Raw genomic sequence first — 57671 nt, 5'->3', positions numbered from 1 at the left:
CGCGCGGGCCTTGAGCAGATCCCCGCGGGTGGCGGCGAATCGCTGGTGCAGTTGCTCAATGAAGGCCAGCGCCTCGGGAGTGAGGATCTCTTCCGCACGGTCAACGGGGCGGCGGGCTGAAATGGTGAGGGCCATTGTGGTCCTTCCTGGTCGGTGAATCAGGCGGCGAATCAGGCGTGGGTCGGCGCGGCGGCCGGGGCCGTCGCATGGGCGGCCGCGGCAACTGCGGCGGCGACGTCGGCGGCAACGTGGGGGTCGAAAACGCTGGGAATGATGTAGCTGGCATTGAGCTCATCGTCGGCCACCCGGTTGGCGATCGCCGCGGCGGCGGCCACGAGCATCTCGGAGGTGATGTCTGCGGCCCCAGCGTCCAGGAGCCCGCGGAAGAACCCTGGGAAGGCCAGGACGTTGTTGATCTGGTTGGGGAAATCGCTGCGGCCGGTCGCCACCACAGCGGCGTGCCGTGATGCGACCACCGGGTCGATTTCCGGCGTGGGGTTGGCCATGGCGAACACAATAGCGTCCTTGGCCATGGATGCCACCTGTTCTTCGCCGATCACGTGCGGTGCGCTGACGCCGATGAAGACGTCGGCTCCCTTGAGCGCTTCGTGCAGGGTGCCGGAGAACCCTTGTTCATTGGTGTTCTCGGCAATCCAGGTGCGGTGCTCGTCGTTGTACTGTTCGCCGAAGTGGATCGCTCCCGAGCGGCCGGCGGCGATGATGTTGCGGGCCCCCTGCGCCTTGAGCAGCGCAATGATGGCGGAGCCGGCGGCGCCGACGCCCGAAACGACAATCCGGACCTCGGCGAGTTTCTTGTCCACGACGCGCAGGGCGTTGGTCAGGGCTGCCAGCGTGACGATTGCGGTTCCGTGCTGGTCGTCATGGAAGACCGGGATGTCCAGTTCCTCGCGGAGCCGGGTTTCGATCTCGAAGCAGCGCGGCGCGGCGATGTCCTCAAGGTTGACGCCGCCGTAGACCGGGGCGAGTGCCTTGACGATCCGGATGATTTCCTCCGTGTCCTGGGTGTCCAGGCAGACCGGCCAGGCGTCGACGTTGGCGAACTGCTTGAAGAGCGCGGCCTTGCCTTCCATGACCGGCAGCGCGGCGGCCGGGCCGATGTTGCCGAGGCCCAGGACGGCGGAGCCGTCGGTCACGACGGCGATGGTGTTGCGTTTGATGGTCAGGTTCCGGGCGGCCTCGGGGTTTTCGGCGATCGCCAGGCAGACGCGGGCGACGCCGGGGGTGTAGGCGCGGGAGAGGTCGTCGCGGTTGCGCAGGGCGACCTTCGGCACAACCTCCAGCTTGCCGCCGAGGTGCATCAGGAAGGTGCGGTCCGAGACGTTCCGGACCGTGACGCCGTCGAGCGCGTTGAGCGCGTCCTTGACGCGTGCGGCGTGGGCGTCGTCCGTGGTGTTGCAGGTGACGTCGACTACCAGGGTCTCGTGGTGGGACTCGGTGACGTCCAGGGCTGTGATCGCGGCACCGGCGGCTCCGACGGCGGCGGCCAGTTCGCTGGTGGCCGTGACGCTGGACGGAGCCTCCACGCGCAGGGTGATCGAATTTCCGGGGCTGGGATTCGCCATTGAATTTCCTCCTAGTCGGCCCGTTGACGGGCTCTCACTGAACTCAATTATTTCGTATGATGGATATTATTATCTACTTTGTGGAAATACAAGTCCCGTAGTCCGTCGACGGCGGGCTGGCGGTACTGTATCTTGGGTCCACTAAGCACTTTTTTCACGATGTGGATAAAATTTGTCGTAAGCAACCCCTCAGGAGAGCAAAGTTATGGCGGAAAAAGCCCCCGGAGGCGTGCAGTCCGTTGAACGCGTTTTCGAACTTCTGGAACTGATCACTGATGCAGGCGGCGACGTCACCCTCAGCGAACTCTCGTCCTCCACCGATCTGCCGCTTCCCACCATCCACCGGCTGCTGCGCACCCTCGTCACGCTGGGCTATATCCGGCAGCTGCCGAACCGCCGCTATGCCCTGGGCCCGCGCCTGATCCGGCTGGGCGAGGCGGCGAACAAGCAATTGGGGGCGCTCGCGCGGCCGCAGCTCCAGTCCCTCGTGGAACGGCTCGGCGAGACCGCCAACATGGCCGTGCTGGACTCTGACATGGTGATGTACGTGGCCCAGGTCCCGTCCCTGCACTCCATGCGGATGATCACCGAAGTGGGCCGCCGCGGTTACATGCATGCCACCGGCATGGGCAAGGCGATCCTGGCCCAGCTGGACGATGAGACGGTGCGAGGCATCGTCACCCGGAAGGGCATGCCCACCCCCACTCCGAAGAGCATCGGCGACGTCGAGTCCCTGTTCGCCGACTTGAAGCTGATCCGCAGCCGCGGCTATTCGATCGATGAGGAAGAGCAGGAGATCGGCGTCCGGTGCTTCGCCATTGCCGTCCCCAACGCTCCGACCCCCGCGGCGATTTCCGTCTCCGGGCCCGTCTCCCGGGTGGACGAGACCTTCGCGGACCGGGCGGTGCCGCTGCTGCGCGAGGCAGCCCTGGCGATCTCCCAGGACCTCAACAAGAGCTGACCTCCGGCGGTCATGCCGCAGCCGGCCAGGCCGGGTTGCGGCCCCTTTTCCTTCCGGGGGAGGGGCCGCAACGCTCATGCCGGGGCGCAGGGACTAGTGTCCGGATGTCGCGGCGGACTCCACCGGGACTTCCTTGCCGTCGGAGTCGATCAGTTTGCCGTTCTCATAGCGGTCGCCCTCGGCCAGGCACTGAAGGTCTTCCTCGCGGATGACCCGGCCCGTTCCGGCCACGAAGACCGACTGGTTCTCCGAGTTGCCCTTCTTCAGGTGGTTGAAGAGCAAGTTCAGCGTGATGGCCATGACGGCCGCGGAGCTGATGCCGGAGTGGAAAATCGTTCCGAACCAGCTGGGGAACTTGTCGTAGAAGGTGGGGGCGGCGATCGGGATCATCCCGAAACCGATGGAGGCGGCGACGATGATCAGGTTCATGTTGTTCCGGTACTCCACCTTGGCCAGGGTGCGGATGCCGCTCGCGGCCACAGTGCCGAAGAGCACGATCCCCGCACCGCCCAGGACGGCCGTGGGAACCGCCGCGACCACGCGGCCGAGCACCGGCAGCAGGCCCAGCAGCACCAGGATGACACCGCCGGCCGCCACCACGTAGCGGCTCTTGATCTTGGTGACGGCGACCAGGCCAACGTTCTGGGCGAAAGCGCTCTGCGTGAAAGAGCCGAAGACCGGCGCCACGAGGCTGGAAACCATATCGGCCCGCAAGCCCGCGGCGATCCGCTTCGAATCGACCCGGGTGCCCACGATCTCGCCGACGGCCAGGATGTCGGCCATCGTCTCGGTCAGGATCACCAGGACCACGATCAGCATGGAGATGATGGCGGCAGCCTCGAAAGTGGGCGCGCCGAGGTGGAACGGCGCGGGGAAGGCGACGATCGGGCCGTCGCCGACCTTCGAGAAGTCTGCCATGCCGGTCACGACGGCGACCCCCGTTCCGGCCACCATGGCCAGCAGGATCGACAGGCGGGAAATGGTGGCGTTGCCGACCTTGCTCAACAGGAGCACGAGGGCCAGGGTAATGGCCGCCAGCCCGATGTTGGCCACGCTCCCGTAGTCCTCCGCCTTCTTGTTCCCGCCCATGGCCCAGTTGGCCGCCACGGGCATCAGCGTGAGGCCGATGGTGGTGATGACTGTGCCGGTGACCACCGGCGGGAAGAACCGGACTATCTTGGAGAACACCGGGGCGATCAGCAACCCGATGGCTGCAGAGGCAATGACGGCGCCGAAGACGGCCGGGAGGCCACCTCCACCGGTGACGATGGCGACCATGGTCGCCACGCTGGCGAAGGAGACGCCCTGGACCAGGGGGAGCTGGGAGCCGAAGAACGGCACGCCCAGGGTCTGGAGCAGGGTTGCCAGGCCGCCCATGAAGAGGGCCGCGGCGATCAGGACCCCGACGTCGGCGGGCGCCAGGCCGGCGGCCTGGCCGACGATCAGGGGGACGGCGATGATGCCGCCGTACATGGTCAGGACGTGCTGGAAGCCGTAGGCGAAGCTGCTTCCGACGGAGAGTCGTTGGTCTTCGGGGCGGGGAGTGCCGCCGGTGCCGCCGGTGCGTGGCAGCCGGGCGGTCAGTTTCTTGCGTGCGTTCATGGCAGACCTTCTTGGTTCATGGCGGACGTCGTCGTCCGGCTAACAATGTCTGGCTAACGTTTACTTGAGTGCCGGCGCCGGAAGCCCGGGCCGGCCTGTTCGGGAGTCCTAGCAGAAGCCGGCGATCCCGGACCAGGCGATCTCGGCCGGTGCAGCGTCTTCACGCTGGACCGTGGCCTCGATCAGGCCGTAGGGGCGGTCGGCGGCAAAGAAGACCTCGTTGGGGTTGTCGAGGCCAAAGGGCGAGAGGTCAACGAGGAAGTGGTGCTTGTTGGGCATGGAGAACTTAATCTCGTCGATCTCGGTGTGCGCTTCAAGGACCTTGGCGCCCATGTCGAAGAGGGTCTGCTGCAGGGCGTGGGAGTACTTTTCGCTGAACCCCTCCAGCAGCAGGCTCTTGACGTCCTCGTAGCTCTTGTTGAAGTCGAACGTGCCGAAATCGGTGCCGGCCTTGAAGCGCCAGCGGGCCGATACGTCCGTGGCGAGGATGCGGTCGGACGTTTCCGGGAGCGTGGTGTACTTGTCCCGCGGGAAGCCGCTGAACCCGGACTGGGTCGACTTCAGTACGGTGAGGTCCTTGAGCCCGGCGATGAGGTGCTCGGTACCGCCGTCGCGGACAAGAACCGCGGTGCGGACTTCCTGGCCGCTGCGGACGAAAGAGTGGTCGTGCCCGGCCCCGTGGGCCTGGATCCGGTCCCATTTGTAGGACTCGGCGGCCCAGCGGCCGCCGGTGACCCAGTCGAAGTTCGAGGTAAAGTGCTTGCCCAGCCGCAGCAGGAAGGCTTCCGGGGAGCCGATGCCGTCCCGGGCGAAGGCGTAGATCGTGTTCTTTTGGGTGTCCGTGGCAACCACATGGCTGTTGTCGCCTTCGAGGTGGGCCGCCGCGAAGTCCCCCCGCAGCTGCGAGGTGACGTTCAGGTCTTCGATTTCATGGCGGTCGGTGTCCCTGGTGATCTTAACGACGCGGACTTCGGCTTTTCCGTACTGGTTGTGGCCGAGGACGATCTTGTTGCTCATGGTCTGATTCCCAACTTCAGGTATGTGGCACCAAAGTCCCACATAGAAATTAAGCGCTTGTTTCCTGCGCGTTTCTCATTCCGTCGGCCCACAAAAAAGAGCCGACATCAGTTGATGCCAGCTCATTACGACCCTGCCTGCTGCTCCCAGGTTACGTGACCTGCGCCACGAATTGGGATTAAGCGTAGCCCGGACCCGGCGTGGTGTACATCACTTTTCGAAAAATCCGTTTGTGACCGCGGTGGCCGCAGCCCTTGACCGCCGACTCCGGAGGCTTCTAGTCTTTTCCACATAACAATAAATTATTTCCAAATAGCGGAACTGCACTGGTGTGATCCGACCCGGTGCGAGGAAGCGGCCACACAATGAACGAGGAGGAGTCCATGGACTCGCAGGAGAAGGACAGTGCCATTGAATTTCCGGCGCCCGGGCAGGAGCTGTACCTGCCGTTCGGCGCGACGGACTTCGGTGCTACGGACCCGGACTTCTACATTCCGGCCGACTGCGAGCGGAGGGACCGCGGCTTTTCCCGATGGCTCCGCGCGCTGCCGCTCTTTGGCCGGCAGGCGTTACTTGGGGCGGTAGGGCGTTGGCGTGAAGACCCGGAAATAGAGATTTCACATAACGAAACCGGGCTTCCATCAACTAGGGCGCGCCGCGCGGACGTCCCGGTGCTACTGTCGATCTTGCCAACGGCGGGCAGCCCGATCCCGGGAAGCTATCTACCAGGCGCAACCTTCAAGGCACATGCTGAAGACTGGTCACCGTCGCATCCGGCCCTTGCGTTCCCGTCGCGGTGTACCGGCTTCCGCAGGTTAGGGAGTGGCAGCATGACTACAGCCGATACGGCCCGGAAGTTCCTGGCGAGATCCATCGAGTTGGCCACGGCCAACGTCCTGAACGGCGGCGGCCCGTTCGGCGCTGTGGTGGTCACTGCGGACGGGCAAGCGTTCGAAGGCGTCAACCGCGTCACCGCCACCAACGATCCCACGGCGCACGCCGAGGTCACGGCCATCCGGCGGGCCTGCAGCGACCTGGGCAACTTCGATCTCAGCGGAGCCACGCTCTACTGCAGCTGCGAGCCGTGCCCCATGTGCCTGGCGTCCGCGCTGTGGGCGCGGGTGTCACGCGTGGTGTTCGCCGCGGACCGGCACGATGCCGCGTCCGCGGGGTTCGATGACGCCGTCTTCTACGAATACTTCGAAAACGATCAGCGCGACGCGCTCATGCCGGTGGGCAGGCTGGAACTGACAGACCCGCAAGCTCCCGCGGCCCTGGATCCCTTCAACGCCTGGAACTCGTTCGAGTCCAGGACCGACTATTAGCGCCGGTGACTGCGGCCATGTTGGATCTGCTCCCGCACTTAGGCACATGGTGGCCTGCCGCGCCCGGGCAGCGCTGCGCGGTGGCCACCGTGGTGGGCGCTGCCGGATCGGTGCCGCGGCCCGTGGGCACGTCCATGTTGGTCTCGGAGACCGGGGAGGTGCTCGGAAGCCTGTCTGGCGGCTGCGTTGAAGGGGCCGTTGTGGAAGCGGCCCTGGAGGCACTGCGCGACGGCGGGTCGCGCCGGGAGTTCTTCGGCTACAGCCCCGAGGACGCGTTCGCCGCCGGACTGACCTGTGGCGGTGGGCTGGAAATCCACATCGAGCCCCTGGGCGCAGGGCCCGGCCGGCTATGGCTGGACAGCCTGGCCGGCCTGGCCGGGCGGCATCCGGCCGGCGGGGCGGCGCTGATCCGCAGGGTGGACGCCGGCGGCGGCGGCGCCGTCGTGGTTCCTGACCCGGCGGCTTTCCAGGTACTGGAGTCGGCCGAGCTCGCCGCGCTGCTGGGAACGGGCGGTTCCGCCGGTGCCGGGCGCGTACTGCTGGCCGCGGCAGCCCAGCTGGAACCGCTGCTGAGGGGAGGCCGTACCGGACTGGTCCGGATCGCGCCCGCGGGGGACTGCCAGCCCGAACCCGTGAGCCTGCTGGTAGAGAGCCGGCTACCGGCGGCGCGCCTGCTGATCTTCGGCGCCAATGACTTCGGTGCGGCACTCCTGCCGGCCGCGAAACTCCTTGGCTTCCACGTCACGGTGTGCGATGCTCGCCCGGCGTTCGCGCAGCAGGACAGGTTCAGCGCCGCGGACGAGGTGGCCACTGCCTGGCCGCACCGGTATCTGGCGGACCAGGCGCGGGCTGGCCGCACCGACGCCCGTACGGCGATCTGCGTCCTCACGCACGATCCCAAATTCGATGTCCCGCTCCTGCAGGCCGCCCTCGGCCTGGACGTGGCCTATGTCGGCGCCATGGGGTCCAGGCGCAGCCACCGCGCGCGGATCGATGCCCTGCGGCAGGCCGGTGTGGCCGACGGGGACCTGGCCCGGCTGCACTCACCCATCGGCCTGGACCTCGGGGCCGTCACACCGGAAGAGGTCGCGGTGTCCATCACGGCAGAACTCGTGGCCAGCCGGAGCAAAGCCGCCGGCCTGGCCCAGGGCAGCGTGTCCCTGAAGGATGTCAGCGGCCCCATTCACCATTACGCCGCAAGTCATCACGACAGCGGTCATCACGCCAGCAGCCATCACGACAGCAGCGCCGGCATGCCGGAACCTCAGGAGGCCCAGTGGACATGAACACCATCGAGGCCGTGGTCCGCACCGCGGATCCGGCGCAGTGGCGCGAAGGCGACGCCTGGCTCGCGGGGGGCACCGTGCTTTTCTCCGCCGGGAGCCCCGGCCCCGGACAGGAACCGCTCCGGCGTCTCCTGGACCTCGGCTTCACGGACTGGACACCCCTGGCCGTCTCGGCGGCGGGCATCGAGCTGGCGGCAACCTGCACCATCGCGCAACTGTATGCCTTCCCTGATTCGGACGCTGGCCGGGGACTGGCCGGGGACTGGCCCGGCGTGGAGCTCGTCCGGCCCTGCTGCGAGTCCTTCGTGGCCTCGTTCAAGGTCTGGACCATGTCCACGGTGGGCGGCAACCTGTGCACCTCCCTGCCGGCCGGGCCCATGATCTCGCTCTGCGCGGCGCTCGACGGCACGGCCACCATTTTGGGCCCCGGCGGCGCCCGCCGCACGCTCCCGGTGCTGGAGTTCGTCACGGGCGACGGGACCAACGCCCTCGCTCCCGGCGAGCTCCTGCGCAGCGTGAGCCTGCCGGCGGCGTCCCTGTCCTCCCGGGTGGCCTTCCGCCGGCTGTCGCTGAGCAACCTGGGCAGGTCCGCGGTGCTGCTGATCGGAAGGCTCGACGCCTGCGGCTCCCTGGTCCTGACCGTCACCGCAGCCACCAAACGCCCCGTGCAGCTGCGCCTGACGTCCTCCGCGGCGGCGCTCGCCGACGCCCTCTCCGCCTCATTGGATGCCGCCATCCCCGATGAGCTGTACCACGACGACGTCCACGGCCTGCCCGCCTGGCGCAAGGACATGACGTACCGGCTGGCCCATGAAATCCGGGCCGAGCTCACCGCCCCGGCAGGCCGTGATCCGCTACGCGTATCCGGTGATTTCTGGCCGCCGCGGGGCAGGCCCTTGAGCGCCGGGGCCCGGACGGAAGAGGCCTGAACATGTCAATCGAGATCAACGGCAGCCCGGCGCAGGCCGGACCCCGCCCCGGGCAGTGCCTGCGGACGTTCCTTCGCGAACAGGGGAGCCTCGGCGTGAAAAAGGGCTGCGACGCCGGCGACTGCGGCGCGTGCACCGTGCATGTGGACGGGGTGCCGGTGCACAGCTGCATTTATCCCGCCGTCCGCGCCGAGGGCCACGCCGTCACTACTGTGGAAGGGTTGGCCGCCACCTGCGCCTCCGGCGGATCCGATGACCCCGACGGCACCGCACTCCATCCGATGCAGCAGCAGTTCCTGGACCGGCAGGGCTTCCAGTGCGGTTTTTGCACGGCCGGCATGGTGATGACGGCCGCGACCTTCGATGACCAGCAGAAGGCGGACCTGCCGCGGAACCTCAAGGGCAACCTGTGCCGGTGCACTGGGTACACGGCCATCGAGGACGCCGTCTGCGGGAGGGCGAGCCAGCCGGACACCCCTGGTACGGACACGGCATCGGAGGGGCGCGGCCGGCCGGAGCCGCGCCCCGGACAACTGGGCGACGATGTTCCCGCACCCGCCGGCCTCGCCATCGTCACGGGGCAGGCCCGCTACACCCTGGACGTCCCGGCCGAAGAACTGCCCGGGCTGCTGCACGTGAAGCTGCTGCGCTCCCCGCATGCCCACGCCCGGATCCGCGCCATCGACGCCGCGGCCGCGCTGACGATTCCCGGCGTCGCGGCGGTCTTCACCCACGAAGACTCCCCGGCGCAGCTGTTTTCGACCGCGCAGCACGAGCTCTACACCGACGATCCTGACGACACCCGCGTGTTCGACGACGTGGTGCGGTTCATCGGCCAGCGGGTCGCGGCCGTGGTCGCCGGCACGGTGGCGGCGGCGGAGGCAGGCGTGCGGGCCCTGAAGGTCGACTACGAGGTACTGGACGCCGTCTTCACCCCGGAGAACGCCATGCTCCCCGGGGCCCCCGCCCTCCATGGGGACAAGGACGCAGCCGCGGCCCGCATCAGCCGGCCCGAACGGAACGTCGTGGCCGAGCTGCATTCCGAGCTCGGCGATGTGTCGGCCGGTTTCGCCGCGGCGGACTTCATCCACGAACACACCTACCGGACCCAACGGGTGCAGCACATGGCGCTCGAAACCCATGCCTCCATCGCCTCCTTCGGCAGCGACGGGCGGCTGCTGATCCGCACGTCCAGCCAGGTCCCGTTCCTGGTGCGGCGGACCCTGTGCCGGGTATTCGGTCTGCCGGAAGAGCAGATCCGGGTGGTGGCGGGACGGGTAGGCGGCGGCTTTGGCGGCAAGCAAGAGGTGCTCACCGAGGACGTCGTGGCGCTGGCAGCCCTGAAGCTCAACCGCCCCGTGCAGCTTGAATTCACCCGGACCGAACAGTTCACCGCCGCCACCACCAAGCATCCCTTCACCATCCATCTCAAGGCCGGCGCCAGCCGCGACGGCAGGCTGACGGCACTGAAGCTGGAGGTGCTCACCAACACCGGCGCCTACGGCAACCACGCGACCGGCGTCATGTTCCACGGCTGCGGCGAGTCGCTGGCGGTGTACAGGTGCGCCAACAAGAAAGTGGACGCCCACGCCGTCTACACCAACACCGTGCCGGCGGGTGCCTTCCGCGGCTATGGGCTCAGCCAAATGATCTTCGCGATCGAATCAGGCATCGACGAGCTCGCGACGGGGATCGGCATGGACCCCCTGGAGTTCCGCCGCCGGAACATGGTCCGGGAAGGCGACGACATGCTTTCCACCCGCGACGAGCCCCAAGAGGACGTCCGCTACGGCAGCTACGGCCTGGACCAGTGCATAAAGCTGGTGGAGGACGCCCTGGCCCGTGGACAGGAACGCTACCGCGCGGCCGGCCTCGACAGCCTGGGCCCGGACTGGGTCCTCGGGGAGGGGACGGCCCTGTCCATGATCGACACCGTCCCGCCACGCGGCCACTTTGCCCATTCCAGGCTCCGGCTGCTGCCCGACGGGACGTACGCCGCCGACGTCGGGACGGCAGAATTCGGCAACGGCACCACCACCGTCCACACGCAGCTCGCGGCCACCGCGCTGTCAACCACTGCCGCCCGGGTCACTGTGCGGCAGTCCGACACCGACCTCGTGGACCACGATTCCGGTGCGTTCGGATCTGCCGGCACCGTGGTGGCGGGCAAGGCGACGCTGGCCGCCGCAGAGGAGCTCGCCCTCCGCATCCGCGTCTTCGCCGCCGGCAGCCGCCGCGTGCAGCCCTCCGGCTGCGTGCTGGAGCAGGATGCCGTTCTCTGCGAGGGAACGCGGGTGCCGCTCACGGAGATTTCCGACGCCGCGGAGCAGGCCGGCGTCGAGCTCGCCGCCGAAGGGCGCTGGGGCGGGACCCCGCGCTCAGTGGCGTTCAACGTCCAGGGCTTTCGGGTGGCAGTGAACACCGGGACAGGGGAGTTGCGGATTCTGCAGAGCGTGCAGGCTGCCGATGCCGGCGTGGTGGTCAATCCGCGCCAGTGCCGCGGCCAGATCGAAGGCGGGATCGCGCAGGCCCTCGGCTCCGCGCTCTACGAGGAGGTCAAAGTGGACGACGCCGGCCGCGTGAGAACGGACGTCCTGAGGCAGTACCACGTCCCCGCCTTCGCCGACGTGCCGCGCAGCGAGGTCTACTTCGCCGACACCAGCGACAAGCTGGGCCCGCTGGGTGCGAAGTCCATGAGCGAGAGCCCGTTCAACCCGGTGGCGCCGGCGCTCGCGAATGCCATCCGGAACGCCACCGGCGTGAGGTTCTCCGAGCTGCCGATCTCCCGGGACAAGATCTACCTGGGCCTGAAGGAAGCAGGGCTGGTCCCTTCCCGGGGAGCGCCCTGAATGGCCGATCCCGCGATCCGGGCCTTCGTCGATCGGCTGGCGTCCGTGCAGACCGGGCCGGACTGCGGGAATTTCTTTGATTTTGCCGTTGCCGGCAATGCCGTGCGCCGCGGGAACCTGGAGCTCTATCTCCAGGAAATGCTGGACCGGCGCCCGAAGGTGCTGCTGCTGGGCGAAGCGCCGGGATTCCGGGGCATGAGGATCACCGGGATTCCCTTCACAAACCGCTCCATGCTCGAAGGCCCTGCCAACGAGTTTGGGCTGTTTGGGCCGGGGAAGGGGTACGTGCTTCCGGCCGATTCCGAAGGCATAGCCGCGGAACCGACGGCCACGGTGATGTGGCAGGTCCTGGCGGAGCTGGAGTTCCTGCCCCTGCTCTGGAGTGCCTGCCCGTGGCACACCCACGTGCCTGGGCGGCCGCTTTCCAACCGCACGCCAAGGGCTTCCGAGGCCGCCCTTGGAGCTCCGTTTTGGCAGGCATTGATCGAGGCGTTTCGCATCGAAACCGTGGTGGCCGTGGGCAATGTGGCGCACCGCAGCCTGCAGAGGAGCGGCCTGGACGTCCCGAAAATCAGGCATCCGGCCCATGGCGGCAGGGCCGGGTTCAAGCGTGGCCTGCAGGAGCTGTTGGCTTAATCGAGGAGGTGCAGCTGGTCGGGTGAGTCGAGGTCCTCGCCGCCGGGGAGGTCGCTGCAGTCCACCAGATCAACCAGGTCCGGGTGGGCCCGCAGGAAGACACGTGCTCCGGCGTCGCCCGTTGCTGTTTCCGCGGCTTCAGCGCGAAGTCCGGCGTCGAGCAGCAGCGGATGTCCCCGCTGCAGCTTCCCCTCCGCATCGCGGTAGGCGGCCGCCGTCGCCCGGCCCGGCCGGTGGGCTGCCAGCAGCCGGGCCACGGTCTCCGGGGTGAGGCCGGGCTGGTCCACCAGCGCGATGAGCACATGGTCCTCGGGGGCCGCCGCGGCAACTCCCGCCCGGAACGAACTGCCCATCCCGGTGTCCCAGCCAGGGTTGTCGATGACCTGGTGCCGGCTGAGGTCGGTGGCGGCGCGGACCGTTGCCGCGTCCGCGCCGAGTACTGTCACCACTTCCCGGCAGCCGCCCGCGAGCAGCACGTCAGCAAGCACTTCGACCAGTGTGCGGCCATGGAAGGGGAGCAGCGCCTTGGGCCCGAGCCCCAGCCGCGTCCCGGCCCCGGCGGCAAGCAGCACCGCCGTCGTTGATCCCGCCGTCATGAGCGATTCCGATGAGTCAGCCATGGTCCCAGCCTATGCACCCGGATGGCAGGTGACGGCAGCCCCGGGGCGGAACACTGCCGTCAACTGCCCACTCGATGGCGTCAGGCGTCGCCACCCGCTCCGCCGGTGGTCCCGGCCGTGACATCCAGGAGCTTGTAGCGGTCCATCGCATAGGCGGGCACCCCGCCGTCGACCTCTCCGCGCGAGGCCAGCAGCTGCAGGGTCTTCACCACAATCGAGTGCGTGTCGTTCTTGAAGAAGCGGCGTGCCGCGGCGCGGGTGTCCGAGAAGCCGAAGCCGTCCGCGCCAAGTGAGGCGAACTGGTGCGGCAGGAACTGGCGGATCTGGTCCGGCACGGCCTTCATGTAGTCCGTGACTGCCACGATCGGACCGGTGGCGCCGGCGAGCTGCTGGGCCACGAACGGGACGCGGGCCGGCTGGCCGGGGTTGAGGAAGGCCTCTTCCTCTGCTGCGAGCCCGTCCCGCCGCAGTTCGGTCCAGGAGGTCACGGACCAGACATCGGCGGAGACGCCCCAGTCCTCGGCCAGGATCCGCTGGGCTTCGAGGGCCCAGGGCACCGACACGCCGGAGGCGAGGATCTGGCTCTTAGGCCCTTCCGCGCCCGACGCCGACACCCGGTAGATGCCTTTCAGCACGCCGTTGACGTCGAGGTTCTCGGGTTCGGCCGGCTGGACGATCGGCTCGTTGTAGACCGTGAGGTAGTACATGAGGTTCCGGTCTTCCGACTCCGGACCGTACATCCGCTCCAGGCCGTCCCGGACGATGTGGCCCATTTCGTACCCGTACGCGGGGTCGTAGGTGATGACGGCCGGGTTGGTCGCGGCCAGGATGGGGGAGTGCCCGTCGGCGTGCTGCAGGCCTTCGCCGGTCAGGGTGGTGCGGCCGGCGGTGGCGCCGATGATGAACCCGCGGGTCATCTGGTCCGCGGCGGCCCAGAAGGAATCGCCGGTGCGCTGGAACCCGAACATCGAGTAGAACACGTAGACCGGGATGAGCGGTTCGCCGTGAGTGGCGTAGGACGTGCCCGCGGCGGTGAACGCGGCCACGGCCCCGGCCTCATTGATGCCCGGGTGGATCAGCTGGCCCTTGGCCGATTCCTTATAGGCAAGGACCAAATCCCGGTCCACGGACAGGTAGCCCTGGCCATCCGGGTTGTAGATCTTCGCCGAGGGGAAGAACGCGTCCATGCCGAACGTGCGGGATTCATCTGGCACGATCGGGACGATGCGGTGTCCGAAGTTCTTGTCCCGGAGCAGGTCCTTGAGCAGGCGGACGAAGGCCATGGTGGTGGCGGCCCGTTGCTTCCCGGAACCTCTTTTGGCCACCTCATATGTTGCGGGATCGGGAAGTTCCACGGGCGCGTGGTCCGGCCGCCGCTCGGGGACGAAGCCGCCGAGTTCCTTGCGGCGGCCCATCAGGTACTGGATCTCGGGGGAGTCCATGCCGGGGTGGTAGTACGGCGGCCGGTAGAGGTCCGCTTCCAGCTGCTCGTCGGTGATCGGGATGCGCAGGTGGTCGCGGAAGGCCTTSAGGTCSGCSAKSGTGAGCTTCTTCATCTGGTGGGTCGCGTTGCGGCCCTCGAAGTGCGTGCCCAGGCCGTAGCCCTTGACCGTGTGGGCCAGGATGACSGTGGGCTTGCCCTTGAACTCGGTCGCGGCCTTGTAGGCGGCGTAGACCTTGTTGTAGTCGTGGCCGCCGCGCTTGAGGTTCCAGATCTGGTCGTCGGTCAGGTCCTGGACCATTTCCTTGGTCTGCGGGGTCTTGCCGAAGAAGTGYTCGCGGACGAACGCGCCGGACTCGGCCTTGTACGTCTGGTAATCGCCGTCGACGGTCTCGTTCATGATCTTCACCAGCGAGCCGTCCTCGTCCTTGGCCAGCAGGTCATCCCACTCCCGGCCCCAGACCACCTTGATGACGTTCCAGCCGGCGCCGCGGAAGAAGGCCTCGAGTTCCTGCATGATCTTGCCGTTGCCGCGCACSGGTCCGTCGAGGCGCTGGAGGTTGCAGTTGATCACGAAGTTCAGGTTGTCGAGCTTGTCGTTCGCGGCGAGCTGGASCAGSCCGCGGGACTCGGGCTCGTCCATTTCGCCGTCRCCCAGGAACGCCCAGACCTGCTGGTCCGAGGTGTCCTTGATGCCGCGGTTGTGCAGGTACCGGTTCGACTGSGCCTGGTAGATCGCGTTCATCGGGCCGATGCCCATCGAGACCGTGGGGAATTCCCAGAACTCCGGCATCAGGCGCGGGTGCGGGTAGGAGGACAGGGCGTGGCCTTCCTTGGACTTCTCCTGCCGGAAGCCGTCCAGGTCCTCCTCGGACAGCCGGCCTTCCATGAAGGCGCGGGCGTACATGCCGGGGGAGGCGTGGCCCTGGAAGAAGACCTGGTCCCCGCCGCCGGGGTGGTCCTTGCCGCGGAAGAAGTGGTTGAACCCGACCTCGTACAGGGTCGCGGCCCCGGCGTAGGTGGAGATGTGCCCGCCGACGCCGATATCGGCGCGCTGGGCCCGGTGCACCATGACCGCGGCGTTCCAGCGCAGCCAGGCCCGGTACTTGCGTTCGATTTCCTCGTCCCCGGGGAACGCCGCTTCCTGGTCCACCGGGATGGTGTTGACGTAGTCCGTGGTGGTGACCATCGGRACACCCACGCTCTGCGCSCCGGCCCGCTGGAGCAGGCTGCGCATAATGTACTGGGCACGCTCGGTGCCCTGTTCCTGAATCAGGGTATCCAGGGACTCCAGCCATTCGGCGGTCTCTTCCGGATCACGATCAGGCAGCTGGTTTGTCAACCCGCTGAGGATATGGGAGGTATCTTCTCCTGCAGCCACGTCCAACCTCTTTTCGTCGTTGAATGGTCGGCTCAAGTTTTCATTCTGTGAGAAAACTTTCTTGCAATTCGAGATTATCGACGCAGGCCGAGGCGCGTCAACATCTGCGGCGGGGCACCGCGGGTCCTGCAGTCACAATCGGGCGGAAGGGCGCCACAAGCAACGCGGGCTCAGATATGGCCCATTTGAGCCGCCGCCAGATTCGGCTGCATCTGAGCCCGCGTTGCTTTTAGGCTGAGGTGAGCAGCCTGCCCCAGCGCGGGGCCAGCAGCGGTGCGCCCGCCATCCTGAGGCAATGCCACAGCGTGACGGCCACTGAGTCCAGGACAGGAACGCCCGTTTCGGCCTCGATTTCGGCGGTGATGTTGGCCCCGTAGAGGTTGGTGCAGAGGTAGATGATGGCGTCCGGCCGGGCCGCCGCCAGCTCCAGCGACCCCGGACGCATCTCCTCATCGGCCACGCGGGCGAACGACTCGTTGTCGCTCAGGCCGAGGAACCGGTGGTCCAGCGTCTTGATGCCGTCCCGTCCGTACGACGCCACGATCCGTTCGTTGACGTCCTCCGTGTACGGAGTGAACAGCCCGATGCGCTCGGTGCCGAAGGTCCGGAACGCCTCCATGTAGGCCAGGGTGGATGTGGTGGCCGGGACGCCGGTGGCGTCCGTGATGTCCTCCACGATCCGGCGGTCATGGTCGGCGCCGAGCCAGGAGCCGGAGGTGCCGTTCCAGGCGATGACGTCCACATCGGCGGTGGCGAGGAGCTCGGCGGCCGACCGCATGACGGCGGCGTCGAATTGTTTGTCCGAGGATTTGTCCAGGGCAATCCTGGTGACCGGGATCCGGGCGAAGTGGATGGTCATGTCGTCGCGGTCGCCCAGGATCCGGTAGCTCTGCGGCTCGAGGCAGGTGTTGGAGGACGGCACGATCATGCCGATGCGGGTGGGGCGGGTTGCGGAAGGCATGGGTGCTCCTAAAGGGCAGCGGGGGCGGTGACGGGGTCGGCGGCCGCCTGGTGTTCGCGGAAACCGCTGCGGGGCACGAACCGGCCCACGGGACCCGGGTCATGGAAGCCGTTGGCGTCCAGCACCACACGTCCGGCGGACACCACAACGGCGGGCCAGCCGGTGAGCGTCCTGCCGTCGAACGGTGAGAAATCCGTTCCCATGTGCAGGGCAGCGCCGTCAACGGCGCGTTCCTCGGCCGGATCGAAGATGACCAGGTCGGCGTCGTACCCGGACGCGATGGTTCCCTTGCCCGGCAGGGCGTTGATGCGGGCCGGGCCGGCGGCGAACACTTCGACGAAGTCCTCCACGCGGGCTGCCCCGGCGGCGGCGTCCATCAGGGCGGTGAACGTGACGGGCATGCGGGTTTCCACTCCAGGCAGTCCGTGCGGCATTTCGCGGATGTCATCTGCGCGCTCCCGCTTTTGCGTGAGGTCGTAGCAGGAGTGGTCCGAAGCCACCGTGTGGATGGCGCCGGCGGCAAGGCGGTCCCGCAGCGCGGCGACGGTCTCCGGGCTGCGCATCGGCGGGCAGCAGGCGAACCACTCCGGCATCACCGATCCGTAGACACTGTCATCAAGGGTGAGGTAGTGCGGGCAGGTCTCGGAGTAGGCCTCCTGGCCGTGGCTGCGGGCCTCGGCGACGAGGTCTACGGCGCCCGGCGTGGACTGGTGCACAAAGTAGACGGGGGCGTTGGTGTACTCGGCCATCGCCAGGGTCTCCTTGACCGAGATTTCCTCCGCGAGTTCCGGGCGGGTCCGGTGCAGGTGTTCAATGCTGATCCGGCCGTCGTCCGCGTGCTGCTGGGTGCAGTCGGCAATGATGGGATCGTGTTCGGCGTGGATGTAGGTGAGGCCGTCGAGCCGGACCATCTCGCGCATGACCTTCAGGATCGTGTCCCCGTCGGCCATGGTGGTGCCCCGGTTGGTGGTGTACATCTTGACCGAACGGACACCTTCGGCGGCGAGCTGTTCGAGCTGCCATGGCACGGTTTCGTCCCACTGGACCACCGAGCCGTGGAGGGCGACGTCGCAGCGGGACTCGCGTGCCAGTTCCTTCTTGTGCAGCACCGCGGCCAGCGGGGTCTCGCGGGCGTCGCGGGGGATGCCGAAGTCGATGATGGTAGTGGTGCCGCCCCAGAGGGCAGCGGTGGATGTGGTCCGGTAGTCATCCAGGGTACGGAACCGCCCGGTGACCTGGGCGACGTGGCAGTGGCCGTCCACGCCGCCGGGAATCACCAACTGGCCGGCGGCGTCGATGGTCCTGGCGGCAGCGGGGACCGGCTCCGAAGCGTCCACGAGCTGGACGATCGTTCCGCCATGCACCACGACGTGCGCGTCCTGGCGGCCGAAACTGTTGACCACGGTGCCGTTGGCAATGACAAGGTCTGGGGTGTGGGACATCGTTGTCCTCCTTCGGGGAAAAAAGCTAGTGAGATAGGGCGGACGGTGCGGGCAACTGCGTACTGCGCTGCGCCGTCGTAAGAGCGGCATCGAGGTTTTTCGAGAGTCCCTTGCGGGGCTTGACCGGTGGCGGTGCGAAGGCGCCCGCCCGGTGCCGCCCGGACTGGAGGTTGACCACCGACTGGGCCATCTGGATGCCCGCGGAGATGCCGTCCACCAAGGGGACGGGGATCTGGCCGGCAAGCTCGCGGGCAAGTCCGGCGAGCGGCGCGCCGGCGAGGATCACGACGTCGGCCCCGTCCTGGGCGACGGCCTGGCGGCTGAGGGCCAGCAGGGTCTCCTTGAAGTCCTCCTGCACGGAGCCGATGCCGTTGAGGCTCTCGTTGATGGACCGGATCGAGGCCAACCGGCCGCCGAGCCCGAATCGTTCCACGCAGTCCTGGTACCAGGGCCCGATCCGGTCGGAGATGGCGATGATGGAAAACCGGTGCCCCTGCAGGGCGGCGGCACACAAGGCCGCCTCGGTAATCCCGATGACCGGGACATCTGTCAGTTCCTTCAGCGCGGGCATGCCGGGGTCTCCGAACGCCGCGACCACGACGCCGTCGATGCTGCCGCCGGACCCGTCGCGGGTGTACTCGGCGATGATTTCGGCGACGGCACCGGCGGCGATGAGTGATTCAAAGCGGGTTTCGATGTATTCCACGCCGTACCCGGCGGTCCGGACCACGAGTTCGGTCCCGGGGGAGGCGGAGCGGAGGGCCTCCGCTTCGATCAGGGCGGTGACGTCGTCGCTGATATTGGGGTTGATGACAAGGAGTTTCATAAGTTCTTCCGATGAAGGGCGGGTTCCGTCCGGCGAAAATCCTCCGGAAACTGTTCCCGGTATTTGTCGATGTGCGACGCCGATTGGGCGGCTGCCCGGTCAGGGTCGCCGCTGGCAATCGCGGCGTAGAGGGCCCGGTGCTCCTCGATGAGCTCGGGCAGGTCGCTGACGTGGCGGAAGAGCCAGTGCATGCGGCCCTGGAGCGGTTCGAGCGCGGACTTGAGGAAGCCGTTGTCCGCGATCCGGGTGATGGCATCGTGGAATTCGCTGTTGGCGCGGTGGGCTTCCATGATGGCGCCCCTGGCCAGGCAGCGGTCTGCCTCTTCCAGCAGGCCTTCCAAGGCGCTGAGGTCCTCAGGCGTGGCGCGGGCCGCAGCCAGCCGGCAGGCCAGCACTTCGAGCGACTGGCGGACGTCGAAGAGATCCTCCACGTCTTTGGAACTGAGCGAGCTGACCTCGGCACCGCGCGCGCCGCGGTCGCTGACCAGACCTTCCTGGCGAAGCATGCGAAGGGCCTCGCGGACCGGGAGGCGGGAGACATTGAACTCGGCCGCCAGGTCGCGTTCCACCAGCCTGGTACCGGGAACGTAGTGCCCTTCAAAAATCCTGGTGCGGAGGGTGTCCCGGACAGCCTCCCGGAGGGGGCGTTCCTTGTCCTGGGTTTCTTCTGCGGTAAGCATGGTGCTCCATTCGGGTTCTTGTGGCACTGCGTTCCCGGCTCCGGGAACAAGTGTTGCGTGGCCTAGCTTAGACAGGGAGCCGCTTGTTGTAGTTCAGGGTCAGCACGGATGCGCCCATGATGATCGCGGATCCCACGAAGTACAGCAGCGCCCAGGTGTAGGAGCCGGTGGCACCGACAATCAGGCCGACCGCGATCGGGGTCACGAAGCCGGAGATGTTGCCGCTGAAGTTCATCGCGCCGCCCAKGACGCCGGCGTTGGTCCGGCCACCCAGGATCGAGGGGATGCTCCAGAAGAGGCCCACCCAGCGAAGGAAGAACATGACGACGGAAAGGAGGACCACCGCCGTCGTCGGATCTGCCACGACGGTGACACCGATGAGGCCGCCGATCACTACGACACTGGAGGTGCCCAGGAGGGTGCGCATGACCCGGTTGGCCGAGGCGCCCGATGCCCGCCATTTGTCGGCGATGGTGCCGCCGAGGATTTCGCCGACGAACCCGGCACCGAAGATCACGAACGTGGACCAGCCGATGGTCTTCAGGTCAAAGCCCTTGGCCTGGGCCAGGTAGAGCGGGCCCCAGGTGAGCAGGCCGTAGAAGACTCCGTTGAAGCCCAGCCAGCCGAAGCACATGGCCCAGAAGGAGCGGAACTTCAGGTAGGGGAGCAGGGCGCGTTTGCCCTTGCTGCCGTCGAGCTCGGCTTCGGCGTCCTCGGCGGCGTGGGAGGCCTCGATGTACTCGGCCTCGGCGTCGTTGACTCCGCGGTGCTGGCGCGGATTGTCCCGGACGTACCACCAGACGGCGAGGCCCATGAGGACGGTGGCGGCGCCGGCGATGATGAAGGCGGTCCGCCAGCTGCCCGTCGAGGCGATCAGGCCTGCGATGAGGATGCCGCCCAGCCCGGCGCCCAAGGGGGCACCGGCGTCCAGGATGGTGGCGCCGCGGCCGCGTTCCGATTTGTGCATCCAGATGGCGTTCAGCTTTCCGCCGGCCGGCATGACGCCGGCCTCGGTGACGCCGATGCCCAGGCGGGCGATGAACATGCTGAGGAAGCCGCCGGCCAGGCCGGACGCTGCCGTTGCGGCGCCCCAGCCGACGCAGGACGCGGTCATCACCTTGCGGGGGCCGAACTTGTCGATCAGCCAGCCGACGGGGATCTGCATGAGGGCGTAGGTCCAGAAGAAGGCCGAGAGCAGGAGGCCCACGAGCTCCGGGGCCATGTTGAATTCTTTCTGGATGATGGGCAGGGCGACCGAGATGGAGCCCCGGTCGATGTAGTTCACGGCCACGAGCACCAGCAGGAGGAGGAACATTTTCCAGCGGACATTGGTGCGCCGTTGCACGCGGTCCTTGGAGCCTGTGGGGTCAGCGGGCTGTAGTGCGGTTTCGGTATTTGCGGTTTCGGTATCTGGAAGAGACACAACTTCTCCTTGATAGAGAGGAAAAATGCCGGCAAGTGATGAGGGTCGATTTGTCCGCGGGCCAGGATGCGGGGTGTGGGGCGTCCTGTTCGCGGCCTGTCCAGTGGTGATAGCGGGGCTGATATCAGCGCTGATATCAGTTCGGAGATCCGATGCAGATCCTGGGAGGCCGGGGCCCGGCAAGATTACTTATTTTGGGATCCCGTTTTGGGATCCCAAAATTGAGAATAGAAGTGAGCTGGGCCACTGTCAAGGGTTGTGGGCCGGCCGGCCCGGTTCGCCGGGAAAATGTCGATTGTGACTGGCGTGGGGTTCCCGGGGCGGGCGGCGCCGGGCATGGCTGCGCCCCGCCACCCGGCAGGGGACCAGCCCGGGGCTGAAGCCGTGGCGGGTGGCGGGGCGTGAGGGTGTTTCTTAGCTGCCGCGGTAAGTGGAGTAGGCGAAGGGGCTCAGCAGGAGCGGCACGTGGTAGTGGGACTGCGTCTGGGACACAGCGAAGGTCAGTGTGACTTCGGGGAAGAAGGTCTCGGTCCCGGCGGCGGCGTAATAGGCTCCGGTGTCGAAACCCAGCCGGTACGTGCCGGAGCCCAGGCTGGCGGGACCAAGTGACGTGACGCGCCCGTCGTCATCCGTGGCCCCGGCTGCGATCCTGACCCAGCGCTCGCCGTCGAGCATGTCCAAGGTGACGGCGACGCCCGCGGCGGRCTTGCCGGAGCCGGTGTCCAGGACGTGCGTGGTGATGTGGGAAGTGCTCATGCGCCGATCAGTCCTTCGAGTCGGAGTACCGCGATTTCGCGCAGCTGCTGGCCGATAACTACTTGTTCCTCTTCGGGAGTGTGGGCGAGCCTCGTGTGGAGAGCGGCGAGGATCTCCTCCCGGCTGCGGCCTGCCGCGCGGATCAGGAATACCTGGCCGAATTTCTGTTCATAGCTCCGGTTTCCCTCGGCGATGGCTGCGGCGACAGCCGGAACCGGGGCGCCAAGAGTCGCCTGCTCCGACTGGGAGAGCCGGGCCTCCGTGCTGTTTCCTGCGGCCCGTTCGCCGATTCGGGGATGGTGGGCCAGGGCGGCCCCCACCTCCGCATTGGTGAAGGGTTCCGCCGCGCGGGCGGCGGCTTCGAGGAGGCTTCCGGTGCTGCCGAAGGGCCGGGAATCGACCATCTCCTCAATCCACCGCTCAATGTCCAGGCAGGGACGCAGTGCGGCCGCGGCCTCGGCGCGTCCGGCCGCGTTAAAGTCTTCCAACAGCATGTGCCAGATCCTTTGTGTCAATGCTGGCATCCACGGTGTAGGGCTATACGGACAAGATATTCGTATCGTGGAACTGTTATTTCAGCATATGCAAAAAATTGAACCGTACCGTGTGACGGGTGTCAACCGGACTGTCGGATCCGCGGCGAATTTCGAAAAGTGCGGCGGTATCGGACAGGCGGACTCCCGATCCGGGATGCGCTTGTCCGAAATCGCCGCGGAAAGCCGAACGGTTTCGGCCCCGCTAGCTCGACAGGAACCGCAGCAGAACCTCGTTGACCTCCGCGGCGTGGGTCCACAGCATGCCGTGCGGGGCGCCGTCGATCTCCACGTACTCGGCGTTCGGCAGCGCCTTGGCGAACTGGCGTCCCGCGACGTCGATCGGCAGGATGTTGTCCGCCGTGCCGTGCACAATCAGGGCCGGGACATCGATCTTGGGAATGTCGGCACGGAAGTCCGTGAGCCAGGTCGGCTGCGCTGCCGCCGACGCCGTGGCCCCGCCACCGGTGGCGAGGTTCCACCCGGCGTTCATGACTTCCTGGCTGAGCCGGGGGGTGCCGAGGAAGGTCTCGCTGTTGTAGAAGTTCTTGAAGAATTCCGTGAAGAAGGCGTACCGGTCTGCCGTCACGGCCTCCATCAGCCCGTCGAACACCGACTGCGGGACCCCGCCGGGGTTGTCCTCGGCCTGCAGGACGTACGGCTCGAGCGAGGCCAGGAACACGGCCTTCGCCACCCGGGCAGAGCCGTAGGTGCCGAGGTATCGGCCCACTTCGCCGGTGCCCATGGAGAAGCCCACCAGCACGGCGTCGTTCAGGTCCAGAGTGGTCAGGAGCGTATTGAGGTCCGCGGCGAAGGTGTCGTAGTCGTAGCCGTCGGTGGGCTTGCTGGACTGTCCGAAGCCGCGGCGGTCGTAGGTGATGACGCGGTAGCCAGCGCCGAGCAGCGCAGTTGTCTGCTTTTCCCAGGATGAGCCGTCCAGCGGGTAGCCATGGATAAGGACCACGGCCTGACCGGATCCGTGGTCCTCGTAGTAGAGCTCGACGTCTGTGCTGTTTTCGGTTCCAACCTTGATGTAAGCCATGCCAGCGGTCCTCCCGGTTGCGTGCGGTTCGATCTGGGGCGGTCAATATTGGGCGGTCAATATGCAGTGCAGTCAGTACGTGGGCTCCACTTTAGCGGCCGGAACCCCCTCGGCCAGGGCCTGTTCACCATCCGGAAGGAGAAACTCCTCTGCCACGGCCGCCCACTGCGGCCGGAAGGAATAGAGGCAGCCCAGCCGCAAGCGGGTCGCGGCAGCGTAGGCGTCGAACCGGGCGGGGGTGACCCGCAGTTCGTCGGCGGTGGCGATGACGTGACGGTGGGCGGTTTGGTACCTTTCGGCGGTCAGGCGGTGTTGGCGCAGGCGCAGGCGCAGGTGCACGGCAAGGTTCGCGAGGTCGGCGGCGGCCTCGGCCCGGCCGGCTTCGTCGAAGTCCAGCAGCCCCAGGGGAGCGCCGGGATCCCCGGTGAATATCTGCTTGTCGTGGAGGTCGCCGTGGGACCACACGAGTGGGTCCGGATCGGTCCGGAGCAGTTTTTGGGCGGTCTGCCCTGCGGCCACACGCACGGCGGTGCGCTCGGGCTGTGCTGCCGGAATATCCCCGGCGTGCACCAGCCACCGGTGCACGATGCGTTGCAGGTTCTCCAGTTCGACGGCGGCCGTCCGGGGCGGGAGCGCCTCAAGGGTCAGGCGGTGCTCCGGAGCCCGGGCCAGGGAATGCTGCCGGACCCAGGCCCGGGACCATTCTTGCCAGGCTTCTTCGAACACGTCATCACTGACGGCTGGGTCGTTTCCGAGCTCGAACAGGGAACGGCCGGGCAGCGCCATGATCGTGAGGCAGCCCGGGGTGCAGGAAACAATTTCCGGGGTGCGGAAGTCCCCGGCGCCGAGGAGCTCGTTCATCCGGGCGTGCCTGCCCACCGCTTCGTCGGACTGGCGGGCCCGGAAGATCTTGAGGTAGTGCTCCCCGGCCCTGACCACGGCCCGTTTGTGGGCCCGGTGCACCACCACCTCACCCAGCGGCGACGCGTGCTTCAGGGCGGGCAGACGCCGGTCGCGGCCGTCCCGCAGAAGCTCCAGCTGCCCCGCCCGGAGGTGGGCCGCCCGGACCCCTGCCCGGTCGGCGGCGGCCAGTTCCAGGACATAGTCCTCCGCGGAGTCGTCGGGCCAGGACCGGATGACCTGCCATTCGAAGTTGTCCGCATCCAGGACGGCGGCCGGGACGGGCGGGTGCCAGCCCATGTGGATCAGCTCCGGGATCCGAGGGACCGGCTGGCGGCCAGGATGGTGGATCCGAAGGACTCACGCTGCTTTACCCGGTCTTCGAGAACGCGGGTCGCCAGCAACGAGCCCGAAGGGAGCGAAGAACAGGCCAGTCGCAGCCAGCGTGCGTCCGCGTAGGCATCGAACCGATCCGGGCTGACCTGCAATTGCTCGGCGACGGCCAGCACCACCGTGTGGGCCTTCAGGTATCGCGCCGACGTCAGGTTATTGCGCCACATGCGCCGCTCCAGATGGAAATCCAGGTAGGCGAGGTCGCGGGCGGCCTCGGCCCGGGCAGTATCGTCGAAGTCCAGCAGCCCGAACGGGGACCGGCCGTCGCCGGCGATAATCTGCCGGTCGTGCAGGTCTCCGTGGGCCCATACCAGCGGGTCCGGTACCGAGCCGAGCAGGTTCGCCGTGACGTAATCTGCCATGGCGATCAAGGTGTCGCGTTGGGTGGACAGTTCCGGAACATTCGCTGTGTGGCGCAGCCATCGTTTCAACCAACGGGCCACGGCCTTCGCTTCCACTTCCGGTGAATGGACCGGCAGGGCGCCCAGAACGGTTTGTCTGCTGGCATCAGACGCCGCGCTCAGCTGGGCGAGCCACGCGCGGGACCACTCTTCCCATGCGCCGGCAAACTCCTTCTCGCCGATCGTGAAGTAGTCCTCGCCGATTTCGCCCAGCGTCGGTCCGGAGAGGGCGCTCAAAACGAGGGTGTCCGGGGAGCTCTGAAGTACCTCGGGCGCCGTAAAGGCGCCGGCGTCCAGCAGGAGGTCCGTCTGAGCGCACCGTTCGGCCGGGACTGCGGCCCTGCCGGGCCGGAAGACCTTGATGTAGCAACCCTCCGCCCGGATGATGGCCCGCGTGTACGGCCAGTGGGCAATGATTTCCCCGCGCTGTCTTTCGGTCCGAAGGGCCGGCAGCTCGGGATCGTCCTCCGGCAGGACCTCAAAGCGGCCATGGCTCAAATGTGCTCCCCGGACGCCGGGCCGTCCCGCAGTCTCGACCTCCAGCAGGTATTCTCCGGGTTCTTTATCGGGCCACGCCTTGTGGACGCGCCACGCGGTGCCGGCGTCGTCGGTGTAATTCCAAAGCGGTGGGTGCCAGATCATGCGATCAACTCCAGGGCTCGGCGGATATGCCAGCTCGTGTCGGCCGGCCAGTCGCTGGCCCGGTTCCGGAACGGGTCGACGCTGTTCAGGAACAGCCGGAACGCCGCCCAGGTCTCCACCCTGGCCTGCGATACGTGGCCGCCAGCCTCGCGGTAACCGTCGATCAGCTGGGCCGTCTTGCGGCCACCGGCCACGGGCCCGGCACCTGGGGGGTCTGCGATGTCCTCCACCGCGGCAAACGACCCAAGGTCCCTCGCCGGGTCGGAGGTCCTGACACGGTCGAAATCGATGATGCGGACGGCCGGGCCGTCCACCAGGACCTGGTCCGCCGAGAAATCGCCATGGACCAGCACTTGCGCGGGCCCGTGGGGGCCGGCGGCGCCGACGGTTGCCAGGAGCCGGCTGGTGAGCCGGGCTACCGGAGCCTCGAGCCCCGGGAGCAGGCAGGTGATCATGGACCGCGTGGCGGCGAGCTGCCGTACCAGGTCTTCCACTTCCGCCGCGGGGTCCGGCCCGGTTCCCGCGTCCATTCCATGGATCGCCGCCAGGGCTTGGCCGGCCCGGTAGGCGGCCGGGTCGTTGTCGCCGCCGCTCAGGTCTCCGTGGCCCCAGTCCGGGGAGGCGCTGATGCCGTGCGCGGCGCATTCCACGTCGGCGAGTTCGGGCAGGACCGGGATGCCGTTGCTCTCCAGCCGCTGCCGCAGGCGGAGGCCTGCGGCAGCTTCGTCAGCTTGGACAGCGGTCTTGACGACGACGGGCACCGTCGCCGAAGGGACCCTGGCAACGAGCCTGCGCTCCGGGTTGTATCTCAGCACGCTGACCGGGGGGTCCAGGAACCGCTCTGCCGCGGGGAGTGCTCCGAGCCGTCCGAGCCCGTGGTCCCGGAGCCACCGCAGGTTGGGGCGCAGCGGCCAGTCCTCCTCGATGGGGCCGACAGCCACCACGACGTCGGCGTGGGGATGATCGGGTTGGACCAGCAGGATGCCGCCGCCGCGCTTTTGCGAACTGTCCGCCCGCCGCTGCAGTTTCTCGGCGTGCTCCGGTGCTGTGGTCGATGCCCAGCCGTAGCTGCCGGCCCCGTAGCCGGCCCGGCGGAAGGCGACGAGGGCCGAGTTGTGCGGTTTGTAGCGGGTCCTGGTGATCCGGACGCTTTCGCCCAGGAGCTCGGAGAGCAGCTCGTCGTCGAGGACCCAGTTCAGGCCCGGGATCCGGGTGTCCCGGGCCGCCAGGGCACGGTCAGCTTCGCGCCGCTGCGGCTGCAGCCATTGTCCCTGCAGCCGTTGTCCCTGCAGCCTTTGTCCCTGCGGGGCGATGCTCATGACGGCACCTTGAACAGGTCACCCGGTTCTGCCGTCTGCTGCCGATGGACCCAGTCGGCGAAGCGGGAATCGGGATCTGTCAGCAATAACTGCGGCGGCCCATCTTCGAGGATTTTGCCGTCTTCGAGCCAGATCACCCGGTCGCATGATTGGGCCGAGTTGACGTCGTGGGTAATCGTGATGGAGGTCTGGCCTTGGGTGAGTGTGTCCAATGCGCTGAGGACCGAATCCCGTGAGGCCGGATCAAGCCCGGCCGTCGCCTCGTCCAGAATCACAATGGGGGCCTTGCGGAGCATGGCGCGGGCGACGGCCAGCCGTTGACGCTGGCCCCCGGAAAGATCGTTGGCCGCCTCGCCGAGGACGGTTTCGTAGCCCTGGGGCAGTGCGCGGATGAAACCGTCGGCCTGGGCAAGGGCCGCCACGGCTTCGATCTCCTCATCGGTGGCATCGAGGCGGCCGAACCTGATGTTCTCCCGGACCGAAGTTCCAAACAGCACGGAGTCCTGGAGGAGGATTGAGACATGGGCACGCACGGAAGCGATCTTCAGGGACCGCAGGTCCTCACCTCCGAGGCTGACACTCCCCTCCCAAGGGTCCACCATCCGAAGGATCATGCTGGCCAGCGTTGACTTCCCGGCCCCGGAGGGCCCCAGCACGGCGCAGTGCTGACCCGCCGGTATGGTCAGGGTGATCCCCTTGAGCACCGCGGTTCCGTCGAAGTGACCGGCCCAGACGTTGTCGAACACGATGTCCGGGTGCGGGTTCTTGAGGGCGACGGCGTGCGGTGCCTCGGGCACGTCGCTCTGGGCCTCAAGCAGGTCTGCCACCCGTTCCCCGGAGGCCGTCGCGCGGGCGATACGGCTCGTGTACCTGGCCACATCCTTGAGCGGCCTTAGCCCGGTCTTCACGTAAAACAGGAAAACGACCAGATCACCGGGGGTCATCGCATGCTGCATCACCCTCCAGCCGCCGGCAGCCAGGACTACCGCCGTTGCGATTCCCGTCAGGACGTCGGTCTTCCGTTGCAGGCTGGCGGCCAGCCGCAGCGTGGTCACACCGGAGCCAAGTGCCGCCTGATTGCTCTTGCTGAAGCCCGAGCTGATGGTGTCTTCGAGTCCATACGCCTGGACTTCGCGCATTGCTCCGAGCGTCTGCGCGGCGGTGGTGGCAAGGGCGCTTTCGCCCTTGCGTGACTTGCGGGCCGCGGTGGTAATCGATCCCGAGCTCCTGCGGGACAACAAGACGAATATCCCGATGGACACGAACGTCACCAGGGCGATCAAAGGATCGAGCCAGAGCATAATGATCATCATTGCGATCAGCGACACGGTATTCCCGATGAGCGGGAGCCCCGCCGTGACGGCCACATCCTGCAGCCGGGACACGTCCCCGACGAGCCGCTGGACAGTGTCGCCGGTGGACGCGCGGCTGTGGTGGCGCATCGACAGGCCCTGGAGGTGGCGGAAGGTACGGGCGCGCAATTCGGAGGAAATCCGGGTACCCACGAGCGCAAACGAAATCGCGGACACGTAGCTGGCCAGGGCCCTGATGAGGCTGATGACGATCACTGCGCCGGCGCAAAGGAGCAGCACCTCCGCGCTCGCCTCCACGCTGAGCGGGGACCTGCGCAGATTGGCGCCGAGTGAGTGTGAGACGGAGTCCAGGACGATCTTCACTGGCCACGGCTCAAGAAGCCGGAAGAGGATTTCCGCGGCCATGGCAATGAATCCCCAGGTGATGAGCAGCCTGTGCCCGCGCAAATGCGGGCGGACGCACCGCAAGGTCCGCCGCAGCGGTGTGGGTTCAGCCGGCGCGTGGGTGCGGGTCCTTCGCCATAGGGTCCGCCAGCTGCGGGGGTGCGCATGCCTGGAAGCGGTGGTCATTGCCTTGCCAGTCTGCGTGCAGGCGGCAGTGCCTCGGTGATCCGGGACAGCACACTGCTCCAGCTGAACCTCAGCACGGCGTCGCTGCGGGCCTCGAGCCCCAGCCTGTCCCGCAGATTCGGGTCTTCGCCGAGCCGGATAAGGGCGTCCGCGAGTGCGGCGGGGTTCCCGGGCGGGACGAGGATCCCGGTGCGGCCGTCCTGGATGATGGACGGGATCTGGCCCACGGCGCTCGCGATCACGGGCAGCGCGGCCGCCATGTACTCAAAGACCTTCAGCGGCGAGAAGTAATCGTCCTGGCCGGGCGCGTCCGGGGGATAGGGGGCGGCGGCGGCGTCGAAGTCTGCCAGGAGGCCGGGCACGGCGGCCGGCGCAACGGCGCCGGTGAACACCGTCGGCACGCCGAGGGACCCGGCGAGGCGCTCGAGGTCCTCCCGGCCGGGGCCGTCACCCACCACGTGGACGTGCCAGCGCAGGCCCGGGTCAACGGTCTGTTGGTTGGCCAGGGCCACACCGTGCAGAAGGCTGGGGACACCGTGCCAGGGCTTCAAGGTTCCGACAAACCCGACCGTGAGGTGGTCCGGATTCCGGCGGCCGGGGCGGCGGGCCGGGATCCGCTCGACGTTCACGCCGTTCGGTGCCAGCACGGTCCTCGCGGTCGGCACCCGCGCCCGCACCCAGCGCACCACAGGATCCGAGACGCACGCAACGACGTCGGCCGTTGCGGCGTTGCGGCGGAACACCGTCTCAGCTTTTTTCACATCCAGCAACTGACGGTACCGCTGCTGCTCCTCGATGAGCGGGGCATTGACCTCAAGTACTGACGGCACATCCAGGATGCGGGCCACCACGGATAGTGCCGGGCTGAACAGCGAATAGCGCTCGTAGAACAGCCCGCAGCCGTTGCGAAGGACCTCGTCCGCCAGGCCCAGCGCGGCGTCCTGGACCGCCCGTTCCCGCGCGGGGCCGGGGACGGATTCCGGCTTGACTTCGACGACGTCGAGATCGGCAAGATCCTTGGGCCGCTCGGTGCCGAGCCGGGTGCAGTAGACCGTGACGGCGGCGCCGGTCCCGCGCCACGCCCGGACGATTTCCTGGACGTGCACGGAGGAACCCTTGGTGCCGAAAACAGGCACGCCCGGGTCGGCGCAGAGGTAGGCAACGCGTGTCATGCGACTCTCCTTTCGGAACGGGAGAGGGACCTCAGGAGTTCGGCCTGGCGGTGGACGTCGTAGTCCTCCTCGATCAGGGCGCGCGCATTGCGCGACACGGCGACCCTGTCTTTGGCGGGGGAGCTGAGCGTGCGGATGCCGCGGGCCAGGGCGTGCGGGCTGCCCGGCCGGACCAGGACTCCGGTGGAGCCGTTCCGGACCACCTCGGGGATTCCGGTGACGGACGTGCTGACGCAGGGGACGCCCGTGGCCATGGCCTCGAGCAACACCGTGGGCATGCCGTCCGCGTTGCCGTCGGCGCCGATCACGCAGGGCGCCACGAAGATATCGGCGGCGTGGAGCAGTTCGTGGATCTGGTCCTGGGTCTGGGGGCCGAGGAGGCGGACGTGCTCGCGTAGCCGGAGCTGATCGATGCTGGCCTCCAGCTCCTCGGCCATGATCCCGGTCCCGGCGATCCGGAGGTCCATTTTGACCCCCTGGTCCAGCAGTTCGGCGGCCGCGGGCAGCAGGTGCTGGAAGCCTTTCTTCTCTACCAGGCGACCGACGGCGGCGATCCGCAGGGTGGCTCCGAGCGGGCGGGGCTCCCGGTACGGGAAGCGCTCCAGCTCCAGGCCGTTACGCACCAGATGGAGCCTGGACGTCGAGTCCGGGAAGCGGCGGCGCAGGTAGCGCATGTTGTACTGGCTGATGGTCACGGCGTGGTGGGCCTGCTCCAGCTTGATCCGCAGATCCTCGTTTTGGACCGATTCATGGAAGATATCCACCGCGTGGGCGGTGAACGAGAACGGGATTCCGGTGATGAGGGACGCCAGCCGGGCCACGGTGGTGGCGCCCGAGGCGAAGTGGACGTGCATGTGCTGGATGTTCCGGGCCTGGAAGGCGGTGGCCAGATTGATGGCCTGGACGGCGTCGTCTGCCGTGGCGGCGGCGAGTTCGCCCAAATTCCGGCCGACGGCGGCCGTGAGCCCGGCCGCCTCGGCCATCCGGAGGCTCTCCCACAGGGCCACAGTCTTGATGGGTCGGTCAATGTACGTCACCGGTGCCTGGACCCGGGCGAGTTCAGGGTGGAACCGGGGGTCGTTGGTGGGCCGGAGGGAGAAGATCTCGATCCGGTCCCCCGCCGCCTCGCGGGCAAGGATCTCAGAAACGATGAACGTTTCGGAGAAACGCGGATACATCTTCAGGACGTACGCCGTCCCCGGTTCAAACGGCGACACGGCTGTCACCACCCTTCGCGCGCGTTCCGGCAACGCTTTCGTTCGCCTGGAACTGATCGGCACTGACCTGATCGGCGCTGAACTGATCGGAATCGGCCAGCGGCTGCAGCAGCTCGGCGGCCAGCTGCGGAACCCGGATCAAGCCGTCCAGCACCGCGCGGCGCCGGTCCACAGTGGTGCCGAGCCGGGCGGCAAGCCAGCCGGCAAGGATCTCGGGCGTCAGCGTGCCAATGTCGTGTTGCTCCAGGTACCCGGCCGCGGCCAGGGACGCGGCCCGGATCTGCTGCTCGGCGCGCGACTGAGTGCGTGGCACGATCAGCGCGGGGACAGGGGTGCTCATGATCTCGCACACCGTGTTGTAGCCGCCCATAGCGACGACGGCGGCGGCGTGCCGGATGTGGAACACGATGTCATCGACTGCGGACACCACTTTGACGCCGGGACGGGCGTGCTGGCGGAGGTCGTTGAGCTGCTCGGCGGGCATCTGCGGTCCGGCGACCAGTAAGTGTCCCAGCCCGTCCGGAACCGGCGCGGCGACGGCGATGCGGGCCAGGGCATAGCCGTCCGAGCCCCCGCCGACCGTCGTCATGAAATACCGGCCGGGCATGCAGCTGGTGCCGGAAACCGAAGGGCGCCCCTCGGCGAGGTAGCCCGTGTACCGGATGAGCTTTCGGAGGGCGAACGGTATCTCGCCGCAGGCCACGGGATCGTGGACGGCGGGATCGCCGTAGACCCAGATGGCATCGAACAGGGCCTTGACCACGCGGGGCCCGCCCAGCCTGGCCCATTCGCTGAGGGCAGCGGCGGGCGAGTCAAGGACCTCGCGGAGGCCGAGGACCACGCGCACGGGCCCGGCGGTGCGTGCGCGCCGCAAGGCTATTTCGAGTTCGCCGTGGACGCCGGTGGCGTGCCGGTCCACCACCACCAGATGGGGGGCGAAGCCGGCCAGCGTTGCCTGCAGCAGGCTGGCCCGCAACGGCACGAGCTCATGCATGGGCAACGCCAGGTTCCGGGGCAGGTAGCCCGCGGACCCCTTGGCCACGCCGGGAAGAAGCACCCAGTCCCAGCCCTCGGGCAACCGGAACGCCGGGGCCAGTGCGGTGCCGGTGATGAGGATTCCGGTGACGGGGCGGCCGATCAGCCCGGGAAGCTGATTGTTCAGAGCATGGGCCAGTGCCAGATTCCGACGCACATGTCCCAGGCCCACTGAATCATGTGAGTACAGCACTATCCGCATTGGCTCCACTGCAAATCCTCCCCCGCCCCCGGTGCCCCGGATATGGCTGCGATCGCAACTGTGTCCGGTGCCGGCGCTGTCTGATGGTAGTTATCAGCCTGCGCCCCGAGAGTGAGGGCGGGATGAGGAGAAGATTAAGGATTTCTCATCCAACGCCGTGCCTAAGCGGCCCCGCGCTTAGGCGCGGGCCAAGGTTGGATGCGGGCGTGAGCCAGCCGGCGGGCCAAATCCGACGCGGACGCCGGTGGACCAGCTCAGACGCGGACGCTGGCGGACTGCAAGGGGATCCCGATCAGGAACGTGGCCCCGTGGCCGTATTCGGATTCCACGGTGGCCACGCCCCCGTGCGCCTGGGCGATGGCCGAGACGATTGCGAGGCCCAGTCCCGAACCTTCCTCGCCGCGGCCCGTGTGCGCCCGGCCGAACCGTTCGAAGATCCGTTCCTGATCCTCGGCTGCGATGCCGATCCCGTCGTCGCGCACCCACAGCAGGAGGGTGTCCTGTGGGGGCAGCGAAGTGCCGTCGTCCGCCGTCGGGTGCTCAATCCGGGAGCCGAGCGCGATCGTGGAGGACTGCCCGGTGTACTTGACGGCGTTGGCGGCGAGCTGGACCAGGGCCTGGGTGAGGCGCTGCGGATCCGCCTCCACCACGTAGTCGGCCCTTTCATCGATCTGCCAGTTTCGGTCGGCCAGGACATGTACTTTCTCCATGACTTGGTCCAGGAACTCCGGGATCCGGACGGGTTCACGCCGGATGAACCCGGGGTCGCCCGAGTTGGCGAGCAGCAGGAGATCGTCCACCAGGCGCTGCATCCGGTCCACCTCGTCCAGCAGCACGTCCCTCGTGGCAATGACATCGTCAGGATCATCCACCGTCACCAGCTCGAGGTGCCCACGGAGAATGGTCAGCGGGGTCCGCAGCTCATGGCCGGCGTCGTCCAGGAACTGCTGCTGTTGCTGGGCGCCCTCATCCAGCCTTTCCAGCATGGTGTTGAAGGTCTTGGCAAGCAGGGTGACGTCGTCCTCGCCCTTGCGGACCTCCACCCGCTGCGTGAGGTCCTCCGGGCCCACCGCCCTGGAAGTCTCGCGCATACGGCGGAGAGGGTCGAGCAACCGCCCGGCAACGACGCCGCCGATCACCGCGGCAGCCGAAAGCATGCCGAGGGCCACCAGCGAATATGTCCGGACCGAGCTTGCGTTGTGTTCTTCCTGGTCGCCCGCGTCCCGGCCGACCAGGAAGAACGTCCCTGGGGCGCCCTTCATGGGCACCACCACAGCCCTGAGCGGGCGGCCGTCCGAGTTCAGCTCGCCGAAGGACACGCCGAACGGGTTCCGGAGATGGGCGGCGTCGGCAAACATCGTGCTGTCCAGGAGGTCTCGGTCCCCGCTGCCCTCAACGGTCCATGCCACCCGTCCGTCCACGATCCCGGCCATGACCTCGTTGCTGCGCGGTTCGATATCCTCGGCGGCCTCGTGAAGCGCGCTGATGTACGTCCTGTTGGCGTAGTCCCCGGACGTTTTCTTTTTGGTCTGGACGATCTTGACCACGGAGTTGGCCTTGTCCAGCACCGCCTGGTCGATCCTGGCATCGGACTCCTGGAACTGGACCACGAACGTGACCAGCCCCGCGGTGACCAGCCCGGCGAGCATCATGCCCAGCATCGCGGCCACCACGCGGAATCGCACCGAGTGGATCTTTGCGCCCCAGCCGGACGGGTCCTGGGATTCCGTCGAAGGGGAGACAGCCGCCTGGCCGTCCCCGCCGGGGTGTTCATCCACAGTGGCCACTTCCCTTCCTGTGACGATCAGCTGGCCTTGCAGCGTTTTGCAGTGTTCTGCCTAGCTCAGGCGGTACCCGGCGCCGCGGGTGGTGAGGATGCGCTCGGCGCCGAGTTTCATCCGCAATTGGCGCACGTACACGTCCACCACATTGGACGTGCCGTCGAAGTCGTAGCCCCAGACGTGGCTGAGCAGTTGCTGCCGGCTCAGGACCTGCCCAGGGTGGAGCAGGAACATTTCCACCAAGGCGAATTCGCGGGCGGAGAGCTCCACCATCCGGCCGTCGACGCTGACCGTGCGGGTGAGCAGGTTCAACTCCAGGGGCCCGTAGCGCATAACGCTTCCCGCCAGCACATCGCCGGTGTCCCCCTTGCGTATCCGCGCCCGGATGCGGGCCACGAGTTCCTCAAAATGGAACGGCTTGACGATGTAATCGTCCGCGCCGCCCTCCAGCGCCGCGACGGTGTCGGTGGACGAGCTGCGGGCTGTGAGGACAATGACCGGGATGCCCACCTGGCCTCGGCGCAGTGCCGCGAGGACGGCGTAACCATCCAGGCGGGGGAGTCCAATGTCGAGGAGCAGGAGATCGAATTCGCCGCTGGACGCGTAGTCCACGGCCGAGACGCCGTCGGCGACGACGGTGGGCGCGTAGCCGGCTGCGCGCAGGCCCTTTTCGATGAAGCGGGAGATGCGTTCTTCGTCTTCTGCAATGAGGATGCGGATCAAGGTTACTCCCTGGAAAAAGCCCGGATCCGGGAGGTCCCCCCTGGGCCGCGCGTCGGCGCGGGCCTTATTCGCGGGATCCTGGCCTGCCCCAATACTGCGGCGTCTCGTGCACACGAGCCGGAGAATATCCGAAGCCCCAGCAGCCTCGATCTGCCCGGAATGCGGGCGGGGTCCGGGCCCCATAGTGCGGGGCCCGCGGGTTGGTCGGCGCGTTTCCGGTCAGGGCGGCGCGTCGGGCCGTGCGGGACCGGAGGCCCCGGCGTCGGCGGGACGGCCGGTTCGTAATTCAAAAGGAATCAACATCTGGTGCTCCTCCAGGGGACGCCCAGCATCGTGGAGTTCCGTCGGGCAGCTGCGGCTGAGACTATTCCCGCTTCTTTCATCCTGCCCCCGTAATGGAGCGTGCGCCACCTTTGAGGGGTCGATTTTCAGCCTATTAACAGCTCACACGCAACATCACGCCAAGTCTGTCGTGTTAGCGCCCGAACAGGGCGCCGGTGACCTGGTGAGTCAGGTCGTGGATGAGGTCCAGACGGTTCGCGCTGTCGGCGTCGTCCGGGCCCCACGTGTAGATGACCACCGCGTAGGAGCGGTCCCCGGCGCTGAGCAGCGCGGCGTCGTGGACGTAGCCCTGCACCACACCGTACTTGTGGTGGACCGTGATGCCGGGGGAGAGCGCCGCCGGGATGAGTTCCTCGTCATTGGTGTGCTGCATGTAGCCGAGCAGCTCCGCGGTGTGATCCGGGTTGAGCAGCTTGCCCGTGGCGAGCTGCTGGAGGAGCAGGACCATGTCCGTCGGGGCGATGAGGTTTTTCTCGGGATCGTAGGTGATGCCGAGGGTTGCGGCGTAGGCGGTGAGGTTGGAGTAGCCGATATCCCGCATCAGCAGCAGCCACGAGTCGTCGCTGCTGGTGTTGATCATGGCCTTGAGCTGGAACGCGGCATTGAACGAGCCCAGGGGAGCATCGAGTGACTTTTCGCCGGTCTCCACGAGGTGGTAGTAGGCGGCGGCGGTCAGGACCTTCGCGGTGCTCGCCGCCGTGTACGGTGCCACGTCGCCGTAGCTTTGCAGCTGGCCGTCGCGGGTGTCCATCACGGCGACGCCGATCCTGTGATCGGGGTGTTCGCCGATGATCCGCTGGATCTCGGCGGGGAGGTCGACGACGGCGGGCGGCGGGGTGGCCGGGGCAGCGGCGGACGGGCTCGGCGCCTGCTGGTGGGCGACGGTCAGGAAATCTCCTTCCGTTGACGGGACGGTGCGGATGGAGCCGAGAACCACGACGGCGGCCAGCACCAGCGCGGCGGCGGCCCAGACCAGGACCATGTTCCTGCGGTGGGTGGGAGCGGCCGGCCGGGGGCCCGGAATCGTCATGTGCGTGGGCCTTCCGGACTCGACTGGGGTGACGCCTCCGACGTTAGGCCGGGCCGGGGGCGAAGTCCACGGAGCGCGCGGGGCGCGGCCAAAGTCGGACGAAACTCCCGCATCCTGGTCCACTACGCTGGCACTCATGAGCCGGAAAATTACTGTCAGCCTGCCGGACGCCGCGTTGCGTAAATACCTTCAGCCGCACGCGGACGTCACGATCCTGGAATGGGACCTCACCGGTGAGCCGCCCCTGCCCCGGATCGACATCGTGGTGCCGCCCTACATGGGAGGCCCGCAGGTCCTGCAGGGCCTGGAATCGGTGGACACCGCCCTGGTGCAGAGCCAGTCGATCGGGTACGACGGGGTGGCGGAGTTCCTGCCGTCCGGACGGGTCTTCGCCAACGCGTCCGGCGTGCACGAAACCTCCACGGCGGAGCTGGCACTCGCCCTGATCCTCGCCAGCCAGCGCGAGTTGCCCCGCCTGATCCAGAACCAGCAGGAGGGCAGCTGGGATGCCAGGCCCACCRCCAGCCTGGCCGACCGCCGCGTCCTGATAGTCGGCTACGGCGGGGTGGGCAAGGCGATCGAGGACCGGCTCCTGCCGTTCGAGGCGTCGGTGACCCGGGTGGCCAGCACGGCACGGATGGATGAACGCGGCCAGGTCCACGGCATTGCGGAACTCCAGGCGTTGCTGCCGGTGCACGACATCGTGGTGGTGGGGGTTCCGCTCAGCGACTCCACCCGGCACCTGATTGATGACGCCTTCCTCGCGGCCATGCCGGACGGCACCCTGGTGGTGAACGTGGCCCGCGGCCCGGTGGCGGACACCGACGCCCTGGTCCGGCACACCGCCTCCGGACGGATCCGCGCCGCGCTGGACGTCACCGATCCCGAGCCCCTGCCGCAGGACCACCCGCTGTGGCAGGCCCCGGGTGTCATCATCAGCCCGCACGTGGGCGGGGCGAGCTCGGCGATGCGGCCGCGGATGGGCCGGCTGCTGCAGCGGCAGATCGAGCTCATGCTGGCAGGTGAGCCGCCGGTGAATGTGGTGCTGAACGGCTGACGGCTGAGCGGCTGGGATCGACGGGTCCAAGGCCCCTGTCTTTGCCGCCCTCAGCGGAGTAGCACTGAATAGCCAGGGCTGCGGTCGGTGATGCAATCCGCGCCCGCCGAGGGAGGAACCGCGCATGGCGCCCGAACCGCAGGAGTGGAGTGCATCGTCCACGGCGGCATCTGCCATGTCCCCGTTCGATGCCGTCATTTTTGACCTCGACGGGGTGGTCACTGACACAGCTGAAATTCACGTGATGGCGTGGAAGGAGCTATTCGATGGCGTCCTCCAGGATCCACGCGTACCCGGCACGGCCGGTGGGGACCCCTTCACGGGCAGGGACTACCGGCGCTTCGTCGACGGTCGTCTGAGGGAAGAGGGAATCCGCGCCTTCCTCGAATCGCGGGGAATCGCCATTCCGGCAGGACAACCTTCCGATCCGCCCGGTACATGGTCCGTAGCTGGACTCAGTGCCCGCAAGAACGAGATCTTTAATCGGAGACTCAAGAAGGGCCGTGTTCGGGTGTTTGCCGGGACGGTGGACCTGCTCCGGAGACTGCGTAAGGGGCACATGAGGACGGTGCTTGCCTCCTCAAGCCGGAACGCCCGAGCCATTTTGAAACGCGCCAGGCTGCTGGACGATTTTGATCTCATCATTGACGGGCGGGCTGCAGCGGCTCTCCACCTGCCCGGGAAACCTGATCCTGCCCTTTTTCTCGAGGCGGCCCGTCAAATTCGTGTGCCCGCGGCGCGGGTGGCCGTAATTGAAGACGCGGTGGCTGGTGTCCAGGCCGCGCGGGCCGGAGGCTTCGGGCTGGTTGTCGGGATCGACCGGGCCGGGCAGCGTGCCGAGTTGGAAGCGGCAGGAGCCGACGTGGTGCTCAATGATGTCAGCGAATTCGATATCGGCCTTGTTCTTGCCGATCCCTGGCATCTCATCTACGAAGGCATGGATCCTGCCCACGAGGGCCATCGGGAGGCGCTGACCACCCTGGGCAACGGGTACATGGCTGTCAGGGGAGCCGCGCCGGAAAGCGCTGCAGACGGAATTCACTATCCGGGAACGTACCTGGCCGGGATCTATAACCGCCTCACGAGCGAGGTCCATGGGCAGCAGACCGAGGATGAGCACATGGTGAATGCGCCGAACTGGCTGCCTGTGGACGTTGCCGTGGTACCTGGCCGCTGGTGGTCGGCTGGAGGGCTCCGGTTACGCAGTGAGCACCGCGAACTCGATATGAGGCGGGCACTATTGTCCCGGACGGTCGTGCTCGAGACCGATGACGGCCGACAGCTGGAAGTCATGCAGCGCCGCCTCATATCCGCGGCGCAGCCCCATTTGGCGGCGCTGGAAACGACGTTGACGGCGCGCGGCTGGGACGGGCAGCTGCTGGTTCGCGCCGCTCTCGATGCGGGGGTCACCAATTCAAACATTCACGCCGATGCCCTGCTGGCCCACCGGCATCTGCGTCCCGTGTCTTTTGGAACGACGGCAAACGGAACCGACTGGATCGAGGTGGCCACCAGCAGCAGCCATATCAGGATTTGCACGGCTGCCCGAATTCTTGGGCCTATGGCCGGGGTCCCTGAGCAACAACCAGCGCCGGACGCCACTGCGGCTACCCGGCTGAAAGGCAGGCTGTACCGTGATGCCCTGCTTGAGCTGCGGGCCGGGGCGCCAACAGCCTTCTGCAAAATGGTTGCGGTGGTTTCTTCGCGGGACACAGCCATATCGTCACCCCTTGGAGGGGCCCTGGATGTCTTGGCGCGGGCACCGGCTGGCTTCGACCAGATCCTGGCGGCACATGAGTCTGCCTGGCAGCGTTTGCTGGCCGCCTTTGCTTTGGAACTGAACACCGACCGGCAAACACAGCTGATCCTGAACCTTCATGTATTTCATGTCCTCCAGACCCTCACGCCGCATGCGGCCGAGCTGGATGCCGGCGTTCCTGCCCGGGGGCTGCATGGAGAAGGGTATCGCGGCCACGTGTTCTGGGATGAGTTGTTCGTCCTGCCCGTGCTCACATCCCGGCTGCCTGCCACCGCCAAGTCCTTGCTCGACTACCGCTGGCGGAGGCTGGACGCGGCGCGCGATGCCGCACGGAAGGCAGGGCTGCGGGGAGCGATGTACCCCTGGCAGAGCGGGAGCAACGGGCGGGAGGAAACCCCGCATTGGAAATTCAACCCTCGACTCAATGACTGGGTGGAGGATTATTCCAGCCTTCAACGCCATTCGGGCCTGGCGATTGCCTATAACACCTGGCAGTACTTCGAGGCCACCGGAGACCGGGCTTGGTTGACCGAGCGGGGGGCTGACATCCTGGTCGAAGTCGCGCGTCTGTTCGCTTCAATGGCCATGCATGATGCCGAGACAGACCGGTACCACATCAAGGGCGTGATGGGACCGGACGAATACCACACCGGCTACCCCGACCGGCCGGGGGAAGGGGTCAATGACAACGCCTATACCAACGTGATGGCCGCCTGGATCTGCGGGAGGGCGCTCCACCTCTTGAGGGGTGCGCTGCAGCCCCACGAGCAAGAGGACCTGGCATCGCGGCTGGACGTCGCGCCGGAGGAACTGAACCTTTGGGAACACATAAGCCACCGCATGTATGTCCCGTTCCACGGGGCCGGAATCATCAGCCAATTTGAGGGATACAGCGGCCTCAAAGAACTCGACTGGGAACACTACCGCCACCTCTACGGCAATATCGAACGCCTCGATCTGATCCTCGAAGCAGAACACCAAACACCCAACGACTACATGCTGGCCAAGCAGGCCGACGTCCTGATGCTGCTCTACCTGCTCGGGGAGCAGCAGCTGACCGATTTTCTCGGAACTCTCGGCTACTGCGTAGACTCAACCATGCTGGCCAGGACTGTTGACTTCTACCTCGCCCGAACGGCCCATGGATCGACCCTGAGCCGCATGGTCCATGCCTCCGTCCTGGCCGCCATGGACCCGGAACGGGCATGGAGTACCTTCCGTGAAGCGCTCGACGCCGATCTCGACGACACGCAGGGCGGCACAACCCGTGCCGGAATCCACCTCGGCGCCATGGCGGGCAGCATCGACACCGTGCAACGAAGCTTCGCCGGGCTCCGGATGGAACAGGACGAACTGGTCTTTGATCCCCGGCTGCCCGCGGGTTTGCGCAGACTGGGCTTCATCGTCCGGTACCGGGACCAGCCGCTGGAGGTGGTCTTGGACCACAAACGGCTGACGGTGGCCGCCGCCGCAGGCGCCGGACATCCCGTAAGGGTGCGTCTGGGCTCTGACACCGTCAGGTTGCATGCCGGGAAGTCACACAGCTTCCATCTTGGACCTCCGCGCTAAGTGATTCCCGTGACGCAGCCTCTTGTACAGGTAGTCGGCGGCCAGCACCGCCGGGACGGCAAGCAATGCCATTGCCCATCCCTGCGGAGGCGGAGGGGCCTGGCCCAGCAATGCTGCGACCGGTTCCACGCCGAGAAAAACTCCCAACGCCGCGAGTTCAAACAGGACGGACCACAGAAGCAGGCGGTTAGTGAACCAGCCCAACTGCCACGGCGGCCGGGTGGAGCTGCGGCAGGCGTAGGCGTTTGCCATCTGCCCCAGCACCACGGCGGCGAAGGCTGCACCGGAAGCCGAAAGCAGCACGCTAGCGGAAGGAGGCGGACCGCCAAAGCTCCATCCGCCTTCCCTCAGCACGACGACAAAAGCCATCATCTCCACGAGCGCCTCGACGGGCCCGAGCAGGGCGAAGACGCGGACCAGTAAGTCTCTGTCCATCAGGTGACGGCGCTCGGGCGGACGCTTCATGAGGCCTTTGCTCGGTGGTTCCGCTCCCAGCGCCAGCGCCGGCAGCAAGTCTGTGCCGATGTCCAGGAACAGGATCTGCAGCACGCCAAGGGCAAGCGGAAAGGCGCCCCCTGAGAAGGCCCAGATCACGAACGGTGTCAGCTCAGCCACGTTGTCGGTTAGGTGGTAGGTGAGGAACCGGCGGATATTGGCATACGTGGCGCGACCCTGCTCGATGGCGGCCACTATTGTGGCGAAGTCATCGTCCAGCAGGACCAGGTCTGCCGCTTCCCTTGCCACGTCGGTGCCGGCAACTCCCATGGCGATGCCCACGTCCGCTTCCTGCAGCGCTGGCCCATCGTTCACCCCGTCCCCGGTCATCGCCACAACATGCCCGCGTCCCTGCAACGCCCTGGCGACCCGCAGTTTCTGTTCAGGGGACACCCGGCTGATGACGACGCCGTCATGATCCAGCATCGCGCCGAGGACCTCTTGGTCCTCGGGCAGTTCAGCGCCTTCCAACACCCGCTCGTCGCCCAGCATCAAGCCGACCTCACGGGCGATTGCCGCCGCCGTCGTCGGGTGGTCCCCTGTGACCATGGCAACCTTGACGCCAGCTTCCCGGGCTGTTCGCAGGGCCTGCGCGACAGCGGGTCGGGGTGGATCATGAAGCCCGATGAGACCCAGAAGTGTCAGCCCGGACTCCACCGAATCAGCTGTCAGGGAGCCCTCCGCCAGCTCATTGAGCTCGGCTGGCGTCAGGGAGCGCTCGGCAACGGCCAGCAGACGCAGCCCCTGGCTGGCCATCCGCAGTATTTGCTGATCCACGTCAGCGGTGCCGGAGGAGAGGTGCGGGCGGTCGCGGTCGGCTGGCACACAAAGGGGGAGGACTGCTTCCGGCGCCCCCTTCATCGATAGCGTGGTCCCCACGATCACCGATTCACGCCGCCGCCCCGGGCTGAATCCGAATCGGATCGCAGACTCCCGGTCCGGCCAGCCGGCAGGGTTGACCAGCCGTTGCAGGAGCGCGGCCAGTGCCGCCTCCATGGGGTCGCCTTCCGGATACCACTCTCCGTCGCGCAGAGTGATCGTTCCCCTTGATGCCAAGGCCGCAGCTGCGCTGACCCTGCCCGCCCGGGCGATAGCCTGTTCACTGCCCGCTACGGAGGCGATCGGTTCGTACCCTTTTCCAGCCACGGTCACGGTACCCTCCGGCGTCCACACCTGCACGGCGCTCATCCGGTTCTGAGTCAGTGTGCCGGTCTTGTCCGTGCAGATGAAAGTTGTCGAGCCAAGGGTCTCGACTGCCTGCAGATGCCTAACGAGCGCCTTCCTGTGGGCCATCCTCTGGGCCCCCATCGCCAACGACAGGGTTACCGTGGGCAGTAGCCCTTCGGGGATCAGGGCTACCGAGACTCCGATCGCGAAGAGGAATCCGCTGTGCCAAGAGACACCTATGGCTGCAGATATCAGGAAGAACAGCAGCCCCACGCCCAGGGCCACGACGGCGATGGTCCGGACGATTCGCCTCAGCTCCATCGTCAGCGGACTTGGCGGCGGCTGGACCGTTGCGGTGAGCGCGGTGATTTCCGCGAGCCGGGTCCGCCGTCCGGTTGCCGTAACGATGCCCTCGGCCTCTCCGTTGGTCAGGAAGGTCCCTCCGATTCCGGCGTCCATCGGCTGCTTGGTGACGGCATCACTTTCCCCGGTCAGCATCGACTCATCAACGGTGCAGCTGTCCGTGAATCCGAACTGAAGGTCCGCCGGTATGCGGTCGCCTGCGGAGAGAATGACGACGTCCCCGGGCACGAGGTCTGCTGCGTCCAGGCTGACCGAACGGCCGTCCCGGCGGACCCGGACCTGCGATGGCAGCAGGGCACGTAACTTGGCGGCGGCATGTTCGGCGCGTTCTTCCTGCACGTAGGAAAACAGGCCGTTAATGAGGACCACGGCTACGACGGCCACTCCGAGCTGTGGCATGCCGGCGATGAAGGCCATCGCGGCGGCAACCCACAGAAGTGCGGCGAAGAAGTGAGTGAATTCCCTCAGGAAGCGGCCCCAGGCCGGGGCGGACGCGACTTCCGGTATGCGGTTGGGGCCATGCCGGGCGAGCAGGGACTGCGCCTCCCGGGCGGACAGGCCCGTCGCATGTGGCAAGTTCCCGATCATTACCGGTCCTGCCAGCGGGCGCCCCCAGGCAACGCTGGGACAGCACCCCCTACCCGCCAAGCACGCATGGTTCCCCCTTTCATGGGGCAACGCGGCTCTGCCGGGGGCTTACTCCGGCCGGGTGCAGATTTCCGTCATTCCAACCCGGCGCGGGTGGCATCGTCCAGCGGGCCCGACCAGGTCAGCGGCCGGGCGATCTGGAAGCGCCTGCCGCTCACGCTGCCCGGGACAATCCGTACGAAGTGATCCTTGTTTCCGGTCTCCCACGGAAAGAGGAGCGGCCCAATCGTGTCCAAAACCTCTTGCGTGCTTTCGAGGGCTGTGGCTTGGCCCTTCACCACAACGCTCCACGCGACGCCGGCATCCGCATCGACGCCGTCGGCTTCTATGGCAACCGGGGTTCCCGCCAGGGCAGCGGAGAGTTTTGTCCCCCCACCCGTACGAAAGACCAGAGTTCCGTGTTCGACTTTGTAGTTGACGGGGAAAATGTCCGGGTGGTCATTCACCCAAACAGCGAGGCGACCCACCGAAACACTGCCCAACAGCCGCCAGCACTCTTGCGTTGCGAGGACATCTGCCACCGGTAATGATGCATCGTTCAACATGGCGCCGACCTTACGCCGTCGCCCGGTGGCCAAACAGGGCCCAAGGACCCTCGAAGCCAGCAGCGCCGGCAGGCGGCCAAGCTTGATCCCTATCCGGACTCGATACACCGATTCACCGCACCAAGGTCATTGGGCTCTAGGTTCATCCCGGAGGGAGGCGAACGATGGTTGCACGGGCGAGGGGCTGCTGAATGCCGGGCGCCCGGGCAACTCTTGCTGGCAAGAACCATGATGGGCGGAACTTTCAAAATGTTGGAACGGCATGTGGTCTGGTTTGAGGACGTCGGCATGGGTGACGTTCCGGAAGTCGGCGGGAAGAACGCGTCACTGGGCGAGATGACCCGGTCACTCATGACCAGCGGCGTGCGCGTCCCTGCCGGTTTTGCTACAACGGCCGCCGCATACCGGGCGTTCGTGGAGGCGAATGGCATCGATTCGGCGCTGCACCAAAGACTCCAGCTGTTTCGCGCCGGTGAAGCATCGCTCCGCGACACAGGGGAGGCGCTCAGGTCCTTGGTCCTCAACAGCTCATTCCCGGACGACATTGCCGAAGCGATCGTGAGCCATTACCGGTCACTGGCTAAACGGTCCGGGCTCGATGATCCAGCCGTGGCCGTTCGTAGTAGTGCCACGGCAGAAGACTTGCCGGACGCCAGTTTCGCCGGCCAACAGGAGAGCTTCCTCAACGTTGCGGGGGAGGCGGAACTGCTCGACGCGTGTCGCCGCTGTTACGCGTCGCTGTTCACCGACAGAGCCATCAGTTATCGGGAACTGAAAAATTTCGATCACTTGAGCGTGGCCCTGTCCATTGGCGTGCAACTGATGGTGCGATCTGACGTGGGTGCCTCGGGAGTCATGTTCTCCATCGACACGGAGTCCGGCTTTCCGCGGGCGGCCGTGATCAGCGCGGCGTGGGGCCTGGGCGAAACCGTGGTTCAGGGAAGCGTCGACCCCGACAAATACGTGGTCTTCAAGCCCCTTCTCGCCGAACCGGCCATTGTCCCGATTATTGAAAAAATCCTCGGAACCAAGGCACAGAAATCGGTGTACGGGCAGAATGCGAACGGCCGCACGCGGATTGTCGATACGTCCGAGGAGGAAAGGCAGGCGTTCGTCCTCGCCGACGCCGAGATCGTCTTGCTTGCGCGCTGGGCACTGCTCGTCGAAAACCACTACGCCTGTCCGATGGATATGGAATGGGCCAAGGACGGCTTAACGGGGGAAATCTATATGGTCCAGGCACGCCCCGAAACTGTGCAGGCGCGAAAGAGCGGCACCCGGTTTACGGTTCACCGTCTTCTGCAGCAGGGCAACATACTCCTGACGGGGTCCGCCGTCGGCGATTCGATTACGCGCGGTGAGGTTTGTGTGATCCGGAATCCGGCGGACATCGAGACCTTCCGTGACGGAGCCCTGCTCGTCACGGAGATGACCGACCCCGACTGGGTGCCGGTGATGAAGCGGGCTGCCGGCATCATCACCGATCACGGCGGCCCGACCAGTCATGCCGCAATTGTGAGCAGGGAACTGGGGGTGCCGGCCGTTGTCGGCACCGGCAAGGCAACGGCGGTCCTCACGGAGGGCCAGACAGTGACTCTTTCCTGCGCCGAGGGTAACGAAGGGCGCGTCTACGAGGGCGCCCTGGCATTTGATTCTGTCGACGTCGACCTGGGGGACGTGCCCCGGACGAGGACCTCCATGATGGTCAACGTCGCCAGCCCGGCGGCAGCTTTCCGTTGGTGGCGTCTGCCGGCAGAAGGTGTGGGCCTGGCACGTATGGAATTCATCATCGCCAGCCTGATCAGGATTCACCCAATGGCCCTCGTCCACCCCGAGCGCGTGCGGGACCCAGAGGTGACCCGGCAGATCCAGGAAATCACCAAAGACCACAGCAATCCGCAGGAGTATTTCGTGGAGACCTTGGCTCTCGGCATCGCGAAGATAGCCGCTGCCTACTATCCAGGGCCGGTGATTGTCCGGTTGAGTGATTTTAAGTCCAACGAGTACGCCCACCTGATCGGCGGCGAGTACTTCGAACGGCCGGAGGAAAACCCGATGCTAGGCTTCCGGGGCGCCTCCCGCTACTACCATGACCGCTACAAAGACGGCTTCTCGCTGGAATGTAAGGCCCTGAAACGCGTGCGGGAAACTATTGGCTTCACCAACGTGATTATCATGGTGCCGTTCTGCCGCACACCCGCTGAAGCGGACCTCGTTCTGCAGACCATGGCAGCCAATGGTCTAAGGCGGGGAGACAACGGCCTGCAAATCTACATGATGTGCGAGATCCCCTCCAACGTCATTCTGGCCGAGGACTTCGCCCGGCGGTTCGACGGGTTCTCCATCGGTTCCAACGATCTGACTCAACTCATCCTGGGTGTTGACCGGGACGCGGAGGACCTGGCCGGGCTCTTCGACGAACGCAACGAAGCGGTCACCTCAATGATCAGTGACGTAATCCGAAAAGCTCATGCGGCCGGCATCAAGATCGGTATCTGCGGGCAAGGTCCCAGCGACCACCCCGATTTTGCAGCCTTCCTCGTTCGCGAAGGCATAGACTCACTGTCCCTCAATCCCGATAGCTTCCTGCACACACTTCACATCGTTGCCCAAGCAGAATCCCAGACGTAACCGGACGGTCGCCCCAGTTCAGCGCTCTCCGGACTCTTGGCCCACCACAACGACCGGGCAAAAGGCGTGCGCGGCACAGGCGCTACTCACGGAGCCGATGACCTGGTTTAAGAAGCCGCCGTGGCCCCGGCGGCCCACGATCAGGAGTTGCGCATCCTTGCTCTCCTCGACCAAAACCTTCGCTGGTGTTCCAAACTTCACCGTCGTGGAGAGCCTTGGTGGACGATCCTGACCGAATGCGGTGTCAATGGCCTGATCCACCAGGCGTGCAGCGACCTCTTCCAGCTGAGTAGCCACTTCATCACTGACACGCGAGAGATGGGCCGGGAGGTAATAATCGGACAGACCAACGCAGGTTATGACCTCAAGGGGTGCGCCCAACGCCGCGGCAAAGCGCCCGGCAAGCCGCAAGGGCGCCGGCGAGTATTCAGAGCCGTCGATACCGACAACGATGCGTTCCGTGGATTCCATGGAAACACCGTGGACCCGGTATCCGTGCGGGTCTAGGGTCGAAGGTCATCGCGAGTCCACCCCGGTTCACTCAGGTCGCGAGTGGTCGGGGTGGAGGCCGGGCCGGGTCAACTGCCCGGCCCGGTGGACGGGCGCGTGAACGCGGTCCAGGGCGCTGCGACAAGCTCGCCATCACCTACCCCGCCGTCTACATCCTCCGCGTCTGCACCGCCTGGACTCGTGCAGGAACCAGGCTCCGCGTCACCGCGGGGCGAGGACGCAGAACTCGTTGCCCTCTGAGTCGGCGAGGCACACCCATGGCACATCGCCCTGGCCGACGTCGGCGTCAGTGGCGCCCAGAGCCCGCAGCCGGGCCACCTCTGCCGCTTGATCATCACCGGGGTACGGCATCAGGTCGAGATGGACACGGCCATACACGGTCTTCCCGGCGGGCGTGCGCAGGAACTCCAGATACGGCCCGACACCCTTGGCCGAACGCAGCCTCGCATGATCGTCGGTCACCTCGTGCAGGGTCCAGTCCATCGCCCCGCCCCAGAACCGGGCCATGGCCCGCGGTTCCGCACAGCGGACCACCACCGCGGCGATCGGCCCGGTGTCCCGGTAAATCGATCGAGGCTCCAACACTCGGAACACGTTGCCCTCAGGGTCGGCCAGAACCGTCCACGGCACATCACCCTGGCCCACGTCGGCAGGCGTCGCACCGAGCTCCAACAGGTGCGTCACCAGTTCCGCCTGATGGGCCGCAGAGGTGGTGGCGAGATTGAGGTGCGCGCGGTATCTCACCGTCTCGGGGTCCGGGACGGTGACGACGTCGACGCAGACGGGGGCCGGGTCCGGCCAGTCAAAGCCCACGGGTTCAACATTGGTTACACCGGGTCCCTCGCTGGATACACCCCAGCCGAGCGCCTCCGCCCAAAACCGGCCGAGTTCCGAGTCATCGCGGGCCTTGAAATTCACCTGAACAAGTCGCAGCGCCATACCGCCCGATCCTATACAGGCAATGCCCGATATGGGAGGCACCCTAGGGGGTCGCGGGTGAATTGGCCGTCCCGGCGGTGTCCACCACGCAGAACCTGTTGCCTTCCGGATCGGCAAGAATCACGTAGTCGGCGTCCGCCGGCCGTTGGCTCCATTCGACCCGGGTGGCGCCCAGGGCCAGGAGCCGCTGCACCTCGGCGTCCTGGGTGTCCGTGTACAGGTCCAGATGCAGGCGCGGGGGGACCTGGACGGCCGCGGGGACCCGGTCCAGGGAGATGCACGTGCCCACGCCGCCGGGCGGCTGCAGGATCACGAAGTCGCCGTCGGGCGCGTACCGCGGCTCATAGCCCAGGGCAGCCTGCCAGAAACTCATCTGGCGTTCCAGGTTGTCCACCCGGATCACGATCGAGCCAATGCTCAGCATCCGCCTCAAGCTACACCCGGGCCACCGGCCCGGCAAGCCAGCACTGCCCGGCAAGCCAGCACTGCCCGGCAAGACAGCCCGTCCGGCAAGCAAAAACATAACCGCAGGCCCACCCGCGATTCGCCCTGAGAGGAACCCAGCTATCTCCGGGTAGCCGGACGTAGACTGACCCACACAAGTGCCCGTGACGCGTGAAGTGGAGACCGGATGCTCTGGAAACTGCTCGTCGAATACCTGCGGCCGCAGCGGCGGCTGCTGTTCGCCGTCGTCGTCTTCCAGCTGGCGGCGTCCATTGCCTCGCTGTACCTGCCCACCCTGAATGCGGACATCATCGATCAAGGCGTGGCGACGGGGAACACGGAGTACATCCTGCGCATCGGCGGCCTCATGCTCCTGGTTACCCTGCTGCAGATCGTCTGCACGGTTGTGGCCGTGTATTTCGGGGCGAAGGCCGCGATGGCGATGGGCCGGGACGTCCGCGGGGCAATCTTCACCCGGGTGGCCGAATTTTCCGAGCAGGAAGTCACCCGGTTCGGCCCGCCCAGCCTGATCACCCGCTCCACCAACGATGTCCAGCAGGTCCAGCAGCTGGTCCTGATGTCTGCAACGCTAATGGTCACGGCGCCCATGCTCTGCATCGGTGGGGTGATCATGGCCATCCGGCAGGACCTGCAGCTTTCCTGGTTGATCGCCGTCAGTGTGCCCGTGCTCCTGATCGCGGTGGGGTCGATCATTATCCGGATGGTCCCGCTGTTCCGGCTCATGCAGACCCGGATCGACACCGTCAACCGGGTGCTGCGCGAACAGCTCACCGGCATCCGCGTGGTGCGGGCCTTCGTCCGGGAGGACGTGGAGACCGCGCGCTTTGCCCGCGCCAACGAGGACGTCACGGACACCGCGCTGCGCGCCGGCCGGCTCATGGCGCTCGCGTTCCCCACCGTGATGCTGGTGCTCAACGTCTCCAGCGCCGCCGTGATCTGGTTCGGCGCGTTCCGGATTGAGGACGGGTCCATGCAGGTGGGCACACTCATCGCGTTCCTGAGCTACCTCATGCAGATCCTGATGTCCGTCATGATGGCCACGTTCATGGCGATCATGATCCCGCGCGCGGCCGTGTCGGGGGACCGGATCGGCGAGGTGCTCGGGACTGAGTCCAGCGTCCGGCCGCCGTTGCGTCCGGTTTCGCGCGCGGCCGGGCGGGCGGCGCGCGGTGAGCTGGAAATGCGCGACGTCGGGTTCGCCTACCCGGGGGCCGAGCAGCCGGTGCTCTCGGACGTGAGCTTCACCGCCCGCGCGGGGCAGACGACGGCGATCATCGGCAGCACCGGTTCCGGCAAGACCACCCTGGTGAACCTGATGCCGCGGCTGTTCGACGCGACGTCCGGCTCGGTGCGGATCGACGGTGTGGACGTGCGCGAGCTGCACCCGGACCTGCTGTGGGGGCACATCGGACTGGTCCCGCAGAAGCCCTTCCTGTTCTCCGGCACCGTGCGCAGCAACCTGCTCTACGGCAAACCCGACGCCTCCGAGGCCGAGCTCTGGCGGGCCCTGAGCATTGCGCAGGCCCAGGACTTTGTGGAGGAGCTCGAAGGCGGGCTGGACGCGCCGATCTCACAGGGCGGCACCAACGTCTCCGGCGGCCAGCGGCAGCGGCTCGCGATCGCCCGGGCGCTCGTGAAACGGCCCGAGCTCTACATTTTTGACGACTCGTTCTCCTCGCTGGACACGGCCACGGACGCCCGGCTGCGGCAGGCGCTCAAGCAGCACACTGCCGGGGCCACGCTGGTGATCATCGCCCAGCGGGTCTCGAGCATTGTGGACGCGGACCAGATCCTGGTGCTGGACCGCGGCAGGATCGTCGCGCACGGTTCGCATGAGGAGCTGCTGGAGACGTCCGAGACGTACCAAGAGATTGTGAACTCCCAGCTCGCGGCGGAGGAGGCGGCATGAGCCGCACCGACAAGGCGCCGACGCCGGTCCCCGCCGCCGCCCCCGGGGTTTCCGGGGCGCCCGCCGCGCAGGCCCCGCTGCGGATTCCCCGCCCCGCGGGTGGGCCCGGCCGCGGAGGCCCGTTTGCCGGGATGAACATCCCGGCGGAGAAGGCCATGAACTTCGGGCCGTCCGCCCGGCGCCTGCTGGGGGAGCTGCGGCCCGAACGGCTGTGGCTGACGCTGGTCCTGCTGCTCGCCGTCGTGAGCGTGACGTTCTCGGTGATCGGGCCCCGGCTGCTGGGCGAAGGCACCAACCTGATCTTCGCCGGCGTCGTGTCCAAGCAGCTGCCGGCAGGGGAGACCCAGGCCCAGGTGATCGCGCAGCTGCGCGCCGCGGGGGAGACCCAGCAGGCGGACATGCTCAGCGCCATGACGCTCACGCCCGGCGCCGGGATCGACTTCGCCGCACTTGCCACCGTGCTGCTGTGGGCGGTTGCCCTGTACGTGCTGGCCTCGGCGTTCGGCTGGTGGCAGGCGTACATCCTCAACGGCGTCGTGCAGCGCACGGTGTTCCGGCTGCGCGAACGGATCGAGGCGAAGATCAACGGGCTGCCGCTGCGCTACTTCGATTCCATCCAGCGCGGCGAGCTGCTCAGCCGGGTGACCAACGACGTCGACAACATCTCCCAAAGCCTGCAGCAGTCCATCAGCCAGGCCGTGACCTCGGTGCTGACCGTGGTGGGGGTGCTTGTGATGATGATCCTGCTCTCGCCCACGCTGGCGCTGATCGCGCTGGTGACCATTCCGCTGACCCTGGTGACGACGGCGGTGATCGCCAAACGCTCCCAGAAGCTGTTCGTGTCGCAGTGGAAACACACCGGCGAGCTGAACGGGCAGATCGAGGAGACCTACACCGGGCACGCCCTGGTGAAGGTCTTCGGCCGGCAGCGCGAGGTGGAGGAGCGGTTCCGGCAGAAGAACGTGGAGCTGTACCAGGCCAGCTTCGGCGCGCAGTTCATTTCCGGGCTGATCATGCCGGCCATGACATTCATCGGGAACCTGGTCTACGTGGGGATCGCCGTGGTGGGCGGGCTGCAGGTGGCCTCGGGGGCGATGCAGCTGGGCGATGTGCAGGCCTTCATCCAGTACTCGCGGCAGTTCACCCAGCCGCTGGCCCAGCTCGGTTCCATGGCGAACCTGCTGCAGTCCGGGGTGGCCTCGGCCGAGCGGGTGTTTGAGCTCCTGGACACCGAGGAGCAGTCGGCGGATCCTTCTCCGTCGCTGGCGCCGAACGGGGGCCGCGGACGGCTGGTGTTCGAGGACGTCTCCTTCTCCTACTCCCCGGACAAGCCGCTGATCTCAGACCTGAGTCTCGTGGCCGAGCCGGGACAGACGGTCGCCATTGTGGGGCACACCGGCGCGGGCAAGACCACCCTGGTGAACCTGATGATGCGCTTCTACGAGCTCGACGCCGGGCGGATCACGCTCGACGGCGTGGACGTCACCGCGATGACCCGCTACGAGCTGCGCTCGCGGATGGGCATGGTGCTGCAGGACACCTGGCTGTTCGGCGGGACCATCCGGGACAACATTGCATACGGCCGGCCTGGTGCTTCGGAGGACGAGATCCTGGAGGCCGCCCGCGCGACGTATGTGGACCGTTTCGTCCGGTCCCTGCCGGAGGGCTACGACACCGTGCTCGACGACGAGGGCTCCAACGTCTCCGCCGGTGAGAAGCAGCTGCTCACGATTGCCCGGGCGTTCCTGGCCCGCCCGTCCGTGCTGATCCTGGACGAGGCGACGAGCTCGGTGGACACCCGGACCGAGGTCCTGGTGCAGAAGGCGATGAGTGCTTTGAGATCCGACCGGACTTCGTTTGTCATTGCCCACCGGCTCTCCACCATCCGCGACGCCGACCTCATCCTGGTGATGGAGTCCGGGCAGATCGTGGAGCAGGGCTCGCACGCTCAATTGTTGGCTGCGGGCGGGGCGTACGCGGCGCTGTACGCGGCGCAGTTCGCGGCTCCTGTGGCCGAGGTTTAGGGCGCAGAACATTTCTTCTGTCGGCCTCGAGACGGGTAGTTCGTCTCTGCGCGGATCGACTTTACGTCATATCCGCTATCGGTGGGATGAATGTGAGTACTGGAGTAGGGGGCGAGGTCATGCTTTCTCACCTCCGGTGGTCGAGGAAACAAGACCCCGCCGGCTCTCCCTTGGGGCAAGAACCGGCGGGATCACGCGTGAATCAAGGACTAGGGCGTGTCTCCTTATTGTCGTAGCCAGATGACGACGGCGTAGAGGACGACGCCTGCACGCGGCCTACTGCCTGACCGACTACCTCGCGCGGTCGGAAGAGCACCAGACGGCGGTCCATGCGTCGGGGCCCGAGGCTTCGAACTAGCGCTTCCCCGCCTTAAATCCGGCAAGAGCCGCGACGACTGCATCACCGTCAACCCCTTGACGGTGTGATCTGCGTCGCGTAAATTGTTCAACAAGTTCGGATTGTTCAACAATCCAACAATTGATCGCAGTCCCGACTTCCGCAGCCCATCACGGTAGCCGCACACGCACCCGGATGTCCCCACCTGCAACGACGCAGGTCCGGACAGAAAAGGCGCACAAACACCATCCGCCCGCACTCGGATGACATCCACACTCTTCATGGAGGTACAAATGGCCACTCCATCTGTAATGGCCCCCGCTGACCCGAAACCCTTTGTGGGGCGCAAGGGCATGTACAAGGCATTCGCGGCCAGCCTGACCGGAACCGCGCTGGAGTTCTATGACTTCGCCGTCTACTCCGCCGCGGCTGCGATCGTTTTCCCGCTGGTCTTCTTCCCGGCCTCGGACCCTGTCACGGGCACCCTGCTGGCCTTCTCCACCTACGCCGTGGGCTACATTTCCCGGCCCGTCGGTGGCATCATCTTCGGCCGGCTCGGGGACGAGATCGGCCGCAAGAAGATCCTGGTCATCACGCTGATGCTGATCGGCGTCGCCACGTTCCTCATCGGCCTGCTGCCCACGTACGACACCATCGGCATCATCGCCCCCGCCATCCTGGTCTTCCTCCGCTTCGCGCAGGGTGTCGGCGTCGGCGGCGAGTGGGGCGGGGCAGTCCTGCTCTCCAGTGAATTCGGTGACCCGAACCGCCGCGGTTTCTGGGCATCCGCCGCGCAGATCGGCCCGCCCGCCGGCAACCTGATGGCCAACGGCGCGCTTGCCGTCCTGACTTTGACCTTGTCCGAAGAGGATTTCCTGAACTTCGGCTGGCGAATCGCCTTCCTGATCTCGGCACTGCTGGTGGCCTTCGGGCTCTGGATCCGGCTCAAGCTTGAGGACACCCCCATCTTCAAGGCCATGGAGGCCAGGGGAGACAAGCCCAAGTCCCCGATCCGCGAAGTCCTGGCAACCCAGCGCCGGCCCCTCATCGCGGCCATGCTCAGCCGCATCGGCCCGGACGTCATCTACGCGATGTGCACCGTCTTTATGCTCACCTACGGCATTCAGAAACTTGGCTTCGACCGCGGCCAAGTGCTGGTGGCCGTCCTCATCGGTTCGGCACTCCAGATTTTCACCATGCCGCTTGCCGGGGCCATCTCTGACCGCATCAACCGCCGGCTGGTCTACGCCATCGCCGCAGTGGCCGCCGCCGTCTGGGGGTACCTGTTCTTCATCGTCCTCGAAGGTCGGTCCCCGGTCATGCTGATAGTGGGAACGGTGCTGGGCCTGCTCTGCCACTCGTTTATGTACGGACCCCAGGCGGCCTTCGTTGTTGAACAGTTCTCGCCGCGGCTCCGCTCCACCGGCAGTTCGCTGGCCTACACCTTCGCCGGAATCATCGGTGGCGCCATCGCACCGTTCATGTTCACCCTCCTGCTGAGCACCTTCAACAGCTGGGTTCCGGTTGCCATCTACCTCAGCGTTGCCTGCCTCCTGACCCTGGTGGGCCTGGCCCTGGGACGGGACTCCAACGTTGCCGAGGACCAGGAGTACCTGCAGTCTTCAACTGAGCTGGCGGAGACCCGGTGAACCAGATCAACGCACTCCAGGCACCCTCCGATGCGCGCCTGAAGTTTCGCAACGGCCTGGTCACCCCCACCTCCGGATGGAGCGACGGCTACACCCAGGCAAACCTGATAGCGGTGACGGCCGACTACGCCGACGAATTCATCGAGTTCTGCCGGCTCAACCCCAAGGCCTGCCCCGTCATCGACGTCATCCCGGCGGGACAGTACGAGAGCGCCCTCGCCGCAGGGTCTGACATCCGCAGTGACATCCCCGCCTACCGGGTGTGGGTGGACGGCGAACTTGCCGATGAAGTCACGGACGTCGCATCGGTCTGGCGTGATGACATGGTGGGCGTCCTCATCGGCTGCAGTTTCACCTTCGAAGCCGCGCTCGCCAGCGAGGGCGTCCCGCTCCGGCATACCGAAACGGGCCGTAACGTCCCCATGTACCGCACGAACATCGCGTGCATCCCTGCGGGACGAATCCACGGACCGATGGTGGTTTCCATGCGCCCGATGCCGCCCGAGCTGGTCGAAACGGCAATCAGGGTGACGTCGGAAGTGCCCAAGGTCCACGGCAGCCCGGTTCATGTCGGGGCGCCCGGGGACCTCGGCATTGCCGACATCAACCGCCCCGACTTCGGCGATGCGGTGGAGATCAGGCCGGGGGAAGTGCCGGTTTTCTGGGCCTGCGGCGTGACACCGCAGAGCGCAGTGATGGCATCCAGGCCCGCCTTCGCCATCAGCCACGCCCCCGGACACATGTTCATCACTGATGTTCCCGAAAGCACCTACCGGGAACCGGCAGGAGCGTCATTGTGAAGAAGAGACTTCCCGTTGCCGAGAAACGGGCACGCAGGATCATCAACCTCTCGGCGCCACGGCGGCAAGCCACCGGCACCCACTGCGAACTGACCGGAGTCTGGCAGAGTCCGGCGGGAGCGAGCATCTCGCTGTACGAAGGCCAGCTTCTCCCGAGCGATGCCGGCCGGCCATGTGTCTGGACGTATGCAGGCCAACCGGCAAGCAAGGCCGATTCCGGAGAACCCCGGTGGGCAGCTCCGGAGCATCACAGACTGTAGGGCAGCAAACGGCAAGCGGACGACGGCGGGACTCCCCGCCGTCGTCCGCTTGCCGTTGATTCGACAATCGCCAGCAGCTGCAAAAGCTCCGCACCATTGTGTGCCCGGGCATTCGGTCCTAGGGTGGGTGCGTTCTCACCCAAGACCAGGAGGAGCCATGTCCGGCGAGCCAGCGTTCTTTGAAATCGGCGTCAAAGATCCCCAGCGCGGCAAGGCGTTCTACGGGGCGCTCTTCGGCTGGGACTTCACGCCCGGGCCCTCCGCCGGCGGAGGATTCATGATCGGCACGCCCGGGCTCTCCGGCGGGATGCACGGCGGCGACTCCGGCGCCGTGCCGTGCATCTTCTTCGGGGTGGACGACATGGATGCCGCACTGGACCGGGTTCGGGAGCTCGGCGGCTCAGTCGACGAACCCGAGCTTGGGGATGAGACCAGTGCGGGGGAGTACGGCAGGTTCAAGCTCTGCAAGGACGACCAAGGCTCGGCATTCGGACTCCACGAACCTCCCCGGCCGGCGGACTAGGGCGTGTCTCCTAAATAGGGGGTTGCTGGCTGGAATGCTTAAACGGTGTCGAGAACATCTGTTTTGAGTGATGAGCAGTGGTCCCGGATCGAGCCGTTGCTGCCCAGCTCGGACGGACAGCGGGGGCGCCCGTTCCGTGGCCACCGCCAGGTCATTGAAGGCATTATCTACCGGTACCGGTGCGGAATTGCATGGCGGGACCTACCTGCGGAGTTTGGTCCCTGGCAGACGGTATGGAAGCGTCACCGGCGTTTCGCCTCCGACGGGACATGGGACCGGATCCACGCGAGGCTTCTGGCCGAGGCGGACGCCACCGGGCAGGTCGACTGGGCAGTTTCGGTGGATTCGACCATCAACCGGGCCCACCAGCACGGGACGAACCTTCCCCGCAGCACAGGGGGAACTCCCGAAATACAAGAAACTGTTTGCTGAACCCTCAGACCACGCCATCGGCCGCTCCCGCGGCGGGCTGAGCACCAAGATCCATCACGCCTGCGACGGAAAAGGCAGGCCGCTAGCCATGATCCTGGGCCCCGGACAGGGCGGTGACTCGCCGATGTTCCCGGTCGTCATGGAGGCAGTGCGGGTGCCCCGTCTCGGCGGGGGCCCGGCCAGAACGCGGCCGGATGCCGTGATGGTCGACAAGGCGTACTCCTCCAGGGCCAACCGGTCACTACTGCGCGGTCGGGGCATCAAAGCCGTCATCCCGGAACCGTCCGACCAGATCGGACACCGGAAACGCCGTGGTTCACGCGGCGGGCGCCCCGTGAACTTCGACGCCGAAACCTACAAAGGCCGCAACACTGTCGAAAGATCCTTCAGCCTCTTCAAACAATGGCGCGCCATCGCCACCCGCTACGACAAACTCGCGCTGACCTACCGTGCAGGCGTCGTCCTCTACGCCGTCGTCATCTGGCTACGACAATAAGGAGACACGCCCTAGCCCCGGGTGTTCCTGGGGGGAGTGCGGGCTGCGCAGGTATCCGCAGGCCGCCTATGCCGGTGCCAGCGCCTGGACGGAGGTTCGCTCCACTGTGGGACAGTTAATTTTTGCGGCGGCATTGTCCGGTGCCTCGTCAAGGCCCAGCAGCATCCGGACTCCGGCTGCGCCCAGTTCGTAGTGGGGGAGAGACACCGTGGAAAGCGGGGGCCGGAGATGGGCGGCGATGACTTCTTGGTTGTCGAAACCCACCACGGCCATGTCGTCCGGGATGGACAGGCCGTGCTCGCGCAGCCCGTCGTAAAGTCCCATCGCCATGCGGTCGTTGTAGCAATACACGGCCGAGACGCCGCGCTTGAGGAGTTCCACGGTCGCCCCGTATCCGCCTTCCTGGTTGGGATAGGCTTCCAGGACCAGGCCCTCGTCGAACGGGATCCCTGCCGCTTCCAGGGCATCCCTGTAGCCCTGAAGGCGCCCGTCCTTGGCAGGAGMGGGGATGGTGGCGTTGATGAAGGCAATCCGGCGGTGGCCGTGCCGCAGCAGGATTTCCGTCGCTGAACGGCCACCTTGTGCCTCATCGGGGACCACGGCCCGTGCGCCCGGTTCCGTCGAGAAGCAGTTGACGAGGACGAAGTCCGCTTCGCGAAGAGAGACCGGTATGTCGGTGGCGCGGTGGAACCAGGTCGAGTAGAGGATGCCGCGGACCTTGTATTCGAGCATCATGGAGATCGCGTCCGTCTCAAGCTCG

45 protein-coding genes (2 of these 45 only partly in view) are annotated in these 57671 nt (G+C 66.6%); 15 read left to right on the top strand and 30 right to left on the bottom strand.

What is annotated here, in order from left to right:
- Together aceB and AC1DR1_RS05625 are read right to left on the bottom strand one after the other, a co-directional pair.
- Window positions 1–135, bottom strand: the 5' end (the start) of a protein-coding gene (gene aceB / locus AC1DR1_RS05630) for a malate synthase A (RefSeq protein WP_229995481.1). The gene continues 1464 nt to the left of window position 1, outside the view; the window shows 135 of its 1599 coding nt (coding positions 1–135); its start codon is at window positions 133–135; its stop codon lies off the left edge, out of view.
- A 35-nt stretch (window positions 136–170) separates the two neighbouring features.
- On the bottom strand, window positions 171–1583 hold the full coding sequence (locus tag AC1DR1_RS05625; RefSeq protein WP_229995482.1) for an NAD-dependent malic enzyme: 1413 nt from the start codon (window positions 1581–1583) through the stop codon (window positions 171–173).
- 205 nt (window positions 1584–1788) lie between these two features.
- Here AC1DR1_RS05625 and AC1DR1_RS05620 point away from each other — a divergent pair, with 205 nt between their 5' ends.
- Window positions 1789–2544, top strand: a complete 756-nt coding sequence (locus AC1DR1_RS05620; RefSeq protein ID WP_476992306.1) for an IclR family transcriptional regulator — start codon at window positions 1789–1791, stop codon at window positions 2542–2544.
- 93 nt (window positions 2545–2637) lie between these two features.
- Here the strand turns inward: AC1DR1_RS05620 and AC1DR1_RS05615 are convergent, their stop codons facing one another.
- Both AC1DR1_RS05615 and pucL read right to left on the bottom strand, forming a co-directional pair.
- Window positions 2638–4146, bottom strand: a complete 1509-nt coding sequence (locus tag AC1DR1_RS05615; protein WP_476992305.1) for a nucleobase:cation symporter-2 family protein — start codon at window positions 4144–4146, stop codon at window positions 2638–2640.
- Between the two features lie 108 nt (window positions 4147–4254).
- Window positions 4255–5163: a factor-independent urate hydroxylase gene (pucL, locus tag AC1DR1_RS05610; RefSeq protein ID WP_476992304.1), complete on the bottom strand. Its 909-nt coding sequence runs from the start codon at window positions 5161–5163 to the stop codon at window positions 4255–4257.
- 830 nt (window positions 5164–5993) lie between these two features.
- On the opposite strand from pucL, the gene AC1DR1_RS05605 reads away from it, so the two are divergent.
- The 5 genes from AC1DR1_RS05605 to AC1DR1_RS05585 are packed head-to-tail and all read left to right on the top strand — an operon-like array spanning window position 5994 to window position 12188.
- Window positions 5994–6488 carry a nucleoside deaminase gene (locus AC1DR1_RS05605; protein ID WP_229995487.1) on the top strand — a complete coding sequence of 165 codons (495 nt, stop codon included), beginning with the start codon at window positions 5994–5996 and terminating at the stop codon, window positions 6486–6488.
- Window positions 6489–6505: 17 nt separating this feature from the next.
- Window positions 6506–7774: an XdhC family protein gene (locus AC1DR1_RS05600; protein ID WP_476992303.1), complete on the top strand. Its 1269-nt coding sequence runs from the start codon at window positions 6506–6508 to the stop codon at window positions 7772–7774.
- Window positions 7765–8703, top strand: a complete 939-nt coding sequence (locus tag AC1DR1_RS05595; protein WP_476992302.1) for an FAD binding domain-containing protein — start codon at window positions 7765–7767, stop codon at window positions 8701–8703. The genes AC1DR1_RS05600 and AC1DR1_RS05595 overlap by 10 nt, the downstream gene beginning before the upstream one ends.
- A gap of 2 nt (window positions 8704–8705) precedes the next feature.
- Complete coding sequence (locus tag AC1DR1_RS05590) at window positions 8706–11552, top strand: molybdopterin-dependent oxidoreductase (RefSeq protein WP_476992301.1); 2847 nt, start codon at window positions 8706–8708, stop codon at window positions 11550–11552.
- Window positions 11553–12188 (top strand): uracil-DNA glycosylase, encoded by a 636-nt coding sequence (locus tag AC1DR1_RS05585; RefSeq protein ID WP_476992300.1) that lies wholly within the window; start codon window positions 11553–11555, stop codon window positions 12186–12188. It begins immediately after the preceding gene.
- On the opposite strand, the gene nboR is transcribed toward AC1DR1_RS05585, so the two are convergent.
- The 20 genes from nboR to AC1DR1_RS05485 form a co-directional block, all read right to left on the bottom strand.
- The gene (nboR, locus tag AC1DR1_RS05580; protein WP_476992299.1) at window positions 12185–12808 is read right to left on the bottom strand and encodes a nicotine blue oxidoreductase; all 624 of its coding nucleotides are present in this window, start codon (window positions 12806–12808) and stop codon (window positions 12185–12187) included. The genes AC1DR1_RS05585 and nboR overlap by 4 nt on opposite strands.
- Before the next feature lie 80 nt (window positions 12809–12888).
- Window positions 12889–15630: a pyruvate dehydrogenase (acetyl-transferring), homodimeric type gene (gene aceE, locus AC1DR1_RS05575; protein ID WP_476992298.1), complete on the bottom strand. Its 2742-nt coding sequence runs from the start codon at window positions 15628–15630 to the stop codon at window positions 12889–12891.
- Between the two features lie 229 nt (window positions 15631–15859).
- Window positions 15860–16591, bottom strand: a complete 732-nt coding sequence (locus AC1DR1_RS05570) for a maleate cis-trans isomerase family protein (RefSeq protein WP_476992297.1) — start codon at window positions 16589–16591, stop codon at window positions 15860–15862.
- An 8-nt stretch (window positions 16592–16599) separates the two neighbouring features.
- On the bottom strand, window positions 16600–18033 hold the full coding sequence (locus AC1DR1_RS05565; protein WP_229995376.1) for an amidohydrolase family protein: 1434 nt from the start codon (window positions 18031–18033) through the stop codon (window positions 16600–16602).
- Between the two features lie 25 nt (window positions 18034–18058).
- The gene (locus AC1DR1_RS05560; RefSeq protein ID WP_476992296.1) at window positions 18059–18859 is read right to left on the bottom strand and encodes an aspartate/glutamate racemase family protein; all 801 of its coding nucleotides are present in this window, start codon (window positions 18857–18859) and stop codon (window positions 18059–18061) included.
- The gene (locus AC1DR1_RS05555) at window positions 18856–19539 is read right to left on the bottom strand and encodes a GntR family transcriptional regulator (RefSeq protein ID WP_476967075.1); all 684 of its coding nucleotides are present in this window, start codon (window positions 19537–19539) and stop codon (window positions 18856–18858) included. Before AC1DR1_RS05555 ends, AC1DR1_RS05560 begins: the two co-directional genes overlap by 4 nt.
- A gap of 67 nt (window positions 19540–19606) precedes the next feature.
- Complete coding sequence (locus AC1DR1_RS05550) at window positions 19607–20962, bottom strand: MFS transporter (RefSeq protein ID WP_476992295.1); 1356 nt, start codon at window positions 20960–20962, stop codon at window positions 19607–19609.
- 414 nt (window positions 20963–21376) lie between these two features.
- Complete coding sequence (uraH, locus tag AC1DR1_RS05545) at window positions 21377–21718, bottom strand: hydroxyisourate hydrolase (protein ID WP_476992294.1); 342 nt, start codon at window positions 21716–21718, stop codon at window positions 21377–21379.
- Complete coding sequence (gene uraD, locus AC1DR1_RS05540) at window positions 21715–22212, bottom strand: 2-oxo-4-hydroxy-4-carboxy-5-ureidoimidazoline decarboxylase (RefSeq protein ID WP_364744280.1); 498 nt, start codon at window positions 22210–22212, stop codon at window positions 21715–21717. The genes uraH and uraD overlap by 4 nt, the downstream gene beginning before the upstream one ends.
- Before the next feature lie 244 nt (window positions 22213–22456).
- Window positions 22457–23293, bottom strand: a complete 837-nt coding sequence (locus AC1DR1_RS05535) for an alpha/beta fold hydrolase (RefSeq protein WP_229995382.1) — start codon at window positions 23291–23293, stop codon at window positions 22457–22459.
- 72 nt (window positions 23294–23365) lie between these two features.
- Window positions 23366–24493 (bottom strand): phosphotransferase, encoded by a 1128-nt coding sequence (locus AC1DR1_RS05530; protein ID WP_229995383.1) that lies wholly within the window; start codon window positions 24491–24493, stop codon window positions 23366–23368.
- Window positions 24494–24498: 5 nt separating this feature from the next.
- A complete protein-coding gene (locus AC1DR1_RS05525; protein ID WP_229995384.1) occupies window positions 24499–25629 on the bottom strand; it encodes a phosphotransferase in 1131 nt (376 codons plus the stop codon).
- Window positions 25626–26948: a phosphotransferase family protein gene (locus tag AC1DR1_RS05520; RefSeq protein ID WP_229995385.1), complete on the bottom strand. Its 1323-nt coding sequence runs from the start codon at window positions 26946–26948 to the stop codon at window positions 25626–25628. Before AC1DR1_RS05520 ends, AC1DR1_RS05525 begins: the two co-directional genes overlap by 4 nt.
- Window positions 26945–28831 carry an ABC transporter ATP-binding protein gene (locus tag AC1DR1_RS05515; protein ID WP_229995386.1) on the bottom strand — a complete coding sequence of 629 codons (1887 nt, stop codon included), beginning with the start codon at window positions 28829–28831 and terminating at the stop codon, window positions 26945–26947. The genes AC1DR1_RS05520 and AC1DR1_RS05515 overlap by 4 nt, the downstream gene beginning before the upstream one ends.
- Complete coding sequence (locus AC1DR1_RS05510; RefSeq protein WP_229995387.1) at window positions 28828–30003, bottom strand: glycosyltransferase family 4 protein; 1176 nt, start codon at window positions 30001–30003, stop codon at window positions 28828–28830. The genes AC1DR1_RS05515 and AC1DR1_RS05510 overlap by 4 nt, the downstream gene beginning before the upstream one ends.
- The gene (locus AC1DR1_RS05505; RefSeq protein WP_229995388.1) at window positions 30000–31220 is read right to left on the bottom strand and encodes a glycosyltransferase; all 1221 of its coding nucleotides are present in this window, start codon (window positions 31218–31220) and stop codon (window positions 30000–30002) included. The genes AC1DR1_RS05510 and AC1DR1_RS05505 overlap by 4 nt, the downstream gene beginning before the upstream one ends.
- Window positions 31207–32457 (bottom strand): glycosyltransferase family protein, encoded by a 1251-nt coding sequence (locus AC1DR1_RS05500; RefSeq protein ID WP_476992330.1) that lies wholly within the window; start codon window positions 32455–32457, stop codon window positions 31207–31209. Before AC1DR1_RS05500 ends, AC1DR1_RS05505 begins: the two co-directional genes overlap by 14 nt.
- 254 nt (window positions 32458–32711) lie before the next feature.
- A complete protein-coding gene (locus tag AC1DR1_RS05495) occupies window positions 32712–34244 on the bottom strand; it encodes a sensor histidine kinase (RefSeq protein WP_476992293.1) in 1533 nt (510 codons plus the stop codon).
- A gap of 51 nt (window positions 34245–34295) precedes the next feature.
- Entirely contained in the window at window positions 34296–34961 is a 666-nt protein-coding gene (locus AC1DR1_RS05490) for a response regulator transcription factor (RefSeq protein WP_229995391.1), read from the bottom strand.
- A 475-nt stretch (window positions 34962–35436) separates the two neighbouring features.
- Window positions 35437–36333 carry a serine hydrolase gene (locus AC1DR1_RS05485; protein ID WP_476992292.1) on the bottom strand — a complete coding sequence of 299 codons (897 nt, stop codon included), beginning with the start codon at window positions 36331–36333 and terminating at the stop codon, window positions 35437–35439.
- A gap of 136 nt (window positions 36334–36469) precedes the next feature.
- Here AC1DR1_RS05485 and AC1DR1_RS05480 point away from each other — a divergent pair, with 136 nt between their 5' ends.
- Both AC1DR1_RS05480 and AC1DR1_RS05475 read left to right on the top strand, forming a co-directional pair.
- The gene (locus tag AC1DR1_RS05480) at window positions 36470–37390 is read left to right on the top strand and encodes a 2-hydroxyacid dehydrogenase (protein WP_476992291.1); all 921 of its coding nucleotides are present in this window, start codon (window positions 36470–36472) and stop codon (window positions 37388–37390) included.
- 124 nt (window positions 37391–37514) lie between these two features.
- The gene (locus AC1DR1_RS05475; RefSeq protein WP_476992290.1) at window positions 37515–40718 is read left to right on the top strand and encodes an HAD-IA family hydrolase; all 3204 of its coding nucleotides are present in this window, start codon (window positions 37515–37517) and stop codon (window positions 40716–40718) included.
- Here AC1DR1_RS05475 and AC1DR1_RS05470 read toward each other — a convergent pair.
- Together AC1DR1_RS05470 and AC1DR1_RS05465 are read right to left on the bottom strand one after the other, a co-directional pair.
- On the bottom strand, window positions 40686–43331 hold the full coding sequence (locus AC1DR1_RS05470; RefSeq protein ID WP_476992289.1) for a cation-translocating P-type ATPase: 2646 nt from the start codon (window positions 43329–43331) through the stop codon (window positions 40686–40688). The genes AC1DR1_RS05475 and AC1DR1_RS05470 overlap by 33 nt on opposite strands.
- Window positions 43332–43465: 134 nt before the next feature.
- Window positions 43466–43936, bottom strand: coding sequence for a pyridoxamine 5'-phosphate oxidase family protein (locus tag AC1DR1_RS05465; RefSeq protein ID WP_229992102.1), 471 nt, complete (start codon window positions 43934–43936; stop codon window positions 43466–43468).
- A 249-nt stretch (window positions 43937–44185) separates the two neighbouring features.
- On the opposite strand from AC1DR1_RS05465, the gene ppsA reads away from it, so the two are divergent.
- The gene (gene ppsA / locus AC1DR1_RS05460; protein ID WP_476992329.1) at window positions 44186–46567 is read left to right on the top strand and encodes a phosphoenolpyruvate synthase; all 2382 of its coding nucleotides are present in this window, start codon (window positions 44186–44188) and stop codon (window positions 46565–46567) included.
- An 18-nt stretch (window positions 46568–46585) separates the two neighbouring features.
- Here ppsA and AC1DR1_RS05455 read toward each other — a convergent pair whose 3' ends face one another.
- The 3 genes from AC1DR1_RS05455 to AC1DR1_RS05445 all read right to left on the bottom strand — a co-directional run bounded on the left by AC1DR1_RS05455 (window position 46586) and on the right by AC1DR1_RS05445 (window position 48440).
- Window positions 46586–47038 (bottom strand): universal stress protein, encoded by a 453-nt coding sequence (locus tag AC1DR1_RS05455; protein ID WP_229992100.1) that lies wholly within the window; start codon window positions 47036–47038, stop codon window positions 46586–46588.
- A gap of 240 nt (window positions 47039–47278) precedes the next feature.
- Entirely contained in the window at window positions 47279–48016 is a 738-nt protein-coding gene (locus tag AC1DR1_RS05450) for a VOC family protein (protein ID WP_476992288.1), read from the bottom strand.
- 43 nt (window positions 48017–48059) lie between these two features.
- Window positions 48060–48440 (bottom strand): VOC family protein, encoded by a 381-nt coding sequence (locus AC1DR1_RS05445; protein ID WP_364744303.1) that lies wholly within the window; start codon window positions 48438–48440, stop codon window positions 48060–48062.
- A gap of 207 nt (window positions 48441–48647) precedes the next feature.
- Here AC1DR1_RS05445 and AC1DR1_RS05440 point away from each other — a divergent pair, with 207 nt between their 5' ends.
- The 6 genes from AC1DR1_RS05440 (at window position 48648) to AC1DR1_RS05415 (ending at window position 56911) form a co-directional block, all read left to right on the top strand.
- Entirely contained in the window at window positions 48648–50390 is a 1743-nt protein-coding gene (locus AC1DR1_RS05440) for an ABC transporter ATP-binding protein (protein ID WP_476992287.1), read from the top strand.
- Complete coding sequence (locus tag AC1DR1_RS05435) at window positions 50387–52414, top strand: ABC transporter ATP-binding protein (RefSeq protein ID WP_476992286.1); 2028 nt, start codon at window positions 50387–50389, stop codon at window positions 52412–52414. Before AC1DR1_RS05440 ends, AC1DR1_RS05435 begins: the two co-directional genes overlap by 4 nt.
- A 630-nt stretch (window positions 52415–53044) precedes the next feature.
- Window positions 53045–54400 (top strand): MFS transporter, encoded by a 1356-nt coding sequence (locus tag AC1DR1_RS05430; protein WP_229992096.1) that lies wholly within the window; start codon window positions 53045–53047, stop codon window positions 54398–54400.
- Window positions 54397–55200 carry a putative hydro-lyase gene (locus tag AC1DR1_RS05425; protein WP_476967065.1) on the top strand — a complete coding sequence of 268 codons (804 nt, stop codon included), beginning with the start codon at window positions 54397–54399 and terminating at the stop codon, window positions 55198–55200. The genes AC1DR1_RS05430 and AC1DR1_RS05425 overlap by 4 nt, the downstream gene beginning before the upstream one ends.
- A 417-nt stretch (window positions 55201–55617) precedes the next feature.
- Window positions 55618–55983 (top strand): VOC family protein, encoded by a 366-nt coding sequence (locus tag AC1DR1_RS05420; RefSeq protein ID WP_476992285.1) that lies wholly within the window; start codon window positions 55618–55620, stop codon window positions 55981–55983.
- A 45-nt stretch (window positions 55984–56028) separates the two neighbouring features.
- A protein-coding gene (locus AC1DR1_RS05415) for an IS5 family transposase (RefSeq protein WP_229992093.1) occupies window positions 56029–56911 on the top strand; the annotation gives its coding sequence in 2 pieces (ribosomal slippage) (window positions 56029–56388 and window positions 56390–56911; 882 coding nt in all).
- 66 nt (window positions 56912–56977) lie between these two features.
- On the opposite strand, the gene AC1DR1_RS05410 is transcribed toward AC1DR1_RS05415, so the two are convergent.
- Window positions 56978–57671, bottom strand: partial view of a LacI family DNA-binding transcriptional regulator gene (locus AC1DR1_RS05410; RefSeq protein ID WP_476992284.1) — the 3' portion only. The gene runs 386 nt beyond the window's last position; 694 of the gene's 1080 nt are visible here — the last part of the coding sequence; the start codon falls outside the window, past its right edge; it ends in the stop codon at window positions 56978–56980.

It is taken from the genome of Arthrobacter sp. P4_F10 (genome assembly GCF_056401435.1).
This window is presented reverse-complemented; position numbering and strand designations above follow the sequence as displayed.

What these genes read in the sequence shown, in the direction of transcription:
- AC1DR1_RS05555 (WP_476967075.1), bottom strand. Translation starts at nt 19,539, where the DNA reads ATGCTTACCGCAGAAGAAACCCAGGACAAGGAACGCCCCCTCCGGGAG.
- AC1DR1_RS05620 (WP_476992306.1), top strand. Translation starts at nt 1,789, where the DNA reads ATGGCGGAAAAAGCCCCCGGAGGCGTGCAGTCCGTTGAACGCGTTTTC.
- AC1DR1_RS05445 (WP_364744303.1), bottom strand. Translation starts at nt 48,440, where the DNA reads ATGCTGAGCATTGGCTCGATCGTGATCCGGGTGGACAACCTGGAACGC.
- AC1DR1_RS05420 (WP_476992285.1), top strand. Translation starts at nt 55,618, where the DNA reads ATGTCCGGCGAGCCAGCGTTCTTTGAAATCGGCGTCAAAGATCCCCAG.
- AC1DR1_RS05590 (WP_476992301.1), top strand. Translation starts at nt 8,706, where the DNA reads ATGTCAATCGAGATCAACGGCAGCCCGGCGCAGGCCGGACCCCGCCCC.
- AC1DR1_RS05560 (WP_476992296.1), bottom strand. Translation starts at nt 18,859, where the DNA reads ATGAAACTCCTTGTCATCAACCCCAATATCAGCGACGACGTCACCGCC.
- AC1DR1_RS05605 (WP_229995487.1), top strand. Translation starts at nt 5,994, where the DNA reads ATGACTACAGCCGATACGGCCCGGAAGTTCCTGGCGAGATCCATCGAG.
- AC1DR1_RS05570 (WP_476992297.1), bottom strand. Translation starts at nt 16,591, where the DNA reads ATGCCTTCCGCAACCCGCCCCACCCGCATCGGCATGATCGTGCCGTCC.
- AC1DR1_RS05435 (WP_476992286.1), top strand. Translation starts at nt 50,387, where the DNA reads ATGAGCCGCACCGACAAGGCGCCGACGCCGGTCCCCGCCGCCGCCCCC.
- AC1DR1_RS05625 (WP_229995482.1), bottom strand. Translation starts at nt 1,583, where the DNA reads ATGGCGAATCCCAGCCCCGGAAATTCGATCACCCTGCGCGTGGAGGCT.
- AC1DR1_RS05450 (WP_476992288.1), bottom strand. Translation starts at nt 48,016, where the DNA reads ATGGCGCTGCGACTTGTTCAGGTGAATTTCAAGGCCCGCGATGACTCG.
- AC1DR1_RS05485 (WP_476992292.1), bottom strand. Translation starts at nt 36,333, where the DNA reads ATGACGATTCCGGGCCCCCGGCCGGCCGCTCCCACCCACCGCAGGAAC.
- AC1DR1_RS05470 (WP_476992289.1), bottom strand. Translation starts at nt 43,331, where the DNA reads ATGATCGGGAACTTGCCACATGCGACGGGCCTGTCCGCCCGGGAGGCG.
- uraD (WP_364744280.1), bottom strand. Translation starts at nt 22,212, where the DNA reads ATGCTGTTGGAAGACTTTAACGCGGCCGGACGCGCCGAGGCCGCGGCC.
- nboR (WP_476992299.1), bottom strand. Translation starts at nt 12,808, where the DNA reads ATGGCTGACTCATCGGAATCGCTCATGACGGCGGGATCAACGACGGCG.
- AC1DR1_RS05535 (WP_229995382.1), bottom strand. Translation starts at nt 23,293, where the DNA reads ATGGCTTACATCAAGGTTGGAACCGAAAACAGCACAGACGTCGAGCTC.
- AC1DR1_RS05530 (WP_229995383.1), bottom strand. Translation starts at nt 24,493, where the DNA reads ATGGGCTGGCACCCGCCCGTCCCGGCCGCCGTCCTGGATGCGGACAAC.
- AC1DR1_RS05510 (WP_229995387.1), bottom strand. Translation starts at nt 30,003, where the DNA reads ATGACACGCGTTGCCTACCTCTGCGCCGACCCGGGCGTGCCTGTTTTC.
- AC1DR1_RS05525 (WP_229995384.1), bottom strand. Translation starts at nt 25,629, where the DNA reads ATGATCTGGCACCCACCGCTTTGGAATTACACCGACGACGCCGGCACC.
- AC1DR1_RS05430 (WP_229992096.1), top strand. Translation starts at nt 53,045, where the DNA reads ATGGCCACTCCATCTGTAATGGCCCCCGCTGACCCGAAACCCTTTGTG.
- AC1DR1_RS05440 (WP_476992287.1), top strand. Translation starts at nt 48,648, where the DNA reads ATGCTCTGGAAACTGCTCGTCGAATACCTGCGGCCGCAGCGGCGGCTG.
- AC1DR1_RS05600 (WP_476992303.1), top strand. Translation starts at nt 6,506, where the DNA reads ATGTTGGATCTGCTCCCGCACTTAGGCACATGGTGGCCTGCCGCGCCC.
- AC1DR1_RS05500 (WP_476992330.1), bottom strand. Translation starts at nt 32,457, where the DNA reads ATGCGGATAGTGCTGTACTCACATGATTCAGTGGGCCTGGGACATGTG.
- ppsA (WP_476992329.1), top strand. Translation starts at nt 44,186, where the DNA reads ATGTTGGAACGGCATGTGGTCTGGTTTGAGGACGTCGGCATGGGTGAC.
- pucL (WP_476992304.1), bottom strand. Translation starts at nt 5,163, where the DNA reads ATGAGCAACAAGATCGTCCTCGGCCACAACCAGTACGGAAAAGCCGAA.
- AC1DR1_RS05585 (WP_476992300.1), top strand. Translation starts at nt 11,553, where the DNA reads ATGGCCGATCCCGCGATCCGGGCCTTCGTCGATCGGCTGGCGTCCGTG.
- AC1DR1_RS05615 (WP_476992305.1), bottom strand. Translation starts at nt 4,146, where the DNA reads ATGAACGCACGCAAGAAACTGACCGCCCGGCTGCCACGCACCGGCGGC.
- AC1DR1_RS05475 (WP_476992290.1), top strand. Translation starts at nt 37,515, where the DNA reads ATGGCGCCCGAACCGCAGGAGTGGAGTGCATCGTCCACGGCGGCATCT.
- AC1DR1_RS05515 (WP_229995386.1), bottom strand. Translation starts at nt 28,831, where the DNA reads ATGACCACCGCTTCCAGGCATGCGCACCCCCGCAGCTGGCGGACCCTA.
- AC1DR1_RS05465 (WP_229992102.1), bottom strand. Translation starts at nt 43,936, where the DNA reads ATGTTGAACGATGCATCATTACCGGTGGCAGATGTCCTCGCAACGCAA.
- AC1DR1_RS05455 (WP_229992100.1), bottom strand. Translation starts at nt 47,038, where the DNA reads ATGGAATCCACGGAACGCATCGTTGTCGGTATCGACGGCTCTGAATAC.
- AC1DR1_RS05520 (WP_229995385.1), bottom strand. Translation starts at nt 26,948, where the DNA reads ATGAGCATCGCCCCGCAGGGACAAAGGCTGCAGGGACAACGGCTGCAG.
- AC1DR1_RS05565 (WP_229995376.1), bottom strand. Translation starts at nt 18,033, where the DNA reads ATGTCCCACACCCCAGACCTTGTCATTGCCAACGGCACCGTGGTCAAC.